The 57671-nt window shown below is 42.4% G+C and carries 57 protein-coding genes and 1 pseudogene; 31 read left to right on the top strand and 27 right to left on the bottom strand.

Annotated features, from left to right (window positions below):
- Positions 1-73: 73 nt before the first annotated feature.
- The 5 genes from B9T29_RS13580 to ubiG all read right to left on the bottom strand — a co-directional run bounded on the left by B9T29_RS13580 (position 74) and on the right by ubiG (position 3334).
- Positions 74-478: an RcnB family protein gene (locus B9T29_RS13580; protein WP_086176431.1), complete on the bottom strand. Its 405-nt coding sequence runs from the start codon at positions 476-478 to the stop codon at positions 74-76.
- 304 nt (positions 479-782) lie between these two features.
- Complete coding sequence (locus B9T29_RS16310) at positions 783-938, bottom strand: hypothetical protein (RefSeq protein WP_171264058.1); 156 nt, start codon at positions 936-938, stop codon at positions 783-785.
- Positions 939-1144: 206 nt separating this feature from the next.
- Positions 1145-1891, bottom strand: a complete 747-nt coding sequence (locus tag B9T29_RS13575) for a YciK family oxidoreductase (protein WP_086176430.1) — start codon at positions 1889-1891, stop codon at positions 1145-1147.
- A 31-nt stretch (positions 1892-1922) separates the two neighbouring features.
- The gene (locus B9T29_RS13570; RefSeq protein ID WP_086176429.1) at positions 1923-2621 is read right to left on the bottom strand and encodes an HAD family hydrolase; all 699 of its coding nucleotides are present in this window, start codon (positions 2619-2621) and stop codon (positions 1923-1925) included.
- Positions 2618-3334 carry a bifunctional 2-polyprenyl-6-hydroxyphenol methylase/3-demethylubiquinol 3-O-methyltransferase UbiG gene (gene ubiG, locus B9T29_RS13565; protein ID WP_086176428.1) on the bottom strand — a complete coding sequence of 239 codons (717 nt, stop codon included), beginning with the start codon at positions 3332-3334 and terminating at the stop codon, positions 2618-2620. Before ubiG ends, B9T29_RS13570 begins: the two co-directional genes overlap by 4 nt.
- Before the next feature lie 180 nt (positions 3335-3514).
- On the opposite strand from ubiG, the gene B9T29_RS13560 reads away from it, so the two are divergent.
- On the top strand, positions 3515-4132 hold the full coding sequence (locus tag B9T29_RS13560; RefSeq protein ID WP_086176427.1) for a thiol:disulfide interchange protein DsbA/DsbL: 618 nt from the start codon (positions 3515-3517) through the stop codon (positions 4130-4132).
- Between the two features lie 82 nt (positions 4133-4214).
- Here the strand turns inward: B9T29_RS13560 and B9T29_RS13555 are convergent, their stop codons facing one another.
- Entirely contained in the window at positions 4215-4862 is a 648-nt protein-coding gene (locus B9T29_RS13555; RefSeq protein ID WP_086176426.1) for a TetR family transcriptional regulator, read from the bottom strand.
- 173 nt (positions 4863-5035) lie between these two features.
- On the opposite strand from B9T29_RS13555, the gene B9T29_RS13550 reads away from it, so the two are divergent.
- From B9T29_RS13550 to rph, 3 genes are all read left to right on the top strand, one after another.
- Positions 5036-6058, top strand: a complete 1023-nt coding sequence (locus B9T29_RS13550; protein WP_086176425.1) for a ferredoxin reductase — start codon at positions 5036-5038, stop codon at positions 6056-6058.
- A gap of 83 nt (positions 6059-6141) precedes the next feature.
- Entirely contained in the window at positions 6142-7287 is a 1146-nt protein-coding gene (locus tag B9T29_RS13545; RefSeq protein WP_086176424.1) for a fatty acid desaturase family protein, read from the top strand.
- 163 nt (positions 7288-7450) lie between these two features.
- A complete protein-coding gene (gene rph, locus B9T29_RS13540; protein WP_086176423.1) occupies positions 7451-8167 on the top strand; it encodes a ribonuclease PH in 717 nt (238 codons plus the stop codon).
- A gap of 95 nt (positions 8168-8262) precedes the next feature.
- Here rph and nadC read toward each other — a convergent pair whose 3' ends face one another.
- Entirely contained in the window at positions 8263-9108 is an 846-nt protein-coding gene (gene nadC / locus B9T29_RS13535) for a carboxylating nicotinate-nucleotide diphosphorylase (RefSeq protein WP_086176422.1), read from the bottom strand.
- A gap of 175 nt (positions 9109-9283) precedes the next feature.
- Here nadC and ampD point away from each other — a divergent pair, with 175 nt between their 5' ends.
- Together ampD and murJ are read left to right on the top strand one after the other, a co-directional pair.
- Entirely contained in the window at positions 9284-9859 is a 576-nt protein-coding gene (ampD, locus tag B9T29_RS13530) for a 1,6-anhydro-N-acetylmuramyl-L-alanine amidase AmpD (RefSeq protein ID WP_086176421.1), read from the top strand.
- 74 nt (positions 9860-9933) lie between these two features.
- Positions 9934-11484 carry a murein biosynthesis integral membrane protein MurJ gene (murJ, locus tag B9T29_RS13525; protein WP_171264057.1) on the top strand — a complete coding sequence of 517 codons (1551 nt, stop codon included), beginning with the start codon at positions 9934-9936 and terminating at the stop codon, positions 11482-11484.
- Positions 11485-11625: 141 nt separating this feature from the next.
- Here the strand turns inward: murJ and B9T29_RS13520 are convergent, their stop codons facing one another.
- On the bottom strand, positions 11626-11784 hold the full coding sequence (locus B9T29_RS13520; protein WP_086176419.1) for a DUF1328 domain-containing protein: 159 nt from the start codon (positions 11782-11784) through the stop codon (positions 11626-11628).
- A 193-nt stretch (positions 11785-11977) separates the two neighbouring features.
- Here B9T29_RS13520 and B9T29_RS13515 point away from each other — a divergent pair, with 193 nt between their 5' ends.
- Positions 11978-12430: a YcgN family cysteine cluster protein gene (locus B9T29_RS13515; protein WP_086176418.1), complete on the top strand. Its 453-nt coding sequence runs from the start codon at positions 11978-11980 to the stop codon at positions 12428-12430.
- A 99-nt stretch (positions 12431-12529) separates the two neighbouring features.
- Here B9T29_RS13515 and B9T29_RS13510 read toward each other — a convergent pair whose 3' ends face one another.
- Positions 12530-14695, bottom strand: a complete 2166-nt coding sequence (locus B9T29_RS13510) for an EAL domain-containing protein (protein WP_086176417.1) — start codon at positions 14693-14695, stop codon at positions 12530-12532.
- Positions 14696-14991: 296 nt separating this feature from the next.
- Here B9T29_RS13510 and B9T29_RS13505 point away from each other — a divergent pair, with 296 nt between their 5' ends.
- Entirely contained in the window at positions 14992-16266 is a 1275-nt protein-coding gene (locus tag B9T29_RS13505) for a replication-associated recombination protein A (RefSeq protein WP_086176416.1), read from the top strand.
- 276 nt (positions 16267-16542) lie between these two features.
- Here B9T29_RS13505 and purC read toward each other — a convergent pair whose 3' ends face one another.
- The 3 genes from purC to dapA are packed head-to-tail and all read right to left on the bottom strand — an operon-like array spanning position 16543 to position 18818.
- Positions 16543-17262: a phosphoribosylaminoimidazolesuccinocarboxamide synthase gene (gene purC / locus B9T29_RS13500; RefSeq protein WP_086176415.1), complete on the bottom strand. Its 720-nt coding sequence runs from the start codon at positions 17260-17262 to the stop codon at positions 16543-16545.
- A 37-nt stretch (positions 17263-17299) separates the two neighbouring features.
- Positions 17300-17905, bottom strand: a complete 606-nt coding sequence (locus B9T29_RS13495) for a lipoprotein-34 precursor (NlpB) (protein ID WP_086176414.1) — start codon at positions 17903-17905, stop codon at positions 17300-17302.
- Positions 17906-17918: 13 nt separating this feature from the next.
- Complete coding sequence (dapA, locus tag B9T29_RS13490) at positions 17919-18818, bottom strand: 4-hydroxy-tetrahydrodipicolinate synthase (protein ID WP_086176413.1); 900 nt, start codon at positions 18816-18818, stop codon at positions 17919-17921.
- Between the two features lie 726 nt (positions 18819-19544).
- On the opposite strand from dapA, the gene mhpT reads away from it, so the two are divergent.
- The 3 genes from mhpT to B9T29_RS13475 all read left to right on the top strand — a co-directional run bounded on the left by mhpT (position 19545) and on the right by B9T29_RS13475 (position 22714).
- A complete protein-coding gene (gene mhpT / locus B9T29_RS13485) occupies positions 19545-20750 on the top strand; it encodes a 3-(3-hydroxy-phenyl)propionate transporter MhpT (RefSeq protein WP_086176412.1) in 1206 nt (401 codons plus the stop codon).
- A 286-nt stretch (positions 20751-21036) separates the two neighbouring features.
- Positions 21037-21672, top strand: coding sequence for a bifunctional nicotinamidase/pyrazinamidase (gene pncA / locus B9T29_RS13480; protein WP_086176411.1), 636 nt, complete (start codon positions 21037-21039; stop codon positions 21670-21672).
- 100 nt (positions 21673-21772) lie between these two features.
- The gene (locus B9T29_RS13475; RefSeq protein ID WP_086176410.1) at positions 21773-22714 is read left to right on the top strand and encodes a bile acid:sodium symporter family protein; all 942 of its coding nucleotides are present in this window, start codon (positions 21773-21775) and stop codon (positions 22712-22714) included.
- A 99-nt stretch (positions 22715-22813) separates the two neighbouring features.
- On the opposite strand, the gene B9T29_RS13470 is transcribed toward B9T29_RS13475, so the two are convergent.
- The gene (locus B9T29_RS13470) at positions 22814-24067 is read right to left on the bottom strand and encodes a hypothetical protein (protein ID WP_086176452.1); all 1254 of its coding nucleotides are present in this window, start codon (positions 24065-24067) and stop codon (positions 22814-22816) included.
- Between the two features lie 77 nt (positions 24068-24144).
- On the opposite strand from B9T29_RS13470, the gene serB reads away from it, so the two are divergent.
- The 4 genes from serB (at position 24145) to B9T29_RS13450 (ending at position 27628) form a co-directional block, all read left to right on the top strand.
- Positions 24145-25365, top strand: coding sequence for a phosphoserine phosphatase SerB (gene serB, locus B9T29_RS13465; protein WP_086176451.1), 1221 nt, complete (start codon positions 24145-24147; stop codon positions 25363-25365).
- Between the two features lie 409 nt (positions 25366-25774).
- Entirely contained in the window at positions 25775-26110 is a 336-nt protein-coding gene (gene aciT / locus B9T29_RS13460) for an AciT family ciprofloxacin tolerance protein (protein WP_086176409.1), read from the top strand.
- Between the two features lie 158 nt (positions 26111-26268).
- A complete protein-coding gene (locus B9T29_RS13455) occupies positions 26269-26748 on the top strand; it encodes an SCP2 sterol-binding domain-containing protein (protein ID WP_086176408.1) in 480 nt (159 codons plus the stop codon).
- 55 nt (positions 26749-26803) lie between these two features.
- Positions 26804-27628, top strand: coding sequence for a hypothetical protein (locus tag B9T29_RS13450; RefSeq protein ID WP_086176407.1), 825 nt, complete (start codon positions 26804-26806; stop codon positions 27626-27628).
- Positions 27629-27637: 9 nt separating this feature from the next.
- Here B9T29_RS13450 and dtd read toward each other — a convergent pair whose 3' ends face one another.
- On the bottom strand, positions 27638-28078 hold the full coding sequence (gene dtd / locus B9T29_RS13445) for a D-aminoacyl-tRNA deacylase (protein WP_086176406.1): 441 nt from the start codon (positions 28076-28078) through the stop codon (positions 27638-27640).
- A gap of 355 nt (positions 28079-28433) precedes the next feature.
- Between dtd and pncB the strand changes: the two genes are divergently transcribed.
- From pncB to asd, 3 genes are all read left to right on the top strand, one after another.
- Positions 28434-29639, top strand: coding sequence for a nicotinate phosphoribosyltransferase (pncB, locus tag B9T29_RS13440; protein ID WP_086176450.1), 1206 nt, complete (start codon positions 28434-28436; stop codon positions 29637-29639).
- 112 nt (positions 29640-29751) lie between these two features.
- Complete coding sequence (locus B9T29_RS13435; RefSeq protein WP_086176405.1) at positions 29752-30600, top strand: sulfurtransferase; 849 nt, start codon at positions 29752-29754, stop codon at positions 30598-30600.
- On the top strand, positions 30597-31448 hold the full coding sequence (asd, locus tag B9T29_RS13430) for an archaetidylserine decarboxylase (RefSeq protein WP_086176404.1): 852 nt from the start codon (positions 30597-30599) through the stop codon (positions 31446-31448). Before B9T29_RS13435 ends, asd begins: the two co-directional genes overlap by 4 nt.
- A 198-nt stretch (positions 31449-31646) precedes the next feature.
- On the opposite strand, the gene B9T29_RS13425 is transcribed toward asd, so the two are convergent.
- The 5 genes from B9T29_RS13425 to B9T29_RS13405 form a co-directional block, all read right to left on the bottom strand.
- Positions 31647-32258 (bottom strand): SPOR domain-containing protein, encoded by a 612-nt coding sequence (locus B9T29_RS13425; RefSeq protein WP_086176403.1) that lies wholly within the window; start codon positions 32256-32258, stop codon positions 31647-31649.
- Between the two features lie 163 nt (positions 32259-32421).
- A complete protein-coding gene (argS, locus tag B9T29_RS13420) occupies positions 32422-34212 on the bottom strand; it encodes an arginine--tRNA ligase (protein ID WP_086176449.1) in 1791 nt (596 codons plus the stop codon).
- 212 nt (positions 34213-34424) lie between these two features.
- The gene (locus B9T29_RS13415) at positions 34425-35732 is read right to left on the bottom strand and encodes a DUF445 domain-containing protein (RefSeq protein ID WP_086176402.1); all 1308 of its coding nucleotides are present in this window, start codon (positions 35730-35732) and stop codon (positions 34425-34427) included.
- Positions 35733-35762: 30 nt separating this feature from the next.
- Positions 35763-36317, bottom strand: a complete 555-nt coding sequence (locus B9T29_RS13410) for a CC0125/CC1285 family lipoprotein (protein WP_086176401.1) — start codon at positions 36315-36317, stop codon at positions 35763-35765.
- 50 nt (positions 36318-36367) lie between these two features.
- A complete protein-coding gene (locus B9T29_RS13405; protein ID WP_086176400.1) occupies positions 36368-36907 on the bottom strand; it encodes a DUF924 family protein in 540 nt (179 codons plus the stop codon).
- Between the two features lie 212 nt (positions 36908-37119).
- Between B9T29_RS13405 and gshA the strand changes: the two genes are divergently transcribed.
- Complete coding sequence (gene gshA, locus B9T29_RS13400; RefSeq protein ID WP_086176399.1) at positions 37120-38697, top strand: glutamate--cysteine ligase; 1578 nt, start codon at positions 37120-37122, stop codon at positions 38695-38697.
- 18 nt (positions 38698-38715) lie between these two features.
- A complete protein-coding gene (locus B9T29_RS13395) occupies positions 38716-39240 on the top strand; it encodes a disulfide bond formation protein B (RefSeq protein ID WP_086176398.1) in 525 nt (174 codons plus the stop codon).
- A 60-nt stretch (positions 39241-39300) separates the two neighbouring features.
- On the opposite strand, the gene B9T29_RS13390 is transcribed toward B9T29_RS13395, so the two are convergent.
- A complete protein-coding gene (locus B9T29_RS13390; protein WP_086176397.1) occupies positions 39301-40632 on the bottom strand; it encodes a hypothetical protein in 1332 nt (443 codons plus the stop codon).
- Between the two features lie 247 nt (positions 40633-40879).
- Between B9T29_RS13390 and B9T29_RS13385 the strand changes: the two genes are divergently transcribed.
- Together B9T29_RS13385 and parE are read left to right on the top strand one after the other, a co-directional pair.
- Entirely contained in the window at positions 40880-41464 is a 585-nt protein-coding gene (locus B9T29_RS13385) for a YqiA/YcfP family alpha/beta fold hydrolase (RefSeq protein WP_086176396.1), read from the top strand.
- 14 nt (positions 41465-41478) lie between these two features.
- Positions 41479-43359: a DNA topoisomerase IV subunit B gene (gene parE, locus B9T29_RS13380; RefSeq protein ID WP_086176395.1), complete on the top strand. Its 1881-nt coding sequence runs from the start codon at positions 41479-41481 to the stop codon at positions 43357-43359.
- A gap of 57 nt (positions 43360-43416) precedes the next feature.
- Here parE and B9T29_RS13375 read toward each other — a convergent pair whose 3' ends face one another.
- Positions 43417-43923: a GNAT family N-acetyltransferase gene (locus tag B9T29_RS13375; protein WP_086176394.1), complete on the bottom strand. Its 507-nt coding sequence runs from the start codon at positions 43921-43923 to the stop codon at positions 43417-43419.
- A 112-nt stretch (positions 43924-44035) separates the two neighbouring features.
- Positions 44036-44773, bottom strand: coding sequence for an outer membrane protein OmpK (locus B9T29_RS13370; protein ID WP_086176393.1), 738 nt, complete (start codon positions 44771-44773; stop codon positions 44036-44038).
- 491 nt (positions 44774-45264) lie between these two features.
- On the opposite strand from B9T29_RS13370, the gene B9T29_RS13365 reads away from it, so the two are divergent.
- From B9T29_RS13365 to B9T29_RS13345, 5 genes are all read left to right on the top strand, one after another.
- A complete protein-coding gene (locus B9T29_RS13365) occupies positions 45265-45642 on the top strand; it encodes an HPF/RaiA family ribosome-associated protein (protein ID WP_086176392.1) in 378 nt (125 codons plus the stop codon).
- Positions 45643-45814: 172 nt separating this feature from the next.
- On the top strand, positions 45815-46357 hold the full coding sequence (locus B9T29_RS13360; RefSeq protein WP_086176391.1) for an ankyrin repeat domain-containing protein: 543 nt from the start codon (positions 45815-45817) through the stop codon (positions 46355-46357).
- A 15-nt stretch (positions 46358-46372) separates the two neighbouring features.
- Complete coding sequence (locus tag B9T29_RS13355) at positions 46373-47143, top strand: transporter (RefSeq protein ID WP_086176390.1); 771 nt, start codon at positions 46373-46375, stop codon at positions 47141-47143.
- A gap of 19 nt (positions 47144-47162) precedes the next feature.
- Positions 47163-49004, top strand: a complete 1842-nt coding sequence (gene dsbD / locus B9T29_RS13350; RefSeq protein WP_086176389.1) for a protein-disulfide reductase DsbD — start codon at positions 47163-47165, stop codon at positions 49002-49004.
- Positions 49005-49008: 4 nt separating this feature from the next.
- On the top strand, positions 49009-49689 hold the full coding sequence (locus B9T29_RS13345) for a glutathione S-transferase family protein (RefSeq protein WP_086176388.1): 681 nt from the start codon (positions 49009-49011) through the stop codon (positions 49687-49689).
- On the opposite strand, the gene B9T29_RS13340 is transcribed toward B9T29_RS13345, so the two are convergent.
- Complete coding sequence (locus tag B9T29_RS13340) at positions 49686-50885, bottom strand: GGDEF domain-containing protein (RefSeq protein ID WP_086176387.1); 1200 nt, start codon at positions 50883-50885, stop codon at positions 49686-49688. The two genes, B9T29_RS13345 and B9T29_RS13340, sit on opposite strands and share 4 nt — an antisense overlap.
- Positions 50886-51143: 258 nt before the next feature.
- Here B9T29_RS13340 and B9T29_RS13335 point away from each other — a divergent pair, with 258 nt between their 5' ends.
- Positions 51144-51710 (top strand): FMN-dependent NADH-azoreductase, encoded by a 567-nt coding sequence (locus B9T29_RS13335; RefSeq protein WP_086176386.1) that lies wholly within the window; start codon positions 51144-51146, stop codon positions 51708-51710.
- 84 nt (positions 51711-51794) lie between these two features.
- On the opposite strand, the gene B9T29_RS13330 is transcribed toward B9T29_RS13335, so the two are convergent.
- Positions 51795-52706 (bottom strand): alpha/beta hydrolase, encoded by a 912-nt coding sequence (locus tag B9T29_RS13330; RefSeq protein ID WP_086176385.1) that lies wholly within the window; start codon positions 52704-52706, stop codon positions 51795-51797.
- 156 nt (positions 52707-52862) lie between these two features.
- On the opposite strand from B9T29_RS13330, the gene B9T29_RS13325 reads away from it, so the two are divergent.
- Positions 52863-53300: a DUF2147 domain-containing protein gene (locus tag B9T29_RS13325; RefSeq protein WP_086176384.1), complete on the top strand. Its 438-nt coding sequence runs from the start codon at positions 52863-52865 to the stop codon at positions 53298-53300.
- A gap of 75 nt (positions 53301-53375) precedes the next feature.
- On the opposite strand, the gene B9T29_RS13320 is transcribed toward B9T29_RS13325, so the two are convergent.
- Together B9T29_RS13320 and B9T29_RS13315 are read right to left on the bottom strand one after the other, a co-directional pair.
- Positions 53376-53723, bottom strand: coding sequence for a Spx/MgsR family RNA polymerase-binding regulatory protein (locus B9T29_RS13320; protein WP_086176383.1), 348 nt, complete (start codon positions 53721-53723; stop codon positions 53376-53378).
- Between the two features lie 469 nt (positions 53724-54192).
- A complete protein-coding gene (locus B9T29_RS13315; RefSeq protein WP_086176382.1) occupies positions 54193-55011 on the bottom strand; it encodes an exodeoxyribonuclease III in 819 nt (272 codons plus the stop codon).
- 40 nt (positions 55012-55051) lie between these two features.
- Between B9T29_RS13315 and pyrE the strand changes: the two genes are divergently transcribed.
- Both pyrE and B9T29_RS13305 read left to right on the top strand, forming a co-directional pair.
- Positions 55052-55702, top strand: coding sequence for an orotate phosphoribosyltransferase (gene pyrE / locus B9T29_RS13310; protein WP_086176381.1), 651 nt, complete (start codon positions 55052-55054; stop codon positions 55700-55702).
- 958 nt (positions 55703-56660) lie between these two features.
- Positions 56661-57128, top strand: coding sequence for a MarR family winged helix-turn-helix transcriptional regulator (locus B9T29_RS13305; RefSeq protein WP_086176380.1), 468 nt, complete (start codon positions 56661-56663; stop codon positions 57126-57128).
- 335 nt (positions 57129-57463) lie between these two features.
- On the opposite strand, the pseudogene B9T29_RS13300 reads toward B9T29_RS13305, so the two are convergent.
- A pseudogene (locus B9T29_RS13300) lies at positions 57464-57671 on the bottom strand (IS982 family transposase); the annotation flags it as partial.

Raw genomic sequence — 57671 nt, 5'->3', positions numbered from 1 at the left:
TTGAAAAAAAATCACAGTGCAGAAATAAAAAAACCCAAACCGGAGTTTGGGCGTGGAGAAGTTAAAATAGCGTTTAAAACCCTTGAATACGCACAATGTTATTACTATCCGTATCGACTAAAATATAGTCATTATTAATTTTGTACCATTGCTGATTACGCGACGGTTTAGGCAGGTCATGGCTTTTATAATCGACTTTATAACCATCGCCACGATAATGCTGCGGCATCACATAACCGGGTTGCCATTTATGCTGTTGTAGACGCTTGAATCCGCGTTCTTCACGCATACGGCGTTTGTCCTGCATGTCATCATCATTATCATCTTCACGAAAATCGCGACTGCGGTTAAATTTTGGCTGATCGGATTGATCCCAGCCACGATGATTATTGTTTTTTTCATGAGGTCCGGCAATGCTGGCACTGTTTGCCATCAATGCACTGAAAGAAATTGCCAAAACTGTCAAAATCTTTTTCATGTTGAACCCTCATAGAAAAGTTATTAATTTCATGGCTGCTAATGTACGAAAAAATTGCAGAGAAACTGTGAAGATAGATCACGCATTTCTTAAAAAATGCAGAGATAATAAGGATATTCTTGCAACATCTCTCATTATTCAAAAATCTTGAGCAATTTTATAGAGCTATAAAATACTCGAAAACTTTCTGCGGATGAAAATTTTGTATCAAAGTTCTGCAAATTATTTTATGGAGTAAAAGATTTTCTTTCCAAACAAGAAACAGCCATGCTTTGGCTGTTCACAGGTCGTTCATAAGTGGGCATTAGTTCCATTGTTCAATCAGGTTTTGTAATGAGGTGACTGCTTCAGCAATGGTTTCTGCCTGTTGGGCATCATCCAGACCACGGATCAAGACATTCGAAAGTTGTAAATTTTCAATGCTGCGAATCGTTTCAAGCTTACGCTTCTGATCAGCCATGTTGAGCTTCCTCATTCTGTATGTTTTTCAATGAAGATCAGCATAGGCTGATTTTATTGATTTATAAAACCGAATATTTTTATTAAATTTATTTAAAAATACGATTTATGATTTGAGGATTAAAATCAGGCTGAATGTTTGGAAGCGGCTTGAGGATAAAAAGGGAGCACTATCTGCTCCCTTTAGTTAAACGTATTGCCCAGGGATTAATCCTGTGCATCAATACTTTGACCATTCAGATGCAGGCTATCGTCACCCATCAAGTATAGGTAAGCCGGCATAATGCTTTCCGGTGTCGGCAGAGTTTTGGGATCTTCGTCCGGATAAGCCTTGGCACGCATGGCGGTACGGGTTGCACCCGGATTGATACAGTTATAACGCACATTCGGATAGACATTTTCTTTGGCAAAAATCTGGTTCACCGCTTCAATGGCAATTTTGGATACTGAATAAGCTCCCCAACGTTCCCGTGCTTCACGACCAACACCGGAACTGGCAAAAACCACCGAAGCATGCTCGGATTTTTCCAGTAAGGGCAGCAGTTCCTGGGTCAAAATAAAGGGAGCACGCAGATTCACAGCCATCACATCATCCCAGACATCTACCGGGTAATGCGCCAGTTCGGTACGTTCTCCCAATATGCCGGCATTGTGCAAAATGCCATCCAGGCGACCGAACTGTTGCGTTAAAGTATCGACCAGTAATTCATAGTCACGAGGAGAGGCGCTGGACAGTTGCAAAGGTAGAATAGCCGGTTGTGGCGCACCCAGACTTTCAATTTCATCATAGATGACTTCCAGTTTGTTTAAGGCACGTCCATGCAGAACTACAGTGGCACCATGCAGGGCATAGCTCATTGCAGCAGCACGACCAATACCATCGCCCGCACCTGTAATCAGGATAATGCGATCTTTTAACAGATCGGGGCGAGGTTGATATTCTGAATATTTCATTGCATACCTCCTCGTTTATATTGTTATGTCTTTATGAAATAAGTGAATGATGATCTTGTTTTACGCCGACTAATTGATTAATCACTTGATTTAATTCTGTAACTGTCTTCACTATACAATCAGCCTGCCATGCTGTTAAGTCATCTTTGTGTTGCAATGGTAAATAACCATAGCCGGCCAGGATGGTGTACATATGGGCATTGCGGCCGGCATCGATGTCACGGGGATGGTCACCGACATAAATGCAGTCTTCAGGTCTGACATCAATCTGCTTGGCCGCCAGATACATCGGTTCCGGATCGGGCTTAGTTTTGCTGACATCTTCAGGGCAAACCAGAACGGCACAGCGCTCGGTCAAATTCAGTGCTTTTAATAAAGATTCGCTTAACCAGCGTGGCTTATTGGTGACGATGCCCCAAGGAATATCCAGGCTTTCCAGCTGTTCCAGCAATGGATACATGCCTTCAAACAGGTCAGTCTCTACCGCAATATCTTCACCATACAAATCCAGAAAACGCTGGCGATGGGCAAGAAAAACCGGATCGTCGACTTCCAGTTCCGGATAGACCAGTTTCACCATGGCACGTGCGCCTTCAGAGACCTGGGTGCGAATTAAATCGGCAGCCACGATTTCACATTGCTTGTCGCGGCACATGTCCTGAATAATACGAATGAAGTCAGCAGCAGTGTCAATCAGGGTGCCATCCAGGTCAAACAGTACCGCTTTCATTCAGCACCTTCTTTTTGCGTGTAAACCATGTAATTCACATCGACATTCGGTGCCAGCCAGTAACGTTTGGTCAGCGGGTTGTAATGCAAACCGGTCATGTCTTTCAACTTTAGATTTGCAGCACGGATATCATGCGCCAGCTCGGAAGGTTTAATAAACTTGCTGTAATCATGCGTGCCTTTGGCCAGCATACGCAGTACGTATTCCGCCCCAATAATGGCAAATAAATAAGATTTCGGATTACGGTTAATGGTCGAGAAGAACACATGACCACCCGGTTTGACTAGTTTATGGCAAGCCTGGATGATCGATGCCGGATCGGGTACGTGTTCCAGCATTTCCATGCAGGTCACTACGTCATATTGTCCGGCTTGTTCTTCTGCCAATTGTTCTACCGGAATCTGGCGATACTGAATATTCTGCACGCCTTCCTGTTCGGCATGAATGCGTGCCACATTTAAAGGCGCTTCACCCATGTCGATACCCAAAACATCGGCACCACGACGTGCCATGCTTTCCGACAGAATACCGCCACCACAACCGACATCGAGCACTTTTTTGCCCGTCAGGCCATCTGCATGCTCATCAATCCAGTTTAAACGTAGCGGATTGATCATGTGTAATGGGCGGAACTCAGAATGCTGATCCCACCATATGGCAGCGAATGCTTCAAATTTGGCAATTTCTTGTGGATCAACATTCAATTGCGACATCGGTATCACCTCAATCAAGTCGTTATAATTCAAAAAAGTTACAGGAGCTTAGTGTAGCGTTAATTCTAAAAAAAGCGATAAATGCCGTAAAAAAGTTCACAGAATAAAAACCAATTCGGCATAATTGATTTATAGTGATCGCATAAATTAAGCATAACGATTTAGAGGACAATAAGGTCAATGAAAAAATTTCTTTTAGGTAGTGTAGCGACGGCTATTTTTGCCTTGTCAGGCAGCACCATGGCAGCCAATTTTGTTGCAGGTAAAGATTACACCGTGGTGGCTAACCCGGGTAAAGTTGAGGTACCGGGAAAAATTGAAGTACGTGAATTCTTCTGGTATGGCTGCCCGCACTGCTATCGTCTAGAGCCGCATATGCAGACCTGGCTGAAAAAATTGCCTAAAGATGTGCGTTTCGTGCGTACTCCTGCGGCAATGAATCCGGTCTGGGAGCAGGGTGCACGTGGTTATTATGTGTCTGAAGCATTAGGGGTGCGCAAGAAAACTCACTTGCCTTTATTCCATGCCATTCATGCGGGTGGTCAGCAAATTTTTGATCAAAACTCACAGGCCAAATTTTTTGTGAAATATGGCGTACCTGAAGCCAAGTTCAACGGCCTGTTTAATTCATTCGCCATTACCTCAAAAGTGGCACAAGCCAAGCAATTGGCACAGCAATATCAATTGAGCGGTGTGCCTGCGGTAGTGGTCAATGGTAAATATGTGGTCCAAGGCGAAGATGCCAAAGTCACTCAAGTGATCAGCTATCTGGTTGAAAAAGAGCGTAAAGCCAAATAAATCTGATGCACTGAAAAAACCCGCAATGCTTGCGGGTTTTTTTATGTTTATTGTTTTTGATGAAGTCTGAGTGACCGAGCGCTTATTGCTTGACAGGATCCCAGTTTGAAATCCCCCGGAAAATGAGATGAACCTGGGTAATGGTTTGCAGCTTAAACTGGTTTTGCTGAGCTGATCGTTCTGGACCCTGATATTGGCGGTTAATATCCATCCAGGTCATGGCCCAAGTAAAAGACAAGTTAATTAAAATATTAGAAAGCACCTGCAAGTCTTGGAGATTACGAATGTGCTGCACGGTTTCAACCTGACCCAAATCATTAGCCAGGTCTTCAATTAAAAAAGTAATTTCCCGTGTAATGGCATGACGAATCACTTCTGAACCACCCCAGCGCTCGGCAATCATAAATACCCACGGTTCAGGATGATGTTCAACGGCCTGGAAAAACAGGTCCAGGCTGATTTGGGTTTTGGTGTTCGGCTGATAAATATAGGCCTGTCCCAGCTGATGCAAAATGCCTTTTAAATGCATGGCAACCTGATCGACCAGTTCCAGTCCCAGCTCATTCATGTCTTGAAAATGACGATAGAACGCCGTCGGCACCAGACCGACATGGCGTGCGATTTCACGCAAACTGATGCTGCTGAACGAACGCCCAGACGTGCTTAAAGCCAACGCTGCATCTAAAAGTGCTTGGCGGCTCTGCTGTTTACGCTCATCCCGTATCGACATGCGACTACCCTAAAAAAATTCTGCATGAAGTCTATCAAAAAAAAACAAAATAAACGACGAATGTCAGTGAACATGTGTTGACTGAATTAAAAAACCATTATAGTGTACAAGTGTTCACTATAAGAACACCTGTTCACTCAAATAAATAGCCAGCAATAAAAGAGGAACGTCATATGAGTCATGTGATCCAATATAAGCCGCAATGGATTCGAGAAGATTTCGTCGATTTTATTGCTGAAAAAATAAATCCAGTTTGGGCATGGAAAAAAGTCAAAGCCAGCATTGTCGATGTACAGATGCTGAGTGCAGACTTTTATCAAATTCAGCTACAACCGAATCATAACTTCCGTGCTTGTCTTTTCTCTGCCGGGCAAAGTGTTTTAGTGACTGTGGTGATCGCAGGTGTGCGTGAGCAACGTAGTTATTCGATTGTGAAAATTACCGAACACGGCAACGTGGTGATTGCAGTGAAACGTCAGGGCAAAGTTTCCAATGCTTTAACTCGTTTGGCTGTGGGCAGTGTGGTGGAAATTTCCCAGGTTCAAGGCGATTTCACCTTGGATTCCTCTGTAGCGCCTATTTTATTATTGGCTTCGGGGAGTGGCATCACTGCAATTTATTCATTATTGCAGCAGGCGATTCGTCAAAAAGTCAGTCAGATTGATCTGGTCTATTTCACTCGTGATGATGCTTTTCATAGTGAATTGCAGCAATTGGCCGAGCAACATCCACAGCTTCAGTATCATCATTTTAATACCCAGACCCAAAAGCAACATTTAACTGCCGAGCTGCTTGAAAGTATCGTTCCGGATTTCCAGCAACGCCAAAGTTATGCCTGTGGTGCCAAGGGCATGATGCAAAGCCTGAATCAGATTTATCAGGGGCTGGGTATTTATGATCAGTTAAAACAGGAATATTTTCAGGTGGTTGTAGATGAAAATGCAGCAGTACAACCGGTGGTGTTTTTACGTGCTCAACAAGAATTTGCAGCCAAAACCAATTTGCTGGAAAGTGCTGAACAAGTGGGCTTAAGACCAGCACATGGCTGCCGTATGGGCATCTGCAATACCTGTACCTGTACCAAAGTCAGTGGCTCTACCAAAAACCTGCTCACCGGTGAAATCGATCACGACAGCAATACCCAGATTAAATTGTGTATTAGCCAGGCCGTGAGTCCGGTAGTGATTAACCTTTAAAAAATAAAAACGCTTGAATAGCGCCATTCAGTGAGTGATCGCACTTTTAACACAGGGTTCGATGCTTACTCAGGAGAAAAACAATGAATATGTCAGTTAAATTTCCAGAAAATAGTAAATCAAAATATTTAAGTGCTGAACAAATCGCCGAATTTGGTGAAAAAGTCGATGCCATTCGCCGTGAAATCATGGACAGTATTGGTGAAAAAGATGCCGAATACATTTATAAAATTCGGGATTTTGTGCGTTATAGCGAAATTGCCTCACGTGGCATGTTGATGTTTGGTGGCTGGATTCCACCAGTATGGTTAGCGGGTACCGGTTTATTGGGCCTGTCTAAAATCGTCGAAAATATGGAACTGGGCCATAACGTGATGCATGGTCAGTTTGACTGGCTGAATGACCCGAATCTGAACGGTGCCAATTATGACTGGGATACCATGGCGACCGGTGATGACTGGAAACATACTCATAACTATATCCACCATACCTATACCAATATTGTTGGTAAGGACCATGATGTCGGTTATGGCCTGATCCGGGTCAGTGAGTCGCAAAAATGGGAACCACGCTTTTTATTCAACATTCCTTTAGCCATTCAGCTCATGGTGTTTTTCGAATGGTATGTCGGTGTACAAAACCTGCATTTGGAAGATGCGATTGCCTATAAAACCAAAACCTGGAAAGAAGTCTGGAGTGATTCGGCAAAATTCCGTAAAAAAGCGCTACGTCAGGTGGCTAAAGATTATGTATTTTTTCCATTAATTGCTGGCCCGAATGCACTGCCGGTACTTGCTGGTAACGCAGTGGCGAATGTGATTCGTAGCCTTTGGGCTTCAGCGGTGATTTTTAATGGACATTTCACTGAAGATGCGGAAACCTTTGAACCGGACAATACGGATACTGAAACCCGTGCTGAATGGTATTTACGTCAAATTCGCGGATCGAGTAACTTTAGCGGTACAGAATGGCTGCATATTTTAAGTGGTAATTTGAGTCATCAAATTGAGCACCATTTATTCCCGGATATGCCGGCGAATCGTTATGCCGAAGCTGCACCGAAAATCCGTGCCTTATGCGCTGAATATGGCATTCATTATAATGAAGCCAGTTTCGTTAAACAGTTTGGTAGTGTCTGGGTGCGTTTAGCCAAATGTTCATTGCCAAATTCATGGACTTCAAGCCTTGAACAATCGACGCAAAAATTAAAAAAATTATTTAGCTTTTAATTCAAATGATGAAATACGCGTGATGGATAGAGCATGTCATTCAAGGCTGAATTGCAGTAAAAGGGCTTAATGGTTTTTGCCAATGGATAATCTGCTGGCAAAACCTTAGAGCTTGCTTCTGTTATACTAGGCCGCAATGAATTTTAGCCAAAGAGAACCGATTATGCGTATCGACCAACGTACATTAGATCAATTACGTGAAGTAAAAATTACCCGTAACTATACGCGTTATGCGGAAGGTTCAGTATTGATTGAATTTGGTCATACTAAAGTTCTTTGTACTGCAAGTATTGATAATTCAGTGCCGCGTTTCTTGAAAGGTAAGGGACAAGGTTGGGTAACTGCAGAATACGGTATGTTGCCACGTTCAACCCATACTCGTAGTGACCGTGAAGCGGCGCGTGGTAAACAAAGTGGCCGTACTCAGGAAATCCAGCGTTTGATTGGCCGTAGTCTGCGTGCCATGGTAGATTTGAAAAAACTCGGTGAAAACACCATTACCATCGACTGTGATGTGATTCAGGCAGATGGCGGTACGCGTACTGCATCGATTACCGGTGCAGCAGTGGCTTTAATTGATGCCATGAATGTATTACTGGAAAAGAAAAAAATTAAGCAGGATCCGCTGAAAGGTTTGGTTGCTGCGATCTCTGTCGGTATGTATCAAGACGAAGCTTTGCTGGATCTTTGCTATGAAGAAGATTCAAATTGCCAAACAGACTTGAATGTGGTGATGACTCAAGCGGGCGAGTTTATTGAGCTGCAGGGTACTGCTGAAGACAAGCCATTTACCCGTGCACAATGTAACGAAATGCTTGAATTGGCAGAAAAAGGCATTCAGGAATTGATTAAAAAACAACAGGAAGCTTTAGGCTGGTAAGTTGTTCATTTAGAATTATCAATTCAGCAATAAAAAACGCACCCGATGGTGCGTTTTTTATTAACCCAGTTTTTTATTGATTAGGTTAAGGAAAATTAACCATTAAAACGCATGGATAAATCTACCGCTTTTACGTCTTTGGTTAAAACACCCATCGAAATATAGTCCACACCGGAGCTTGCTACTTCACGTAAATTTGCAATGGTAATATTGCCTGAAGCTTCCAGTTTGCAACGTCCGGCAACATGCTTCACCGCATCAATCATTTGCTGCTGACTGAAATTATCCAGCATTACGATATCCGCATTGGCTTGCAAAGCCTGATTGAGTTCGTCCCAGGTTTCCACTTCGACTTCTACAGGTTTACCCGGTGCAATGCTGTGTGCTTTGGCAATGGCCTGAGCAATGCCACCCGCCGCCATAATATGGTTTTCTTTAATCAAGAAGGCATCGAATAAACCCAAGCGATGGTTCTGACCGCCACCAATCGCCACTGCATATTTTTGCGCAATACGTAAGCCAGGCAAGGTTTTACGGGTATCTAACAATTTGGTGTTTAAACCTTGCAGTTCCTTGACATATAAAGCAGTTTTGGTCGCTACAGCAGATAGGGTCTGGACAAAGTTGAGGGCAGGGCGTTCAACGGTCAGCAAGCTGCGTGCAGAACCTGCCAGTTTTAAAAAAGCTTCGTTGGCCTGCACTCGGTCGCCATCATTTTTCAGCCAGATCACCTGTACCTTTGGATCATAGGCCTGAATCAGCGCATTCACCCATGGCTGACCGGCAAGCACCATGTCTTCACGGCTAATGATGGTCGCTGTAGCCTGTTCATCTTCAGGGGTCAATAAAGCCGTGATATCGCCTTCACCAATGTCTTCTTGTAGCGCTTGTTGAACATTGATTTGGATTGATTGTTCTAGCAAAGATTGAGATATGCTCATCAGTATTTCCGTATCTTTTTTAACCCATGAAAATTGCGCGTTATTTTAGCACCGTTCATTTAAAAGAAATGTTTTTTTCCAGCGATTTTAGCTGCGGAATTTGAGATTTTAAGTTTAAAGTTTTAGGATTGCGCTAAAATCATCAGCTTATGCGAACAGGACTCAGGATCGGAATATGCAACAGGCACCCTTTTTTCAGGTCATCGATGGTCAGTTAATCGGTGCAAGGCAAGTACCTTCTCCAAATTATAATCAACGTCCCGAGCAAACTGAAATTCAACTGGTCGTGGTGCATAACATCAGTCTACCGCCATCACAGTTTGGTGGCGGCTATATCGAACAGTTCTTTCAAAACCAGTTAGATTGGTCAAAACATCCGTATTTTCAAACCATAAAAGGCATGCAGGTTTCTGCACATCTGCTGATTTTACGTAGCGGTGAAGTGCTGCAATTCGTCAATTTTAATGATCGTGCCTGGCACGCCGGACGTTCCACTTACCTGGCCAAAAAAGAATGTAATGACTATTCCATTGGCATTGAGCTGGAGGGCAGTGATGATTTGCCTTTTGACGAGACACAATATACGGTGCTGGCACAAGTGACGGCTGCATTGCAGGCGGCTTATCCAAAAATTTTACAACATTTGGCCGGTCATTCGGATATTGCACCTGGACGTAAAACCGATCCGGGCCCATTTTTTGACTGGGTCAAATTCAGAACTTTATTACAACAGCATAAAACTCCTCAATAATGCATGGGCTTTATGATTAAACAACGAAATTCCATGTTGAGTTTCATTACAATAGCGACTTAATTTTTCACTGGGTGGTTACGATGGCGCTTTGGCGATCGACCTTTATTGTTAGTGCAATGACCATGTTGTCTCGGGTTTTGGGCTTAGTCCGAGATGTGGTATTGCTGAATGTGTTTGGTGCGGGTAAAGATTTCGATACCTTTGTGGTGGCCTTTCGTATTCCAAACTTCTTTCGGCGGCTATTTGCCGAAGGTGCATTTTCGCAAGCCTTTATTCCAGTTTTAACTGAATATAAAACCACGCGAACCCATGCAGAAGTACAAATTCTAATTAGTCGGGTCTTTGGTTGTCTTGCGACATTTATGACCGCCCTGACTTTTATTGCCATGATTGCGGCACCTGCGGTGCTGTACATCTATGCGCCCGGCTTCCATGACGACCCAGAGAAATTCGCCTTGGCGACAGACATGTTCCGTCTGACCATACCGTATTTGCTATTTATGTCACTGACCGCTTTTGCCAGCAGTATCTTGAACAGTTATGGGTCTTTTTCAACCCCGGCTTTTTCACCGGTGTTGCTGAATATCACCATGATTGCAGCAGCATGGTGGTTAACGCCCTATATGGCCGAACCGATTATGGCACTCGGTTGGGCTGTAGTGATAGCCGGTATTTTACAGCTGGTGATTCAAATTCCAGAGCTGTGGCGTAAAAAATTGCTGATTCCGCCTAAAGTGGATTTCAAACACGAAGGTGTGGATCGCATCATGAAATTGATGCTCCCGGCACTGTTTGGTGTTTCGGTCACACAAATTAACCTGTTGTTGAATACCATTTGGGCATCGTTCATGCAGGATGGTTCGGTATCCTGGTTATACAGTGCAGAACGTATGACCGAATTGCCTTTGGGTTTAATTGGGGTAGCCATTGGCACGGTGATTTTACCGTCATTGTCTGCACGCCATGCCGAGCAAGATCTGCACAAGTTCCGTGGCATGATTGATTGGGCGGCCAAAGTCATTATGTTGGTTGGCATTCCAGCCAGCATCGCCTTATTTATGCTGTCGACACCTATTATTCAAGCCTTGTTCCAGCGTGGCCAGTTTACCCTGCAAGATACGCAAATGACCGCATTGGCCTTGCAATGTATGAGTGCCGGGGTGATTTCCTTTATGCTGATTAAAGTCTTTGCTCCAGGTTTTTATGCGCAGCAAGATACCCGTACACCGGTACGTGTCGGCTTGATGGCGGTTGCAGCCAATGCCATTTTAAACATAGTCTTTATTGGTTTCTTCAAGTTAATTGACTGGCATGCAGAGCATATGGCATTGGCCTTGGCTTCATCAGGTTCGGCCTTGGTCAATGCTGGCATGCTGTATTTTTATCTGCATAAACGCAATATTTTCCGCTTTGCCGGGCACTGGAAAAAACTTTTCCTTCAATATGCGATTGCCAATGCTGCCATGATTGCTGCACTGTGGTATGGCTTAAGCTGGTACAACGGGGATGTATCGCAGTGGATGCGTATACTTGAAGTAATCGGTTTGTGTGTAGTGGGTGTGGTGGCTTATGCGATTGGTTTATTAGCAACTGGTTTTAGACCACGTCACTTACGACCTTAATCTTTAGATCAAAACTTTAGAGCGTTAGATCAGTTATATAAAGAGTGATCTAATGCTTGAGATTGAATGAATCAACTATGAAAAAGAGCCTGTAGAGGCTCTTTTTTTGATCAAGTGAGATACTTTTAAGCTGAGGTCATTCTAAACTCTTCCCCGGGAGAGGAAGCCGACGATTGCCAGAATAACGGCAACGACGAGTAAAATAACCGCAAAATCTTTAGATAATCCTGCGACACCAGCAAAACCTAGTAGACTGGCAATCAGTGCAATCACAGCAAAAATAATCGCCCAACGGAACATAAGCTTTCTCCATGTGTTGTTATTTTCAGGGTTGTTTCAGTATAGGGGCGGAAAATTTCCAACAGTGTTATGCTTGTGTTTAAAAAATGTTCACTTTGACGGCAAATCTATGATTTGAAGTAAAAATCATGTTTATTCCCTGTAAACTTGTACCCCTTATCATCGTTATCACTTTTCTGGTTTTCTCACTGCTATGACTGAACAATTACGTCCACAATTCTGGAAAAAATATGCTTTGGCTGAACTGACAACAGCTGAATGGGAAGCATTATGTGATGGTTGTGGCCTATGCTGTTTAATCAAATTGGAAGATGAAGAGCTGCAAGAAGTCGCTTATACCAAGGTGGCCTGCAAACTTCTGGACTGTACAACGGCACGTTGTAGCAACTATGAACAGCGTCTGGAGCACGTACCAGATTGTATTCAGCTGACCCCAGAAAAATTAGACACGATTCACTGGCTCCCGCCGAGCTGTGCTTACCGCCGTTTAAAAGAAGACAAGAATTTACCGACCTGGCATTATTTAAATACAGGAACACGTGACAGTGTGATCAAAGCCAGAAAATCGGCAGCAGGCCGTTGTATTTCCGAAACGGAAGTTCATGAAGATGATCTTGAGGAATATATTGTGCGCTGGGTGCGTTAATCGGCAGGTTACTTCAGCATTAACATTTCTGCTGAAGTCACTTCTTCAGTCAGCAAAGTAGAATGACTGCGAGCATGCAGACTTAAATCACTTGAATGATCAACCAGAAGAACTGAATGGCTCAGCTGCATGAGCTACAGGATTTAATAATTGCATGGCATCCTGAAATTTCAGGGGATGATAAAAATAAAAGCCTTGTCCAATATAGCAATCACAAGCTTTGAGTGCTTCTACCTGTGCCCTGGTTTCAATGCCTTCAACCAGTATATCCAAAGATATACTCGCGCCAATCTGACTAATCGCTTTTATAATCGCCAAGTCAGAAAGATTGTCCGGTATATTTTCAATAAAATTGCGGTCAATCTTGAGGCAGTCGACCGGATAATCCCTTAATCGGGTCAAGGATGAATGGCCTGTACCAAAATCATCGAGTGAAATACTCAGACCCGCTTGTTTTAATAGTCTAAGCGCACGGATCACATAGTCTGCGCCATGTTCAGAAAGACTTTGTTCGGTAATTTCTATTTCAATCAGCTGGTAGGGAATCTTAAATTGAGCTAGCCGGTTTAAAAGCGTTTCTGCGTAGTTATCCCTTAAAAATTCGACCGGCGCGGCATTGATGGAAATGGGTAACAGTTGCAAGCCGGCTTCCAGCCATTGGCTCATATCCTGAAAGACTTGAAGCTGGATAATTTCACTGATCCGCGTAGCCAGTTCATAGTCCTGAAAAGCGGAAGAAATATCCGAGGGAAGCTGGATTTGATCTTTTGCATCATGCCAGCGCAGCAAGGCTTCAAAACTAATGACTTTTCCATCTGCAAGATTGACCTTGGGCTGATAGACTGGAAAAATTTTATTGTTATGAATAATGGCTCGGGCCAGCGAAAGCTGTTTGGTCGTCAGCTCTATGCTTTTAATCATGGCACTCTTAAACATCCGGATACCGCCACGACCACTGACTTTAAGATCATTCAGCGCGACATCGGCACAGCGTAACAATGTTGAGCTATTGTTTGCATCACGCGGGTAGATGGCACAGCCGATGCTCATCCCGCCATTAATATATTGCCCGGCATAACAAATCGGGATATCCAGTTGCTGACGCGCTATTTTTGCAATGTTCAGCAATTCAGATTCATCATGCAACTGCGGCATAATAATCGCAAACTCATCACCGCCTAAACGTGAGACCACCACTTGCTCGTTAAAACAGCCACTCAAGCGTTGACCTAAAATCTGGAGTAAATAGTCACCCGCAATATGACCCAAGGTATCGTTAATATGTTTGAAATAGTCTAAATCAATCAGCAAAAAGCCCACAGATTGGTGTTGATGCTGTGCGTTTAGAATGGTCTTTTTAAAAATTTTATTAAATCCACGACGGTTATATAAGCCCGTTAATTCGTCAAGTTCACTCACCTGTTGAAGCTTTTTTTCTGCAATTCTTTGTTGGCTAATATCACGGGAAACACACAGAATACTTTGGGTTGATCCATCTTCACTGAATATGGGGGTTAAAATATTGTCCCAATATTGTGGAGGCTGACCTGGAGTAACACTCATGCCATCAAAACGGGCATTATGACCTTTTGCCACTTGTTTTAACGCATGTTGCCCCGAATTCCGAATTGGCTCGGGCAGTAAATTTAACCACGGTATACCAAACTTATTTTCATTGACCGGTACACCTAAGGCCAGACAACCTGAACGGTTCATATGGGTGACATGACCCTGTGGTGTTAAAATTTTAATACAGTCCACGCTGGCATCCAGCATTTTGGTCTGGGCAAGCACTTGCTGATGCAATTCAGTATGCTTTAAATAATGATCATGAATATCGGTGGCGGTCACTATCCATTCAATATCATCTAAATGTTGGGCTGGCTGAACGGAAACCAGGCAAACCCGATAGCCTTGCTCATGATGATGAATACGGCATTCTTGTTCGAAGCCTTGTTGAGTGTGTAAGGCATTTTGCCAAAGTACACTAAAGTGCGGGTACTCTTCAGGATGAATGAATGTTTGACACTCATCGCTATGCTGTAGATTGATATTGTGACCAAGATAGTTACAAACAGCTTGATTATAATAATACTGGTTTTGTTTGTTTTTAACCCAGACCAGCTGGGGTAACTGATTAAGAATATTTTGAATGAGCATGTTTTTGGCAGACAGTTGAGTTGTATGAGTTTTACTACGCTGTTGTTTTTTTATTTTGCCATCCCGACTAAGCGGTATTCGCTTGTTTTTGAAAGTATCTTCCATAAAGCTCACCCGTTAAAATAATCAAGATGCTTGAAAATGTGATGCACTCCGCATAAATAATTATACATATGAATGCGCAGCAGTAGAATGATTCAGTTTGTATTTCTGGTGGTCGACTTATTTTGGGTAGCTTACTTTGTTCTATTTAAAAGTAAATTCACGTAAAAAGCGGCACAATCATGATGTATATTTTTTAAAAACAACAATATGATTTTTTTGTAAATCAGTTGATTTGAAATACGCGATCTTAAAATTACATAGTAGACTTACTTTAAGTACAGTTAAGAAATAACAAGATGTCTGAGAGCCATATTCCACTTCCTGAACGACTTCGCCCGCGTGACTTGTCCGAAATTATTGGTCAAGATCATCTATTAGGGGCTGGTGCGCCATTACGTCAAATGATTGATCAAGGACATTTACCTTCGATTATTTTTTGGGGGCCACCGGGGGTAGGAAAAACCACGATTGCTTTGCTTTTGGCACAGGCGGTGGATCGGCCATTTGTGAGTTTATCGGCACTCAATACCGGGGTAAAAGAACTGCGTGAAGTAATTGCCGAAAGTGGTGATTTACTGACACCTGTCGTCTTTATTGATGAAATTCATCGTTTTAACAAGTCACAGCAAGATGCCTTATTGAATGCAGTCGAGAAGGGCAAAATCACTTTAATTGGAGCGACCACAGAAAATCCTTCTTTTGAAGTGAACAATGCCTTGTTATCGCGTTGTCAGGTCTATACCTTAAATGCCTTGGATGAAGAGGCGATTAAGACCTTGATCAATAAGGCAATCCAGCAAGATGCTTTTTTAAAAGAACGCTATATTCAAATTGAAGAATATGAGGCCTTGTTGCAATTTGCTGCTGGAGATGCGCGTAAGGCACTCAACCTGCTGGATTTAATTGCCAGCACTTTTGAGCCGGAACTGGAAAATATCATTACCAATGCCATTGTGGTGAAAGTGGCACAGCAGAATATTGCCCGTTATGACAAATCGGGCGAGCAGCACTATGACTTGGTCTCTGCGTTTATTAAGTCGATTCGTGGCAGTGACCCGGATGCCGCCTTGTACTGGATGGCACGCATGCTGAAAGGCGGGGAAGATCCGGTGTTTATTGCCCGCCGTATGCTGATTGCCGCTTCGGAAGATATTGGCAATTCCAATCCGAATGCCTTGCTGCTGGCAGGAGAATGCTTCCGTTCGGTACAGGCGGTGGGCATGCCGGAATGCCGGATTATTTTGGGTCAATGTGCCGTGTACTTGGCCACCAGTGCCAAAAGTAACAGTACTTATCTGGCCATTAACAAGGCGCTCGACTTAGCTGAAAAAACCTCTAATTTACCTGTGCCACTACATTTACGCAATGCACCGACCAAACTCATGAAAGAGCAGGGCTATGGGGTGGATTATTTATATCCGCACAATTATCCAGAGCATTTTGTCTTGCAAGAGTATATGCCGCCTGAATTAAAGGGCACCAAGCTGTATGAGTCGGCACGCAATAAACGTGAAGTGGAAGGAGAGCGTTTACAGCAACGCCGTTGGCAACAGCAACAACAGCAGCAATAAGCCAAAAAAAAGCCCAATCCATAGGAGGGATTGGGCTGAAAATAGGATGTCTTGGGGGAGATACATCCTAGAGGGTAAACTCAAATTCTGGCTGGCAAGCAAGATACTATAAAACCAACTACTCCAACATCTTGCTGCCTGGTATGTGAGATATATTAAGTAAAAAACAGCATATTGTAAAAACGATCATTTTTATTATTAATATCTGTTTTTTCGATTTTTGGAGTATAAAAAAACCGAGCTAAATAGCCCGGTTTTTTTGAATCAGATGACTGATTAGATATCAGTAAGATCGATACCTAAACGTGCAGCAACTTCTTCATAAGCTTCAACAACACCGCCTAAACCTTGACGGAAACGGTCTTTGTCGAGTTTTTTCTTGGTGTCTTTGTCCCATAGACGGCAACCGTCTGGAGAGAATTCATCACCCAGCACGATACGGTCGTGGAATACACCAAATTCAAGTTTGAAGTCTACAAGTAACATGTTACCTGCATCGAACAAGCCTTTCAGCACTTCGTTCACTTTGTAAGTGAGTTCTTTCATTTGTGCCAATTGTTCAGCAGTCGCCCAGCCTAAAGCAATCGCTTGAGACTCGTTCACCATTGGATCGCCAAGCGCATCATCTTTGAAGAACAATTCGAAAGTAGGTGGAACAAGTTCTTTACCCTCTTCTACACCTAAGCGACGGCATAGAGAACCGGCAGCATAGTTACGCACTACACATTCAACCGGAATCATTTTTAATTTTTTCACTAAAACTTCAGTGGGAGAAAGAAGTTTTTCGAAGTGAGTTTCAATGCCAGCAGCAGCCAATTTTTCCATGATGAAGGCGTTAAAACGGTTGTTCACCTTGCCTTTACGATCCAGCTGTTCGATTTTTTCGCCGTTAAATGCAGATGCATCGTCACGGAAGACTAGGATAAGGTGATCTGCGCTGTCTGTTTCATAAACAGATTTCGCTTTACCAGTATAGAGCAAGGTTTGTTTCAACATGGGGGGAACCTTTTTCAAAAAAAAATGCCTAGTACGACTAGGCTGGCCAATTTTGGTAAATCTGGGTTAACAGTTCTGCAGCTTTTTCTTTGTCTGCAAAGCTGTTATCGGCATTGAACACAGCGATGTTATTACTTGTACCTACAGATGTCAGTCTTAATACATAGATCTGTTGATCGACCTTAATGGTGACTTCGTAACGATTTTTACTTTGACCCACAATGGTATGGTTCAGGCTGCTGAGGGTAGCAAGTGTGTACTGCCAAATTGTAGCAGAATTTCCGTCTATTTTGAGCAACGGATTTTGGTTTCCATCACGAACCAGCTGCGGACGACCGACATTTGTACTGTCGTCCTGGGCATTTGCTACTGCATTGGTCTGTGCCTTATCGGGGCGGGGAAGAGCAAAACGGTTGCCACGCTTATTTTCAAGCTTAGGTGCATGCTCAATGGCAAGCGGGTCAACTGTTGGAGATGGATACAATGGCGTTGCTGGTCGAACCATTGAACCTTCCGGATATTTCAGGGGTTCAAGGGTTGCTGTATTTTTATAGTCCAGCGAACCATTACTGATTCCCATGGAACTACAACCCACTAAACTGAATGCCGAAAGTGCAAGGGTTAAACCAAAACGTAATTGCATAATGTTGTGCTCTTTATTTAATGACACCCGAAGCGTTCAGTGCTTCACGCAATGGGGTACGATATTGTTCTGCAAGAGGAGTTAATGGTAAGCGAATACCGGTACCAATCAAGCCCATTTCATGGAGTGCCCATTTCACAGGAATTGGGTTAGATTCACAAAATAAAATATTGTGTAAATTTGCAACTTTATTATTTAAAGCTTCAGCACCTTCTGCATCACCTGCGAGTGCAGCAGCACAGATCAGGCTCATTTCCTTCGGTGCGACATTGGCAGTCACAGAAATGTTGCCTTTAGCGCCCAGACCCATAAGCTGGTATGCCGTAGCATCATCGCCAGAATAAACGGTCATGTCTTTGCCGTTTAATCCTTCAATGAGTTCCTTACCACGGGCAACGTCGCCGGTTGCATCTTTAATGCCGACAATTTGTGGAATATCTGCCAGACGAATCACGGTTTCATTTAACATGTCTACGCCGGTACGGCCCGGAACGTTATACAGAATTTGAGGCAAGTCTACCGCTTCAGCAATCGCTTTATAATGCTGATATAAACCTTCTTGGGTTGGCTTATTGTAGTAAGGGGTGACCAAGAGTGCAGCATCTGCGCCCAGTTCTTTGGCTTCTTTGGTCAGTTCAATCGCTTCATGGGTAGAGTTAGCACCGGTACCAGCAATGACAGGAATACGTTTGTTGGCCACACGAATGATTTCTTTAATCACCTGGGTATGTTCAGCCATGCTTAAAGTTGATGCTTCACCTGTAGTACCCACAGCCACAATACTGTTGGTGCCCTGTGCTATATGCCACTCAACCAGCTTTTCTAGACCCTTCCAATCTACGCTGCCATCTTCAAACATTGGGGTGACGATTGCGACAATTGAGCCTTGAATGATCTGTGCTTGCTGAGTCATTTTAAAAAAATATCCTATTTGCCCATCCGGTGAGGTAGAAAAACATAAATTTGGATGGTTACGTATTTTGATTTATAGCCAATTCAACTCAATTGAATGAAATTGAATAATGCTTATGCAAATTATGAACGAACAAGCGGTGAAGAACAATATGCTTTAGTCAAACCATCTAAAAACTTTATTAAAAGCAAGTGAAAAGTTTGGCCATCACCAGCAAATTAACTTTTTAAATTGAACACAGCTGAAAGGTTTCTTAGGGCTAATCTTAAAAATGAGGTTTTTAAACTGGAGAAATGAAGGGTCGATATCACAAGAAATGCAGGTTTAAGTCAATAGAATCAATAATTCCGGGTAAAAACATCAGAATTTAAGATTTAATTATGATTAGCATAGACGTTAAATCAATATAAATCGGTCATTTAATTTATCCAAATGATCATTAAAAACTTAAGAAATAATCAGTTAAAACTATTAATCTATTTTAACTCTTTTCGCATAAGATGATTTTCAGAATTGAAATTATAAGGGTCATGTTGATTTTTTGTGTGTTGATTAAACTTGATTAAGTGCTTTTGCGACTATGTGTTTTGGTATCGAAAAGTTTTAAATATCCCGTATTTTTGTCAATAAAGTGTAAATTCTTCCACTTATTGGTAGTTATTTGAATTTCCAGACTCATAGATGATGGCTTTCTTTTTGTAATGCTGATTGAACAAGGATAATCCAATGGAAAAATCAGATAATAAGCATGCCATCGTCACGGTAGCGATCTGTTTTCTGATTGCTGTGATTGAAGGTCTGGATATTCAGGCAGCCGGCATCGCCGCTGCAGGTATTCGTGAGTATTTTGGTCTCGACAGCTCTCAGTTGGGTGTGTTTTTTAGTGCAGGGATTCTGGGTTTATTACCAGGTGCACTGATCGGTGGCCGACTTGCTGACCGGATTGGTCGTAAAAAAGTGTTGGTCTGGTCGACAGCAACATTTGCTGTATTTACCTTATGTACAGTTTGGGTCAACAGCTTCAATAGTTTGCTGGCAGTACGTTTTCTGGCAGGTGCGGGTCTGGGCGGTGCAATGCCGATTTTGATCACGCTGGCATCAGAAGCAGTATCTCCAAAAAATCGTGGTCGTGCAGTGGGCTTGATGTACTGTGGTATGCCAGTCGGTGCTGCGATTTTATCTTTAATTGCCGCCACTGAATTTGGTGCCAACTGGAAGAATGTTTTTTACTTGGGTGGTTTATTACCTGTCTTCGTGATTCCACTCATGATGTGGTTCTTGCCTGAGTCAAAGGAATACCTGAAGGCCAAGAACAAAACTGCAGCAGAACTTGCCGTTTCACCACAAGGTTCATTTAAGGACCTGTTTAATTCCAATAACCTGTTACGCACGATCTGTATCTGGGTGAGCTACTTCTTTACCCTGATGGTAGTTTACATCATGCTGAGCTGGCTACCATCATTGTTTATGGAACTGGGCTTTACCCGTCAAAACGGTTCAACCGCACAGTTCTACTTCATGGTGACTGCGACCATCGGTACGATTATTCTGGGGATGTTGACCGATCGCTGGAAGAAAGCTTACGTCATCCTGTTGATGTACGGTGGTATCCTCGCGGGTCTACTGGCGCTAAATGGTGCAAGCTCGCTGAACCAGATGTATATGGCAGCAGCATTGGCAGGTGCATTTGTGATCGGCTGTCAGGGTGTACTGTATGCCTTTGGTAGTATCGTGTATCCGACCGAAGTACGTGGTACTGGTGTAGGTGTTGCTTCTGCAGTAGGCCGTATCGGCGCAATGCTTGGCCCTGTGATCGCAGGTCAGTTACTGACTGCAGGCTTCGGTGCAGCAGGGGTTATTACCGCAGCGATTCCATGTATCATTATTTCTGCAGTATGTATGCTGATCCTGGTGAATCGCACCAAGGTGTAATACTGAAAAGATTAAAAAAGCCTGCATTTGCAGGCTTTTTTTATGCTCAGAATTTAAAAAATCATCCTGTCATTCATAGGGGGAATTTTCTTTTTTCTTATAGATTATGATGAAATAAAAATAACGCTTTCATTTATGATTTATTCCAAAATCATGCAGTTATAGAACTGATTTCCAGATTGATCCGAATGGACAGTCATTCTATTTTTATCGGCAGCGCTAAAAATACTCTACTATATTTGCGCTATGCTTGGGCACAAAACGAGATTTCAGGGGATGAAAACGGATGCAAAATAATGCCGTATTACTGGTGGTGGACGTACAACGAGGATTTACCCCAGGCGGTAATCTGGCCGTAGCGAATGCCGATCAGATTATTCCAAATATCAATGTATTGGGGCAGTATTTTAACAATATTGTCCTGACTCAAGACTGGCATCCTGAAAATCATATCTCTTTTGCAGACAATCATTCTGGTAAGGCGGTTTATGACAGTATTCAGCTCGACTATGGCAGTCAGGTCTTATGGCCAAGCCATTGTGTACAAGGCACTACTGATGCAGAACTTCATCCAGAGCTCAATTTACCGACTGCCCAACTGGTCATCCGCAAGGGCACTCATGCCCATATCGACAGCTATTCAGCCTTTTTGGAAGCAGATCAAAAAACCACAACCGGTTTGGCCGGCTATTTAAAAGAACGTGGTATTGATACCGTTTTTATTGCAGGAATTGCCACTGATTTTTGTGTGGCATGGACAGCAATAGATGCCTGCAAACTGGGCTTTAAAACCTATGTGATTTCCGATGCCACTAAGAGCATCGATTTACACGGTTCATTGCAACATGCCTGGCAAGACATGCTGGCAGCCGGAGTAAAACGTATTCTGGTCAAAGATATTGTTCAGCAACAGGCCTCGTAAACGGTTTAATCCAGTCTAGGGAAGTCTATATTTTTGCTAGGCAATGTTGTAAAAGTTACTTCCTGGACGAGATACTAGAATAAATATCGGATTGATCTTTATGTCTTATTTGTTGCGTTTCACCCAATTTATTCAAAAAACCTTTGCCCTGTGGGTGGTGCTATTCGCCGGTATTGCTTTAATCGTTCCTGAAGCTTTTGTCTGGCTAAAATTCTATATCACCTGGATGCTGGGGATCATCATGTTCGGTATGGGCATGAGCATGACTGTCGATGATTTTAAAGGGGTATTGCAAAGTCCTAAAGCGGTTGGGATTGGCGTGGCTGCACAGTTTGTGGTGATGCCAGGACTGGCCTATGGCTTATGTCAACTGTTTCAACTGCCGCCTGAAATTGCCATAGGGGTAATTCTGGTCGGCTGTTGCCCCGGCGGGACGGCATCCAATGTCATCACTTATATGGCCAAGGGCAATACTGCTTTATCCGTGGCCTGTACTTCAGTTTCGACTATTTTGGCGCCTGTGTTAACCCCGGCAATTTTCTATCTTTTGGCTAGCCAATGGATTGAAATTAATGCCCTGTCGATGCTGGGTTCGATTCTTCAGGTGGTCTTGTTCCCGATTATTCTGGGCCTGATTGTGCGCTCGTTATTCAAGCAAAAAGTTGATGCCTATATTCAAGTGATGCCGCTGATTTCGGTATTTGCCATTGTGGCGATTGTGGCTGCGATTATTGCCGGAAGTAAGGTGCAGATTCTGCAATCCGGTTTATTGATTTTGGGCGTGGTCGCGCTGCACAATGGTCTGGGCTATTTACTGGGTTTTTGGGCAAGCCGCTTCTTTAAACTGCCATATGCAGACAGCAAAGCTATTGCCATTGAAGTGGGGATGCAAAACTCGGGTTTAGGTGTGGCTTTGGCTGCAGTACATTTTGCTGCATCACCCATCACCGCAGTGCCAAGTGCCATCTTTAGTTTATGGCATAACATTGCAGGACCTGCATTAGCCAGTTATTGGGCAAGCAGGACAGATAAAATAGAATAATGCTTAAAAGATCTCTGCTGACTTCAGTGGCACTTCAGCACAAAATTTTAGCAATAAAAAGCCGAGTTCATGAACCCGGCTTTTTTTATTGAGCTGTTTTTAAGATGCTTTGGATTGCTTGGCTTTTAAAATTTCAGTTCTAAAGGTTTGTGCCAATTCGGCCACTTCACTGTCCATCCCGTTCATCATAAAGGCATGACGGGTGAGCACGTTGGTTGGATTCGGTATGCTGACCAACTGGTAACAATCTGAAATACCTTTAAGTAATTCATTCGGTAAATGAATGGCACTTTCTTTGGCTGCCAGTTGTTGTACCAGACGTTCTGCCGCTTGCACAGGGCTGAGGTGCATCGCCTCAACATGGCTGGAAATGGCACTGCGTGTTTGCAACACGAAACGCTTTTCTTCACGATAGCGTTTGTATAGCACATCAGATAATAACTGGAATACGGTACTGATCATCACCAGACATTGCACCGCATTCGGTGTTTCGACCGACATGCTAATGGTTGCCCCATGTTCATCAAATTTATGGACAGTGGAGATATCTGAATTATTTAATTTGTAGTGTTGAACACAGAGTTCAGTGGCTTTATTCAGGAAAATCTGACATAAATTAAAATAAGGAATAGAAACGGTTTTATTCACCGAATCCATCAGCTGTTTTGGATCATAAAACTGAATATTTAAGGCAATACAATTGTCATCCAACACTACAGGCTTGGATTCTTTGGTTTTAGTTTTAGCCTGAGCATTGTTCTGCGCCTGAGCAATCGCGACTGCGGCATTGTGCTGTTCTTGTTCCAAAGCCTGAGTCAGGGTTTGAATTTCATGTTTGAGGCGTGATTCATTGTTGATACGCGCCAGATATTCGGTACGGCTTGGACGGGCAATGGCGCGATAAGCTAACCATAATAAACCATGAATCAGCAGCGATAATAAAATCGCCAGCCATTGGGTACGTAAAATCTCCCCAATACTTGGCTGAATCAGGGTAATTTCAATACTGCCGACTTTCTTTTCATTTTGCAGTGCTTCACGAACAAAAACTTCGCCTTGGCGTGTTTTGGTTAAACCACCTGTTGCCAGTACCTGATTATTGGCATCTAAAATACGGATAGAGGCCACACTCGGGTTGGTGGCATAACGGTCGGCCAGTAAAGCCAATGACACCGTATTGGCCGGTTCCAGCTCGGACAGGCTGTCTGTGACCAGTTGTGAGGTCATCAGCTGTCCCTGACTTGCGCGGTTAGCATTCAGTTGATGCGTCGTCGCAAGTACCAGTAAAAAGGTGTGAAAAGCAAAACTTACAATCAGTAGGCTAGCAAATAGCCCTTGTCTAGGCGCATTCAACGTAAACTTCCAAGGCATTTATGTTCAAATTCGATTATGATTCTAGCAATAGTTGTAGCTCAGATCCGAGTCAATTCATGCGAGAAATCATTCTTATATCATTTTTGGGACCCGACCAGCCTAATCAATTTACACGATTAATGCAGGTATTGTCCGTACATTCGTTACAAATTATGGACGTTGGACAAGCCGTCATCCACAACCAACTGACTTTAGGTATTGTTGTTTCGTCAGATGACCAAACTGCTACAGCATTAGCCATGAAGGAGATTCTGATTCTAGCACATGATATTGGCTTAACAGTGCGCTTTAAACCAATCTCTACATCAGAATATGATCAATGGGTGAGTGAAGGGGGACAGACCCGTTATATCGTGACGGCACTGGCACCGGAATTAACAGCATCACATTTGCAGGCCGTGACTCAGATTGTCTCCAACCAGGGCTTTAATATTGAAACCGTGACCCGTTTGTCGGGTCGTCCGGAGCTGGATATTCAAGCCGATGGACCTAAACGCTCTTGCGTGCAATTTGGATTGAAAGGACAAATGCTCGATGCCACTGCCATGCGTGCGGCATGCTTGCGTTTATCAACCGAATTAAGCGTTGATGTTGCGGTGCAGGAAGATAATGCTTACCGTCGCAATCGTCGTCTGGTCTGCTTTGACATGGACTCGACCTTGATTGAACAGGAAGTGATTGATGAGCTGGCGATTGAGGCCGGTGTTGGTGAGCAAGTTGCTGAAATTACTGAACGTGCCATGCAAGGGGAACTTGATTTCCAGCAAAGCTTCCGTGCCCGTGTCGCCTTATTAAAAGGTATGGATGCTTCTGTTTTACCTCAAATTGCCGAGCGCTTAACCGTGACAGAAGGGGCAGAGTGCCTGATTTCAACCTTGAAAGCCTTGGGTTATAAGACCGCCATTCTTTCCGGTGGTTTTCAGTATTTTGCCGAATACCTGCAAGAAAAACTGGGGATTGATGAAGTACATGCCAACATTTTGGATGTACAAGATGGTGTGGTTACCGGTGAAGTCAAAGGACATATTGTAGATGGTGCCCGTAAAGCCTTATTGCTGCGTGAACTGGCTGAGAAAATGGGCATTTCACTAGAACAGGCCATTGCCGTGGGCGATGGTGCCAATGACTTGCCAATGCTGTCTATTGCCGGCTTAGGTGTGGCTTTCCGTGCCAAACCTTTGGTTCGTCAAAATGCCAATCAGGCGATTTCAAGCGTCGGCCTTGATGGAGTACTCTATCTGCTCGGCGTACATGATAAAGATCTGAGCCGTGCCTAAAGATTGAAGTTTATTGACTAAACGCGACATTGATGTCGCGTTTTTTTGTTGAAAATAGGCAAAATACGATGAACGGTAGCCAGGCATTGCCGATAAAAACAGCATTCAAGCCATTCAGGAAAAAAGTTTTTTTAATGCTTTAAAGGAGTTGTTTTTTTGTAATGACACGGCAAGTCCGAGCCCATCTCGTTTCCAGAAAAAGTTAAAAATAAAAAAATGTAATGACAAAATAATATTGCGACAAGGTATGTCGCTTACTGAAAATACAAGACTTTTTTTCTTAAAAAAACTCCGCATAATGCTTGCATAGAGATTGATATAAATATATTTCATCATTTATTCACGCTATCGGGGATTTGATTTAGACCCATATAAAAGTGTCAAAATCCTATATAGGACGGAGGTTTTTATGGTTACAGCGAATTTAGCAACCATTGTTGGCTTAAGCTTGATTGCGGCTGCTTTGATAGCTGTTTTCTTCTCGCCTTATCGTCGTTTGTTAAGCTATATGTTTACAGGTATGCTGTTTTGGGGAGTGATTGAAGCCATTCGCTTCAGTACACAAGTCGTTTTTGATTTACCCATGGCATACAGCTATCTGACTGCGTTAATGTCGGTGATGGTTATTGTAACTATGCTGCTATTACGTGAAGATCGTCGTGCAGAACGAGCTTTAGCCAAACGTCAGTATATTGAACATACACCAGTTTATGACGATGAACAGCAACAGTGTTCAAGCCGTTAATTTGAAAGATCTATAAATTAAATTAAAAAAATAAAAAGATGTGCTCAGGCACATCTTTTTTTTGTTCATTATTGTTATACAAAGCCTTACTTCAAAAAACACAAGTTATGGTAGGATAAGTCGTCAATTTTCCAACAATTACAATAGGCTTAAATGTCATGAAACTATCTTCGATTCCTGTCGTAAAATTACCACTGGTCGATGTAAGCACGGATCCGCTTGATTTATTAGTTGCGGGCTTAGCTTTGCGTATGAAGCAGTTGGCGCGTACCAGCCCAAAATTTATTGAGCTGGTTCATGAACGTCAATTCCGCATTCAAATTGGTACTGACCTGGGTGTTGCACGTCAAATTATTGTAAACAATGGACAAATTGACACAGTAGCAGGCGATGCGGAAAAAGCGGACTTCATTTTGCAGTTCGCAGACAGTGAGCAAGGCGTAAAAACTTTAATGAAAGGTGATCCAAGCGCTTTCATGACTGGCATGCAAAATGGAACGATTAAAATGGAAGGCGATTTTGGTCTTTTGGTCTGGTTTAATAAAGTTGCCAAACTGATTCCACCAAAATTACCTAAACCGATACAAGAAAAAGTGAAACTGGTACGTTCATTTATTCGTGAAAAAACCGGTAAGTAATTAAGAAAAATACGAAAGAAGGAGGATTATTCCTCCTTTATTTTTGGAAAAATAAATGTCATTTGATCTATTAAGTTTTTCTATTGGTGGTGTTCTTCTAGCTCCAATTGTAATTTTTTTACTTAAAAATTGGATCCAAGAGCGTCTAAAGCAAAGTATTGATTATGAATATAAAGAAAAACTCTCTCAATTAGAAAGTAAATTAGAGGTTCAAAAAGAAACTGAGCTAATACAGCTTAAAGATTTAGTTGATAAAAAAATCGCTACTTTGAATTTAGCTAATACAACTTATGGTGCAACACAATCATTATTATATTCAAAAAAATTAGATGCTTTAGAAAAAGCATGGAATGCTTTTCTATATATATCTAAAAATAAACCTTCAATAATTGGGGGAAGATTAGACATTCTGACTCCGCAGGAATATGAAAATTTATTCGATATACCTGCCATGAGAAATTTTCCTATAGTTGAAGATGATGTGGGGCAACTAATAAAAAAATTATCAGATATTGTTGATCCAATTGAAAACTTAAAAATTTATATTGATGATGATATTTGGACTTTTTTATTTATTTATAGAGCTGTAATGCTGCGAATATATTATTTAATTGCTAAAGCTAAAGGAAATCGTCAGTTAAAGCTTAGATGGCATAAAGACAGTGTAGTTTTAAATCATTTAAATATGATATTTAACCAATCCGAATTACAAGAATTTGAAAAAATACAAATTGGGAAATTTAGATACGTAGAGAATGTATTAGAAGCAAAGCTTAAGGTTCGCATTGAAGAGGGATTAAGTGGAAGGAAGGCTTCTGAAGCAATGCTCCAACAAGCCCTTCAGAATCAATTAATGTTAGATAAGCTATCTAAAAATTAATTTGATAGTTTATTCAACTTCCAGATTAAACGTCACCGGACCATCATTCACTAGATGCACTTTCATATCGGCCGCAAAAATGCCGGTTTGCACATGCTCAAATTGTGATTTGGCATAGTCGACCAAAGCTTCATATAAAGCTTTTGCCTCACTCGGCGGCATGGCAGGCCCAAAGTCAGGACGCAAACCTTTTTGCGTTTGCGCCATTAAGGTAAATTGCGACACCAATAATAATCCACCACCGGCCTGGCTCACATTCCAGCCCATTTTGCCCTGCTCATCATCAAAAAAACGGTATTTTAAAATCTTGTCGATCAGCTTTTTGCCTTTTTCCAGATTGTCTTCTTTACCTAGGCCCAGAAAAACCAAAATGCCTTTTTCAATTTGCCCAGTGGTGTCACCATCTACAACAACTTTGGCTTCTAGAACTCGTTGTAATAAAGCACGCATAACTTAACCAATTTAAATCTTAAATTTATCCGCAGCATTGTAGCAAATAGGCAAAAGTTAAGTTTTAAAACTGCAAAAATCTCTCAACAGGATCATTAGGTTTTATTAGACAGATGTGCTCTATTTTTGAATGAACAGGTCAAAGAAGGCTTTAACGAAACTGGATATGAGTATTTGAACGCGAGACTTGCAGTAATAGTATCTTGCAGGAAATGAAATAAAGGCCTATGACTAAATAACAGTGAGGTTTAGCCGTTAAACATGGAGCTGGATTGGCCTAGCTGTACTTAAAACTAGTCATATCAAGCTACAAATTGTGCTTTAATGTATGAAGCACAGCGAAATTTCACGAAATATGCCTCCAATCATTCAATCTTTGCTTGATACTGACTTGTACAAATTCACCATGTTGCAGGTGGTATTACATAAATTTCCTCAAACCCACAGTCTTTATCATTTCCGTTGCCGTAATTTAGAGGATACCGTTTATCCACTGACGGATATTCTGGATGATTTGAATCAGCAGCTCGATTACTTATGCCAGCTTAAATTTAAAGAAGATGAACTGCTCTATCTTCGCAGTTTACGTTTTATCAAAAGTGACTTTGTCGATTATCTGGAATTATTCCAGCTGAAACGTCGTTTTATTAAAGTCAGTATTGATGAACAAGGTCGTTTGGATATTTGGGTTGAGGGACCCATGGTTCAGGCGATGATGTTTGAAATCTTTGTGCTGGCCATTGTCAATGAACTGTATTTCACGCGCATTCGTAGTGATGAAGTCTTGGCAGAAGGCGAGCGTCGCTTACAGGCGAAAATTGCCTTGACGCAAAAATATCAATCAGAACAAAATCCGGAAGATCCACCATTCTTGGTGTCCGATTTTGGTACCCGCCGTCGTTATAGCTTTGCCTGGCAAAAACATGTGATTGAACAATTTCATGTGGCAGTACCGAATATCTTCCGTGGTACCAGCAATGTCCTGATTGCCAAACAATTAGACATTACCCCGATTGGTACTATGGCACATGAATTTTTACAGGCTTTTCAGGCTTTGGATGTGCGTTTACGCGATTTCCAGAAAGCGGCACTGGAAACTTGGGTGCAGGAATATCGTGGCGATTTAGGTATTGCCCTCACTGATGTCGTCGGGATGGATGCCTTTCTGCGTGACTTTGACTTGTATTTTGCCAAACTGTTTGATGGCCTGCGTCATGACAGCGGCGATCCCTACGAATGGGGAGATAAAGCCTATGCCCACTACAAGAAACTTAAAATTGACAGCAAAACCAAAATGCTGACTTTTAGTGATGGCCTGAATATTGAAAAAGCCTGGAATTTACATCAATACTTTAAAGACCGTTTCCAGGTCAGCTTTGGAATTGGCACCAATTTAACCAATGATATGGGACAAACACCCTTGAATATTGTATTAAAACTGGTGGAATGTAATGGTCAATCGGTGGCAAAAATTTCCGATAGCCCAGGAAAAACCATGACCGATAACGATACCTTCTTGGCTTATTTACGTCAGGTTTTTAATCTCGCTGAAACGGCATAATCATGCATGCTATATCTGATTTTTTGCTGAAGGAAAGCAAAAAATCAGCATAATAGCGAAAACGAGTTATGCTAAGATCGGCAATGTTGATCTAAATAAAACATGAAAAAGTATGACTGTATCTGCATTTAATTTTGGTCTGCTGATAGAAGCAGAAGAGCTGGTTCCGTTTTTAGGCAATGAAAAATTACGCATTGTCGATTTAAGCCGTAGTTCTGTTTATGATCAATTGCATATTCCGCATGCTATTCATGTTCAACCGAAGCAGCTGGTACGTCAAGAAGAACAAGCCTCAGGTTTATTGCCCGATGTAGAGGGCTTAAAAGCCCTGATTGAATATTTGAATATTTCCCCGGAACATCATGTGGTTGCCTATGATGATGAAGGTGGCGCATGGGCAGGGCGCCTGATCTGGAACCTGCATTGTATGGGTTTTGAAAATACCAGTTTATTGAATGGCGGTATTCATGCCTGGTTGGCCGCGGGTTTGCCGACTTCCTCAGCAGCTGAAACTTTTACACCTGTAGACAAGCTGGTGGAAATCAATCAGGCGCATATTAATCAATACCGTATTGAATATGCCGACCTTTTAGAGCAAGTCCAAAACCATGACATTCAATTGTGGGATTGCCGCACCGAAGATGAATATACCGGTCTTCGACTCGCAGCGCGACGCGGCGGTCACATTCCAAATGCCCGACATTTTGAATGGAGTACTGCCCTAAATCGTGAAAATCATTTAAAATTACATCCCTTAGAACGCACTCAGCAACGCTTGGAACAATTGGGTTTCAATTTAAAACAACCTGTAGTGGTGTATTGTCAGTCACATCACCGTTCAGGTTTGGCCTATATTTTGGGCCGGTTACTCGGTTGGAAAATTCAGGCTTATGATGGTGCGTGGAGTGAATGGGGCAACCGTCCCGACAGTCCGATTATTACCGGAGAGTTACCATCTTGAGCTTCGCATCACGTTTAAAAAAACAACTATTTATTCAAGCACAACGTGTTGTGCCACAACACCAATTATCTCGTGTCGTGGGTAAACTGGCTGCCAGTGAACATCCGATGATCAAAAATGCCGTGATTCAGGCTTTTAAAGCCCAGTATGGAATTGATATGTCGATTGCTGAACAAAGCAATGCATTGAAATTCAAATCATTTAACGAATTTTTTACCCGCTCTTTAAAACAGGGTGTGCGTCAAATTGATGCTGATCCGCATAGTATTGTGTCACCTGCAGATGGCGCAATTTCACAGCTGGGTAAAATCGAAGAAGGCGATATTTTTCAGGCCAAAGGTCAAAGCTTTTCGGTGGAAAAACTGATTGCCGATCCGCAATTGGCTGAACCCTTTAAAAATGGTCATTTTGCCACAGTGTATTTATCGCCTAAAGATTACCACCGTGTGCATATGCCTTTTGCCGGGACTTTGACTGAAACCCTGTATGTACCAGGTGAATTGTTCTCGGTCAATCAAACCACTGCGGAAAATATTCCAGGTCTATTTGCCCGTAATGAACGTATGGTCTGCCTGTTTGATACTGAACTGGGCCGTATGGCGGTGGTTTTAGTGGGTGCCATGATTGTTGCTGGCATTGAAACTGTAGCCACCGGTAAGGTGAAACCGACTGGACATCTGGAATTGAACCAGCACAACCTGTTCCTTGAAAAAGGCGCAGAGTTGGGACGTTTCTACTTGGGTTCAACTGCGGTAATTTTATTTGAAAAAGATAAAATGCAGTGGGACGCGATGTTTAAAGCCAACTCTGTTGTAGTGATGGGCGAGGCTTTGGGGCATACGGTTTAAATGCTTTTAGCCTCCCTTTTTTAAAGGTGAGCATCCTCGAAATATATTTCGAGTGCACAAGGGAGGGATTTTACCTCTTGGATTATATCAATCCCCCTCAGTCCCCCTTTGTTAAGGGGGATGTTTCATCAAGGAAAGGATTTAGGACGGTCAAAATAAAAAAGCGCCTCAATAGAGGCGCTTTTTTATATCTGGGGTTTATCGTTTCACCACAATCGAATCGATGCCACTGCGTTGTAAGGTTTGCTGGGCAATAATTGCAGCTTCAGAAGAATCATAAGGCCCAGAAATCACCCGATACCAGGTTTGACCACCTTCCACTGTTTTCACCACATCGGCAGATAAACCATTCAAGATAATTTCGGCACGGCGGGCATCGGCACTATCTGGATCGGGATAGCTACGAACCTGCAGAATATAACTCGGCTGGTGGGCAACTGGTGCTTCAGAAGTTTCCAGTCTTGGTTCGGCTGTCTCAGCCGGGGGAGCCGTTTCAGCTTCCGGTACTTCAACAATCACTACGGTTCCAGAGTTCTTGGTTTCAGGCACTGCCTGATCTGGAATAGGCGTCACTTGCTGCTGTGGCAATAAGTCGTAGAAACGATAATCTTTGTTGGTATCTTCCTGATAATGTTCAGAACTGATCTGATTTTTCGGTTTAACCGGTGCCCACGGTTTCCATAGCATCAAAGCTACAGCAAAACTCAACACGATTAAAATAACGACAAGCGTTCCCAGCCATGCAGGAATTAATGGCTTTTTCGGCTTATTCGGTCGCTCAGAGACACCGCGCTGCGTTTTTCCAAACACGTGGGATTCCTCGTGTGTTATTTATGATTTAAATCTACTTAAAAACAAGGTTTTATTTTAGAAATAATTCCTTGTTTACCCTGTTGTCTATAAATCATTAGCTAAGTTTACATGATCACAAACATGACTTTCGGTCTTGCGGCGATGCAAAACCTTGTTTTGCTTACATCGCCTCAGGAGCAGATACACCTAATAATTCTAAACCATTACGTAAAACCTGCTGTACGTTTACTGAAAGCAATAAACGGGCTTGCGTAAGTTCAGCATCATCATTGAGTACTTTATGCTCATTATACCAACCGTGGAATAATGCTGCCAATTCTTTCAGATAGTTACCGACTTGATGCGGTTCATAACTGTTGGCTGCACGAATCACAATTTCAGGGTAAGCCGCAAGTTTGGCTAAAATTTCAGTTTCAGCATCAAGATCAAGTTTCGCAGCAAATTGACGTGCATTCACGGCAGCAAAGTTCACATTGGTAGAGGCTGCTTTTTCAAGCATACGGCAGATACGCGCATGCGCATATTGAATGTAATACACCGCATTGTCTTTACTTTGCGATACGGCAAGGTCAAGGTCAAAGTCAATGTGCTGTTCAGATTTACGCATTACATAATAGAAACGCGCAGCATCATTACCGACTTCTTTACGCAGGTCACGCAAAGTCACGAACTGACCTGAACGCGATGACATTTGTACCATCTCGCCACCACGCCATAGGCTGACGAACTGAACCAGAAGAACGGTTAATTTCTTCGAGTCATAACCCATCGCATCAATAGCCGCTTTAACACGTGCGATATAACCATGGTGGTCTGAACCCCAGATATCTACGATATCGGTATAGCCACGTTGTAATTTATTCAGGTGGTAAGCAATGTCGGATGCAAAGTAAGTGGTTTGACCATTACGGCGTTTCACGACACGGTCTTTTTCATCGCCAAATTCAGTCGATTTAAACCAGATGTTACCGTCTTGTTCATACAAGAAACCACGTTGATCAAGAGTTTGAAGCGCTTCTTCAATTTTATCCGTCAATGATTCTTCACTGAACCACTGGTTGAAGGTGACGCCAAATTCGCCAAGGTCATCTTTAATATCATCAAGAATGGCTTTTAATGCAGCTTGCAAGAAAACGCGGTAGCCTTGACCAATTAATTGTTGTGAATTGAAAATCAAGCCATCGATGTGCTTTTCTTTGTCACCTGAAAGCACGACTTTATTGCCATCTGCATCGAGTTCAGCCGCAAACTGTACATCCTCAGGAACATTTTTATAAACATCTGCGACTGGACGTACATAAGCATCGCCATCTTGGTCGATAATGCTTTGTGCGATTTCTTTTACATAGTCGCCTTGATAGGCATTTTTAGGGAAAATCAGTTGCTGACCGGTGAGTTCCAGATAACGTAAGTATGTAGACGTTGCCAGGATGTCCATTTGACGGCCGGCATCATTGACATAATATTCACGGTCAACTTTGGCACCGGTTGCTTCAAGCAGGTTGGCTACGGTCATGCCGTATGCTGCGCCACGGCCATGACCTACATGCAGGCTGGAAGTCGGGTTTGCTGAAACAAATTCGACTTGAATGCGTTTTTCGGCATTGGCTTGGGTACGGCCAAACTGATCTTGTTGCGCTTGAATCTGGTCTAAAACAGCGAAGCGTTGGTCGGCATTTAAAAAGAAGTTAATAAAGCCGGGACCCGCAATTTCTGCTTTGCTGATGTCTGCTACTTCAGGAAGGCTTGCAAGAATTTTTTCTGCAAGATCACGAGGTTTCATACCCGCAGCTTTAGAACCAATCATTGCAATATTTGAAGCGAAGTCACCGTGGCTTCGGTCTTTGGTTCGCGTTAAATGACCGCTGTTATTCCAGTCGGATGGAAGTACACCTTCAGCTTGAAGAGATTGCACTGCATGATCGAGAGCTGCTTGTATTGCCGTATTCATAGTCAGTCGAAAAATAAATGTCGCAGAAAAACAGCAAATATAACAAATTTCACAGTCTTTAGGTGAACCCATTTGTATTGAATGAATCTTGTCCGACCACGAGCGCAGAATTGAGGCCAGATAAATTCTGCAAAAGATTCAAAAAAGCATGATTTATGGCATACATGCTGCTTTTTAGTTTAGCAAGATTATATGTTGAGGCCTTAAATTCGTTAAAGCGCCCAGTCAATCAGCGCGCGAATAATGCCCAGAATGAGGCCAATAAAGCCACCGACCACCACACCATTGACCCGGATCATGTGCAAATCGCCACCGACTTCATTTTCAATTTTGTCGATCATTTCCCGTGAATCCCATTCATGAATGCGTTCGCTAATAAAACGGATCACTTTTTCACTGTATTGATCACTTAAATTGACGGCAAGCCCACTCATTCGTTCATTCAGCAATTGACGTACTGCCGGATTGGAAATGATATTTTCCCCGAGCTGTTGAATCGCAACACGCAGGTTTTGCGCAATGCCTGAATCTGCCTTGAGTAAATCGGCCTTGATGGCATCACAGAGAATCACTACCGCACCACTGATGAAATTCAGTACCTGGGGACTATCCAGCAGGGCATCTTTACTACGATTTAAACGCTCACTGGCCTCACTTTCATTATCGGCCAGTTCCAGCATCAGCTGTTGGCCCATCTGTTCAATTTTTTGCCGCCAGGGATGCTGCGGATTGGCCAGCATGGATTCCACCCGTTCAATCAGTGAATCGATGGTGCGTTGCTGCACATCAATCCCAATCCAGCTGGCACCTTTGGCCAGTTTCCATACGCCTAATTCCTTGAACAGTTGGCGGCTCAGCTCCCGCGCCTGCTCAGGGTGCGACACCATCCAGCCATGGGCTAAATCGAGTCCACGCTGTAACACATCCTGATGAAAGTCATTTTCCAGCACCGCGCGCAGCATTTCACTGGCCAGCGTATTGACCCGCGTATTGCGAACCCATTGCACGCTGTTGTTTTGAATAAAATTTCCAATCTGTTCCTGACCAACAAATTCAAAAATCTTGGGTACGGTTTGCTGAATGACTTGCGTGACCTCGGTGTTATTTTCCGGCTTTGCCAACCATTGCCCGATGGCCAGACTCAGATCGGTACTTTTTAGGCTTCTTTCCACCACTTGCGGAGATAAAAAGTTTTCCTGTACAAAACGTCCCATGGATTCGGCAATCCGGGCTTTGTTGCGTGGAATAATTTCAGTGTGATCGAGCAGGAACTTGGGAATCGGCATTTTCCCAAACGGATTGCGGAACAGCACGGTAATGGCATACCAGTCAGCCAGTCCGCCGACCACACCCGCTTCGGCGGAAAGCATCAAAATATGAATGAACCAGGCATATTCAGGAATCAGCTTGGCCACCAGCATGAGTATTAACCAGGTGACAATGGCGCTGATTAAGGCAAGGGTGGCAAAGCGTTTACTGCGTTGCAAACTCGGTGTGGTGATTGCTTCCGCTGTGGTCATGCAAGATTCCTGTGAGTGGCTAGGCTATTGTTATTTTGCTGTTTTCGGTACGGGTGGCGGTAATACCTGGCCGCTCGGGCTTAGGCCATACTTTTGTCCTAACGATTTTAAAATCAAATAGGCATCAAAGGCATCATCCGGTGCTTTTTTCTGATCTTTATAACATTCAATGGTATAGGAAACTTGTACCGGGTCAATAGTCACCACGCGCGGCATGTCATAAAACGGGTCAGGCCAGAAGCCGGGATAACGGTGATAATAACCATAGGGATAGTACATCGGGCTGGAATAGACCACTGCCTGACGTGGTGGCTGGTTACGGTTACTCGGATCATCCAGTACCTTGAAATAGCGGAATCCATTTTGTACCGTGGTCTGGGCGGCTTTCACCAAGGTAATTTCTTCGGCAGTTCCAAAACTCATATTGGGACGGGCCTGAAAACTGATGCGATAGGTTTGCGTATTCAAAGGCGTATTGCTGAATTGTCCCAGCTGGTCAAAAGTCAGCGGTTTGGAAGGTGTGGTTGCACAGCCTGACAGGGCCAATGCCACCACCATGCTCAAACCTATAATGCTGTTCTTCATGTTAAACCTCCATACAATTTACTGTGCGAGGGAGGAGACACAATAAATGGTTAGAAACGACTGTTCGGTTGGGTTAAAAATTCGAGCTCTTCTGCAGTTGAGGTACGCGCCAGGATGTCATTGCGGTGCGGATAGCGCCCGAAACGGTCAATAATTGCCTTATGCATTTTTTCATAATCCAGATTCATCGGATTATTCAAGCGTTGAAATAATTTTAACGCGAATTCGTGAATCAGTTTCGATTCACTGTGCATAAAGGGCATGTATAAAAACGCACGTTGTTCTGGACTTAATTGTTTATCCAAATCCAGGCTAATGGCTTCTTGTGCCAGTACCAATGCCAGGGAATCCTGAGCAAAGGCCTGGGCTTGATCCCGAAACAGGTTACGTGAGAATTGATCCAGCACAATAATTTCTGCCAGCCGGCCTTCAGCGGTTTTACGCCATGACCACAGTTCGGCATGTGCGGCTTTTTGGTGAATGTCCTGAAATTTTTGCTTGATCAGTGCATCAAAATCATCACTTTTAGCAAACCACAGTGGCTGAGTTTCAGGCTTAAACCAAAAGTCCAAAATATCTGGATAATTCATAAGATTTACAATTCCTTAGCACTTATTATTCAATACAAACACAAAATTCAGATGTCTTATAGAGTAACTTTGTGATAAAAATTTGCCAGAAAATAAGTTGTTGTTTTGCTTGAAAACTAGACAGGGCATGATTCGACTGCCCCAATTCACGTTATACTTATATAAACTGATGATTTTATTTTAGTAGTTATCTTCCGGTAAGCGAGATTGTAATGAGTCAACCCGAATCGACCTCTCAAGTTGTGGTACCAGCTTGGGTGGATTCTTCGCTGTTTAATGGCATGCTGCGTGGTATTGAACGTGAAAGCCTGCGTATGCAAAGCAATGGCTTTTTATCACAAGCAGCGCATCCAAAAGCATTGGGGTCGGCATTAACACATCCGCACATTACCACTGACTATTCCGAAGCCTTGATGGAGTTTATTACCCCTCCACAAGACAGCATTAAAAAAGCACTCGATTATTTGGCCGATATTCATGCCGTTGCGCATCGCCACCTGGAAAATGGGGAAAAACTCTGGCCCTTGTCGATGCCGTGCATGCTGGATGATAACGAAGAAAATATTCGTCTAGCCCAATACGGCAGCTCGAATATTGGACGCTTCAAGACTTTATATCGTCGTGGTCTGGGCGTACGTTATGGTCGCCGTATGCAAACCATTTCCGGGGTGCATTATAATTTATCTTTTCCGGATCAAGTATTTGAAGCACTGCAACAACATGAAAGTGATGAAGCCCTAAAAAGCCTCAGTTTGCAGGATTATCGCAGTCACCGTTACTTTGGTTTAATCCGTAACTTTATCCGTTTAACCCCTTTAGTGATGTTTCTGGTTGGGGCCAGTCCTTCGGTTTGTAAATGTTTTATGACCGGGCGCGACCATCATTTATTGCCTTTATTAAAAGGCACCTTATTCTTGCCGTATGCGACCGCATTGCGTATGGGCAATTTTGGTTATCAAAATTCTGCACAGAAACAATTGGGTATTCACTATAACAACCTGTCAGGTTATCTGGACGGTTTGCAGAAAGCGGTGAAAACGCCTTATGCACCTTTTAGCCGTTTAGGCTTAAATGATGAACACGGTGAACCGATTCAGATCAATGATCATGTACTGCAAATTGAAAACGAATACTACAGCCTAGTCCGTCCGAAACAGGTGCCTCAAGCAGGAGAAACACCATCCCAGGCACTGCAAAATCGCGGGGTCGGTTATGTCGAACTGCGTGCAGTCGATGTCAATCCGTATAATCCGATCGGGATTGATGAAAACACGGCGGCATTTCTGGAAGTGTTGGCACTGCATTGCCTGGTACAAGATAGCCCGGATTTGCTCGATCCGGAACAGGAACAGATTGAGCGTAATCAGGCCGAAGTGGTCAATCGTGGCCGTGCACCCAATGCCACTATTGTGGATGCAGCTGGGAAACACCCGATTGAAGATTGGGCGCGTGCGCAGGTCATGAAAATGCAGCCTTGGGCTGATTTACTGGATATCAGCTATAACACCAAGATGTATTCAGCAGCCTTGGCAGTGATGCTCGGTCGTATTGATGAGGTGGATGAAACCCTGTCAGCACAAGTCATTGTCGATACTTTAGAACATGGCGGAACTTGGAGCTTTGGCAGTGTGATGGCACTCCAACATGCAGCGACTTATGAACAGCATAAATTAAGCCCGGATACACTGGCTTATTTTGATGGTTTAGCGGGGCAGTCATTGCAACAGCAACAGCAACTGGAACAAGATATGAGCATCAGTTTTGAGCAATATCTTGCCAATTATCGATAAAAATTAAGAGGATTTGCCATGCAATGGAGTTATCGCTTCGTGAGTGGTTTTTTGTTTATAGCCAGTGTCATTGGAATGGCATTTGCGTTGTATTTGGAACATGGGCAAGGGCTAGAGCCTTGTCCACTCTGCGTTTTTCAGCGTATAGGCCTGATCGGGCTGGGGATCATATCGCTGATTGCTTTTCTGCATAATCCTGTTTCAAACGCGTTTAAACGTTTTTATGCCTTGCTGGGCCTGCTCAGTATACTCTGGTCTGCAGGGGTGGCTGCACGTCATGTCTGGCTGCAAAATTTGCCACCCGATCAGGTGCCGAGTTGTGGTCCCGGCTTAGACTACTGGGTGGAGACTTTGCCGTTAAAGTCGGTGTTTGAGCAGGTGCTGAAAGGTTCGGGTGAATGTGCCAAGGTCGATTGGACTTTGTTGGGACAATCCCTTCCAGTGTGGTCATTGGCTTTCTTTGCTGTACTAGCCTTGATTAGCCTGTGGCAACTGTTGCGTCGCTATCCATTGGTAACCCATAAAGCGGCCAAGAAAAAATAAAGATGTGTAGAAAAAAGCCAACTGAATGTTGGCTTTTTATGGTTTGCTTAAGTTGTTTGCCTAAGTCAGCGCAATCCTAGACCAGTCTTCCAGCTGCATATGGTATTCATGCACCTGTTCTTTGATTTCTTCATTCTGAGGAGGATAGAACCATTTCACGATCTGTTCCGCCACACTGGAATGATAGTTAATTTCAAAATGACTCAAGCCATAAAAGATCGCTTTATGCGATTCTGGCACTTTCAGTTGAAAGCGTGGATTTGGATGTTCACCCAAAGCACTTTCCACACTCACCAGATAATCACCCAGTACCTTTAAGGTCCGGTTCTTTTTATTTTCATATTCAATGGTGCCTGCAACAAAGTAGGTATTGATATGTTTCGGTAAGGGTGCCGGTTTTCGATTGTCATCCATGCCGCCAATCCGGGCATGGTTATGTTCCCAGTCATCATCACGGACACTGCCATAGCGCAAATCCAGAATGCCATTGCTGCGAATATTGACGATATGCCGGATAATTTTTACAAAGGGGAAATGTCCCAGTTTATCTTGCAAAATAAAACCAAAGCGTTCCAAGACTGCACCATGATGTGGTGAACCCAAGCAAACCAGATTTTCTGTCAGATGCATCCATTGATACATGTTTTGTTTGCCGTAAAACAGGGCACTGCGTAAGACCAAGCCACCCATGCTGTGGCCAATTAAATCAATGCTGGTAATGCGCGGATTGCGACGAATCAAATCTTCCAGCGTATGGGAAAGACTACGGCCATTGGCCGAGATACGACGTCCGGTGTTGTAATTCAGGTATAGCATGGTGTTATTGTCACGTTGCGCCAGCAACTTCTCGCCAATACCGCCATATTGACGGTTAGACCATTCTAAATGGGACATACATAAACCATGCACAAAGATCACCACACGACCGGACAAGTCACCTTTTTGCAGTCCGCCATAATGGTCATACAGCACCATCGGCAGTGCCATCGGGTTTTGGTATTTTAATAAATAATCGCCCAGTACCCCGTTGAGCACGCCGACGAGAAAGTGCAGTGCAGGTGTCAGCGGTTTCTCATGCAATTTTGGATATTTTTCAATAATTTGACGTAAACTCGGTGCCAGTAAATAGTTGCCGTAATTGAGCAGGGTGTCGAATGAAAGCTGGTAGAGTTTGTCGATATAAGGAATTTTTTGTATTTTTTTCGAGCGTTGCTCACTCATGCCAAACACGCTAATTAAAATTTCGCGTTGAATCGCCTGAACCAGCTCCTGCATCACGTCGTTTAGACGTGTAGTCACCAATTGTGCGAGACCTTCCAATACATCAGCTTGACTGGGCGGTGTACGGTCCCATCTACAATAGGTTTCATGTAATGGGGTTAAACTCGGCATTTGATCCTGTCCTTTCTGTGACCATGTTTCCCATACCCTTTATTTTTTCTTGGGATCACGGTATAAACTCTTAGCTTTTCATTTTATATCGTTCATCTCGAACAGCTTTTACAATAACGATGATTGAGCCTTGGTGTTATTTTTTTGTCTGACAATCCTGCCTATATCTACATAAAAACAGACGGATAGCGGCGGTTTATGTATAAAATAAATCTAGTTTAAATTTAACAATGATGCAATAAAAACCATGAACATCATTTATTTACATGGATTTCAAAGCAGTGCTTTATCCATAAAAGGCCAGCAAATTAAAGACTACTGTCAGCAGCAGGGCAATGTTCGGGTGCATCTGCCGGATCTCAACATGCCGCCCGAGCAGACGATGGCACATGTAGCTGCCATGATTGAGAATCTGGATCAGGTTGTGCTGGTGGGGAGCAGTCTGGGCGGCTTTTATGCGACACAGCTGGTCGCAAAGTATGGTGTGCCGGCTGTTTTAATTAATCCTGCTATGCGACCATGGCAACTGTTTCGTGACTTATTTGGCAGTGATCAGATTCCCTATATGGTTAATGCTGAATGGACGCTGGATGATACCCATCTGGATCAGCTTGAGCAGATGGCCGTGCCATTTGTGCAAGATGCGGACAAAATTTTAGTGTTATTACAACAAGGTGATGAAGTTTTGGATTATCGTGAAGCACAGCGCTATTATAGCAATGCTTCACATCAGTCCATGCTGATCATGGAAGCAAATGGCAACCATGCGATGGAAAATTTCGCAGACAAAATACCGATGGCCTTACAGTTTTTATCGGATTGTATAAATTAAGGAAACAGTACAACGTGTCTCAATATACGGCTCAATCACTTGAAGTTTTATCTGGTTTAGATCCGGTACGTCGTCGTCCGGGTATGTATACCGATACCACTCGTCCAAACCATTTGGCGCAGGAAGTTATTGATAACGCTGTGGATGAGGCACTTGCAGGGCATGCCAACAAAATTACCGTCATAGTGTATAAAGATGGCTCATTGTCGGTTGAAGATAATGGCCGTGGCATGCCGGTGGATATCCACCCTGAATATGGCCAAAGCGGGATTGAAATCATTCTGACCAAACTGCATGCCGGCGGTAAATTCAGCACCGATAACTACCAGTTTTCCGGCGGTTTGCATGGCGTGGGCATTTCAGTGGTCAATGCCCTATCTGACCGGGTGGAAGTCGAAGTTCAGCGTCAGGGTAACCTGTATAAAATGGCCTTTGAACACGGTGAACCGGTTGCACCGCTTGAAGTGTTAGAGGGTAAAGCACCAAAACGTGCGACTGGGACCACAGTGCATTTCTGGCCGGAAGCCAAATATTTTGATTCGCCCAAGTTTGCTCTCAAAGCCTTAAAACATAATTTAAAAGCCAAAGCGGTTTTGGCGGCAGGCTTAGAGATCAACTATGTTGATCAAATCAATGATGAAAAGATCAGCTGGCAGTTTGAAAATGGTCTGGTTGACTATTTAATGGATGAGCTTGAAGATCGTGAAATCATTCCGAGTCCTGCTTTCGTGGCCAGTGGCGAAGCCGAGCGTGCCAGTGCTGAATTTGCGATTTGCTGGAATGCTGAAGGTGGCGAGCAGATTCAGGAAAGCTACGTCAACCTGATTCCTACTGCGCAGGGCGGTACCCACGTCAACGGTCTGCGTTCAGGGGTCACCGATGCCATGCGCGAGTTCTGTGAACTGCGTAACCTGTTGCCGCGTAATTTAAAATTGTCTGCCGAAGATGTCTGGGATGGGGTGAACTACATTCTGTCTTTAAAATTTCAGGAACCACAATTTTCCGGTCAAACCAAAGAACGTTTGTCGAGCCGTGAAGCATCCGGCATTGTGCTGAATATCGCCAAAGATGCCTTTGCGCTGTGGCTCAACCAGAATTCCGACATTGCCATGCAACTGGCCGAATTGGCAATTGCCAAAGCCGGTCGCCGTTTAAAAGCGGCAAAAAAAGTTGAACGTAAGAAGATCGTTTCTGGACCTGCGCTCCCGGGTAAATTGGCCGACTGCGTAGGACATACCCTGGAAGAATCGGAACTCTTCATTGTGGAAGGGGATTCTGCGGGTGGTTCTGCCAAGCAGGCACGTGACAAGAATTTCCAGGCGATCATGCCGATTCGCGGGAAAATCTTAAATACCTGGGAAGTCTCGTCCGATGAGGTCTTGGGCTCTCAGGAGGTGCATGATATTGCCATTGCGATTGGAGTTGATCCAGGCAGTGATGACCTGTCCGAACTTCGCTACGGTAAAATCTGTATTCTGGCCGATGCCGATTCGGATGGTCTGCATATCGCGACCTTGCTCTGTGCCTTGTTTGTGAAACACTTCCCAACCATGGTGGAGGAAGGGCATTTGTTTGTGGCCATGCCGCCATTGTTCCGTATTGATGATGGTAAGGATGTGCACTATGCGCTGGATGAAGATGAGCTGGAAAGCATTCTAAAAAAATGCAAAAGCAAAAATCCGCAAATTACCCGATTCAAAGGTCTGGGTGAGATGAATGCCAGTCAGTTACGTGAAACCACCATGGACCCGAATACCCGCCGTTTGGTACAGCTTGATCTGGACGACGCGCATTTTACTGCCGGTCTACTGGATAAATTACTGGCAAAAAAACGCTCATCGGATCGTAAACACTGGTTAGAACAGAAAGGTAATCTGGCTGATCTGGTGGTTTAGTTTTTTAAGTTAAATCATTATTTATATATTAAAAAAGCCCGCATATTGCGGGCTTTTTTATGCATCTAAATTGAATTGCATCAACACCAGATCACGCCATTTCCCAAATTTCTGTCCGACTTCAGGCATATAGCCAGTTTGTTTAAAGCCTAATTTTTCGTGTAACAGGATAGAGCCTGAATTTTCTGCGTCAATAGCTGCAATCATGATATGAAGATGCTGCTGCCGTGCATGTTCGATCAATTTCAGCATTAATGCTTTACCTAGTCCCAAACCTTGAAAATCTGGATGAATAAAGACTGAATGTTCAACCGTATTTTTATAGCCAATGAGACTTCGAAACGATCCATAATCTGCAAAGCCTAAAATTTGTTGAGTTGTAGATTCTACAGCAACCAATAATGGAAACTGGTCACGAAGCAACTGATGATACCACTGCGTATATTCTTCCAGACTTAAAGCTTGATTACGCCAATTTGCCGTTCCATTTAAAATTTCTTGGTTAAAGATATTTAAAATGGCTGTTAAATCTTGAAGTTCTGCAGGTCGAATTTGGACAGACATAGTGAAAATAAAAAATGCTAAGGATGAGGAAATTTTAAACTTAAAACGGGTGCTCAGGCATAAAAAAAGCAAGACCGAAATCTTGCTTTTTTTTGCTGGAAAACAAACGTGCTTAGAAATGGTATTTAACCAATGCGCTTACGTCATTTTGGTCTACGCCTTGAATACCAAATTTGTTGTTCCAAACTGAGTGTTCGATACCAACATACAATTTAGTTTTAGGTGAAATATGTTTACCTACATTCCATTTGTACTGGCTGGTCCAGTTCAGCTCGCTTGCTTGGGCGCCTTTTTCGGCCGTTGACCAATCCAGGAAGGCATCTACCAAGAAATCTTCAGAACCCAATTTAAACGGAACGGCATAAGTGATCGTCATTTGATAATCATCTTTAGTTTTGTCGTTATCCGCTTTATAGAAGTTCACATTTGCATACTGGGTGTATGGAATATCTAAAGCAAAACCAATACCGTACAGGAAGTTATTAAACTCTTGGTTTTGATCGTATCCTGCATTGTGTTCCCAAGTTGTCGCAATAAGGACATCTTTAATTGGACCCAAAGAAAGATCTTTTCCAGATACTTCGCCTAAGCTTAAACGTGGCGCTAACTCGAAATATGTATTTTGTTCATCATTGCCATCCAATTGATGGTCAACGAAAAAGAATACATCAGAATATTTAAGTTTAGCTGCATATTCTGCAGTCACGGTCGTGCGGTCTTCAGTACCTACTTTATAGTGATCACCATAAAGACCAGTCAAGCTGAAGTCTTGCCATACCACTGGCGAAGCCTGTGTAAGTGCAGCTGTTGAAGCCAATGCACATGTAGCAAAAAATTGTGTAAGTTTCATTAAAAATATCTCCCCCGAGAAGCAAGCAAAGCATACAGATTCTTTAGCAAAAATAAAGCCAAAATTGATCAATGGTTAAAAAAATAGTCTGCTTTTCTCAGAGTACCCTGATTAAAATCAAGGCACCACTTTGATACCTAAAAATACATGTTGATAAAAAAGCTAAAGCGATATAAACAAGGAATTTTAGCTTCAAAAAAATAATGTGAGATTTATCAAACTATTTAAAGGGAAAAGTCAAATTCCTTATACGTTATAGGGTATTTAAAAAAATATCAAAATACTACTTGCATAAGCTTCACCTAGACCCTTATATTCAAAGCATAAGGACACGAATCTGCAGAGTTAAAAGTGTTCATCATTCAATGTGGAGGAACTCGTTCCAAACTAGGTTGAAGATGCTCAGCGCTGTTGTTAACAGCAAGGTAAAACGTGCCAAGATAAGAAGTTTTGCACAAAAAAGATTTGATGAATAAAGAGGATGAAATTATATGAACATTGAAATTCGTACCGATAAAAACATCCAAAATAGTGAGCGTTTAATTACTTATGTTCGTGCAGAACTGAATGCTGAATTCCAACGTTATAGCGAACGTATTACCCATTTCTCGGTTCATTTTAGCGATGAAAATGGTCCCAAAGGTGGTGCAGATGATATTCACTGCATGATCGAAGCACGCCCGGCAGGTTTGAAACCGGTAGTGGTGAACCATAATGGTCATAATATCGATACTGCCATACATGGAGCCATTGACCGCTTAAAACGCAGTTTGGAACATTTATTTGAGAAAATAGATGACCCTCGTGCCGCAGTGCCGGTACTTGCTGAAACTGCAGAAGCCAATGATGTGGACGATGTAAATGATTAAGCAACATCTTGCTTAAAGAAAAAAGCTCTTCGGAGCTTTTTTTATGGGCGTTTTAATACGCTATTCGGGGCAGGGCAACAGAAATAAAAAATATACTCCTTATACATTTAGCTAAAACAAATGACAGTTTATTCGGCATAATAGTTAAAAATGATTGAAGAGTATTTTCTCCATGTTAACAGCACAACAACAAGTCTTTGTACAGGCAATAGAAGAGCTGGATCTTGCTCTGGTGCAACGTCTTTTGGCAGAAGGTCTCGATCCGAATTTTATTGATCTGGAAAAAGGTCCGGCCATTTCTGTCTGGTCCGATGGTTTGTTCAAATGGTGGGAGCATATTTGCGAAGCTTATGAAGCCGGTTCACCTTTATCTGAACAAGAAAAACAGCAGAATCTGGCAGTTCATCTTGAGATTTTAGAGGCGCTTATTCAGGCCAAAGTCAATTTACATTTGTGGGATGCCGAAGAACTGTATGGTCCATTATGGGATGCTGCCAGCTCCGCCTGCGTGCCTGCAGTGAAACGTTTACTGGATGAAAAAGTAGATCCCAATACCAAAGATGAAGATGGTCAGACCATACTATCTTCGATTAGTGATTTATTCTTTGATTGTGACTTTGATGAAATCAACTGGTCAGAAGCATTGGCCGAAGAAAAGCAAACTTTAGAATTGCTCCGTAGTTATGGGGCTAAAATGACTAAAGAATTAACCTAATCAGTGAGACAATTCATGCCAGTCCTAAAAACAGTAAGTTTCATTTTTGCAGCAGGTTTTAGCATCAATGCAATGGCTGCCAACTTTTCTTTTGACCGTCCGGGTACAGGAATTGGTACAGGTATTACTCCAGTCGGTCAGCTGGCATGGGAACAGGGTTTACCAAGCCTAAACTACTCAGAAAGCACTGATGAAAACGGGCTAAAGGTTAAAAACACTAGCTTAAATGCCGACATGTTATTGCGTACCGGTTTAGCCAAAGATCTTGAAGTGCAATTGGGCTGGCAAGGACCATCCTGGTTAAAGACCAAAACGGCAGGCCAGTCCATTGAAGAAGACGGTCTGGGTGATGTCAGCATTGGGGTAAAAAAGGCCATTAATCTGGATGATGAAAAGCTTTCTATGGCTATTTTAGCTGAAGCTATTCTGGCGACTGGTAATGATGGTTTTAGTAATGAAGATGATATTTACAGCCTAACCTCGGCTGTGGCTTATGATTATAGCGATTTAATTGCTACTTCCATGACCATGCGCTACGAAGTCCAAAACAGCAACTGGGCAGTGACTGCAGTACCGACCATTGAATATAAAATCACTGACAAATTGTCAGGTTTTTCTGAACTGGTCTATCGCAAAGCCGAAAGTCAAGACTATGAATATGCACTGGGTTCAGGACTTGTCTATGCACTAAATGAGCGCGTGCAAATGGATGCCAGTATTGGTGTGGACTTAAATGGTCGAGATAAAAGCTACCAATCAGGTTTGGGTGTTTCATTCCTATTTTAATTAAAAAATAAAAATTCATATGAAAAAGCATTCTCAAGACTTTGGCGTGTGGTTGTATTCCGCTATAAGCGGATTGATTTGTAGTGTTATTTTACTATGTTCCATGACACTGCAGGCACAAGAGCAATTGCTTGCACCTGAGGATGCTTTTTCTTTTAGTGTTGAATCTAGCAGTACACATGAAGCCCGACTCAACTGGACAATTCCAGAGGGTTATTATTTATATCAGCACAAATTTGAAGTCTGGCAAGGGGCACAAAAGCTGGCTTTAAAATTGCCGCAAGCCACTGATTTACATGATGAAAACTATGGTCGCACCCAGGTTTATTTTCATCAAGTGCAATTTAATATTGCGACCGAAGCCTCCCAAACCTACCGGGTGACGTGGCAGGGCTGTGCCCAGGATCGAATTTGCTACCCGCCACAAACTGTCGAATTCCAGACCGATATTGACGGCTTGGTGCTGCTGCAAAATCAGGCCAGAGCCAGTAAACGCCTGCTTGATCTGTCATCATCTGCAAACAGTTTTGCCAGTGGGAATCCAATATTAAGTGCTACGCAAAATAGCATCAAGGTGACTGAAAAACCTGTCCCATTAGATACTGCAAAAGATCAAATGTGGTCGGAAACATTAGCCGAAAGCTCTTTCGTTTATGGCCTATTGTTATTTTTCGGCTTGGGGATACTCTTGGCCTTTACTCCGTGTTCATTGCCGATGTTACCTATTTTGACCTCCTTAATTGTACGCGATAGCAAAGGCTTAAAAGCCTGGATGATTGCTTTGGTCTTTGTCTGTAGTATGGCGATGGTCTATGCCATTTTAGGTTTAATTGCGTCCTCGGCAGGACTGAACTTTCAACGCTGGTTGCAACAGCCTTCCACCCTGATAGCTTTTAGTGTGCTGTTTGTGCTGTTTGCCCTGAATTTATTTGGGCTGTTTGAAATTAAATTACCGCATGCTTTGGTGAACCGTTTAGATCGGGTGCATTCACTGCAAAAAGGCGGGAGTCTGCTGGGTGCAGGTATCATGGGAATGATCTCTGCACTGTTGGTCGGCCCTTGCATGACCGCACCGCTGGCTGGGGCACTATTATTTATTTCCCAGACCCAAAGTCAGTGGCAGGGGGCAATCTTGCTATTCACCTTGGGTTTTGGCATGGGAACCCCCTTACTTCTGGCCAGTGTATTAGGTTCCAGGGTGCTGCCTAAAGCAGGGTTGTGGATGCACCAGATTAAGGTGTTTTTTGCATTTATCATGTTGGCTCTGGCGCTGTATTTTATTCGTCCGTTAATTTCTGAAGCTTGGTTACAATGGTTAAGTTTGGGCTTAGGTCTCTTTTTTATTGGATATTTAAGCATTCGAATCATGCGGCAAACAGCTCCATTCAAATGGCTGTATATTTTGGCCTTGCTCGTGGTGGTTCCGTATTTGGCTTATACTCAATATCAGCATAGCCAGCGTTTCTTTATCACCCAGAGCAGTACCCAAGCCAGTTGGCATGTGGCGAAAACTGCCGATGAATTTCAGCATATCCTCGCCAATGTACCTGCTAACCAAGCCATTATTATTGATGTCTATGCAGACTGGTGTGTAGCCTGCCAGCCAATTGAACATCGTGTTTTAAAATCTGCACCAGTGCAACAAGCCTTAGAACCTTATTTTCTGATTAAGCTGGATTTAAGCGACTACGATGCAACGCATCAGGCCTTATTGAATCAATGGGATATTTTAGGGCCGCCGACCTATTTATTTTTAGATGCGAAGCGGCAGGAAATCCGTGGCTTACGTTTAACCGGAGCTTTTAGCGAAGCTGAATTGCTGAAACAGCTCGATCTGTTTCAGCAGCATAGAGGACAATAATTTCATGTATCAGCTCTATATTGCCAATAAAAATTATTCCAGCTGGTCCATGCGCCCGTGGCTAGTGCTGCTGGCCTTTCATTTGCCGTTTGAAGAAATTATGCTGCCATTTCCGCCGGAGCGTAATACCGGTACTTTTAAACAGGATGTTCTGGTGATTAACCCGAATGGTAAAGTGCCGGTATTGGTCGATCATGACTTGATGCTATGGGATTCACTGGCGATTTGCGAATATCTGGCAGAACAACATCCCGATCAGTCTTTATGGCCGCAAGATGTCAAGCTGCGTGCCCGTGCACGTTGCATTACAGCGGAAATGCACAGCGGATTTACCGGTTTGCGCAACGCCTGTGGCATGAATATCCGCGCCCATTTAGCTGATGTGGGTAAGTGTTTATGGCAGGACGATGCCGCACTGCGTCAGGATATGGCCCGTATCGAGCAGATCTGGTCAGAACGTCCAGAGGTGAACGGTTTTTTATGTGGTGAATTTTCAATTGCCGATGCATTTTATGCCCCGGTGGTGACGCGGCTGATGACCTATGCCTTGCCAGTCAGTGAGTCGACACAGCAGTATATGCACACCATGCTGCAACATCCGGCCGTGAAAGCGTGGCTGGATGCTGCATTGCAAGAAGAGATGTGGGTGAATTATTTAGAGTCGTATCAGCAGAAACCGCTTTAGCAGACTTTGGGTTCAGCAAGACACTCTTCCTGATAGCATTTGACCTGATTGCGTCCGCAGGCTTTAGCTGCATACAGCGCCTTATCTGCCTGGCTTAATAATTGTTGTGAATTCAGTATTTTACTAGATAGTGCAATGCCAAAACTTGCAGTAATCGGAATGATCTGTCCCGATTCACTGCTTAAATGAAGTTGTTGAATGGCCTGACGACAATGCTCGGCAATAATTTGAGCCTGTTGCAGAGAAGACTGATTCAGAATCAGAATAAATTCTTCCCCACCCAAGCGACCGACCACATCACTATCCCGAATAAGCTGTGACAGGATTTGGCTGACCTGAATCAGGGCTTCATCGCCTTTATCGTGCCCGTATTGGTCATTAATGCGCTTAAAATGATCCAGATCAATCAGAACCACTGCATAAGATTTACTTGGCTTGCGTTCCAGTTTTTCCAGGCAGTAATTGATGCTGCGTCGGTTAAGTGCATTGGTCAGCGGGTCAACCTGACTTAAATGCTGAATCAGTTTTTCTCGATGCCGCCACTGACTCAGTAAAATTTCAAATAAAATAAGGCAGGTAATTAAAATTGGCACGATGAAATACATCATCGTCAGCACCCAAAACATATTTTGGTAAGGCATGGTGTCTAGATGAAACAACGGACCGTAACTGATTTGACCTTGCAGACTTAAATAGCCACAAGCGAATAAAAATAATGTGGCTGGGATGAGAGCGCAATAAACGATTTTACGGGTAAACAGTACTAAGCCTACAGTGACCAGACTCATGTAAGTGATCATCGTGGCGGGACTGAGTACGCCCACGACATAACCATCACGACATAATGGAATGACCAAAATACTCACGGATAAATAAGGTAACCCTTGCTGTACCCAAGCTTTTTTACGCCATGCCGAACATAGGTAAATCAGTCCAATAAAGACGGCCAAAATCAGGATATTCAGTTCCAGCTGTAGTTTGAGCAAGGGTAAATTTACCCAGTGCCATACCTCGGGAGATAACAGCACGAAAACTTTCCAGATAATCCAGATCATATGCACCGCACTACCTAAAATCAGCATCAAAATGCATTTATTCAGGACACTCCAGTTCATGACCACGCCATCTTCTAACAGATATTTCGCAATTTTTTCTTTGAACGAGAAAGTGATATTCGGTGAATAGATTGGCTTCATTCGATAGAGATAATCCCGGGTTGGTAAAATTGTGAATTAATGTGAAGTAAGTAGATTTATTTTTATCAATTAACAACATAGCATGTTTTTTTAGCAATAGTAATGCCTGTTTTTTGTACTTTTTGGTCTCAAGATTAGTTAGGCTGAATCATTATTGTTTTAAATATGGAACGTTGTGTTGTGTATAAGCCTATTATTCTATTTTTGTTGGGGGATTAAAATGCCTACATTGAATAAATAGAGATGAAGGTAACAGGCATGAAAGTTTTACATATCGATTCCAGTATTTTAGGTGATGCTTCTGTTTCACGCCAATTGAGTCAGGCGATTGTCACTCAATTGCAAGCCAAGCATGCAGATGCAAGCGTAGAATATCTGGACTTGGCAAAACAGCCTATTCCACATTTAACCGCTGAAATTTTGATGGGACAAGATGCTGAACAGACAGCCTTGGGTGAAAAAATTATTCAGCAGTATCTGGATGCAGACGTGGTCGTGGTGGGTGCGGCGATGTATAACTTTGGCTTGCCTTCTACTCTAAAAGCCTGGATTGACCGTATCAGTGTGGCAGGTAAAACCTTTAAATATACTGAAAATGGTCCTGTGGGTTTGGCCGGCGAGAAAAAAGCCTATATTGCCAGCAGTCGTGGCGGTGTGTATGGTGAAAATAGCCCGGCAGATTTCCAGGAAGGCTTTTTAAAAACTGTATTTAACTTTACCGGCGTGAATGATGTGGAAATTATTCGTGCTGAAGGTGTCAATATGGGCGCAGAGTTAAAAGATCAGGCAATTGCCAGCGCTTTAGCTCAGGTAAAAAGCCTGTAATTTGAAATTCTCCTATCCATGATTCCTCTTTGGTCAGCTTCGGCTGACCTTTTTTTATGGAAAATGTTTGATTGCGAATTAAATTTAGCTTTGATCCAGGGCATGGGCAAACTCAGCCAGATCGGCCATGGCCTGCTTGGCTTCATCAAACCAGGCATGGAACATCTGAAAATTGTGCCACATGCCAGTATAAAGTTTAAAAGTCACCTGTACGTTGGCCTGCTCTGCTTTTTCTTTAAAGCGCTGCGCATCATCCAGTAGAATTTCTTTCGATCCCACCTGTACCAGCGTTGGAGGTAATCCGGTCAAATCCGCAAACAGGGGAGAAATAGAAGGATGTGATTTATCCATAGCTTTCGGTACGTAATAATCAATCCCTGTTTCTAAGGTTTCAATAGACAATAGCGCATCATGCTTCTGGTTGAAGCGTAAGGATTCACTGGTCAGGGTTAAATCTAAAAAGGGTGATAACAGCATCAGACCACTGACTTGAGGCAGCTGTTCATCACGAATTTTTAGCGCTAAGGCTAAAGCCAGATTGGCACCACAGGAGTCGCCGGACAAAATAATATCTTTGGCCTGTATACCTTGGTCGAGCAAAATATTGTAAACATCAAACAGTGCATCCAGGGCTTCAGGAAAGGGCTGTTCAGGCGCCAGAGGATAATCCACATGAATCACCTGCATTTGGGTGCGTGCCACCATGTCGGATAAAAATGCCCGATGGGTATTTAATGAGCCTAAATAGAAGGCACCGCCATGAACATATAAAATGAGTTGAGTGGCTTCATTTACTGGTTTGATTTCTTCTGCATGCAAGCCGGCAAGACGAAGAGGGCGAATACTGACATCTTTATTTTGTGGAAATAAGCGGCACATTTGTTCTATGGCAAAACGTGCCGTGCTTGGCGGTAAATTAAATTGACTTGGTGTGCGGATGGTTGTTTTTAAAAAGCTTTCAGTAATGAGTTGTTTCCATACCGGATCTATTTTCATATTCTTTCCATCTTGTTATTTATCGGAGCTTTAGTTTGCATATTTACCAACACAAGTTACAAGGTTACACTATATGGTCACATTCAAGAATTGCATTATTGTTGTGACTTTTTAATACTAAGGTCATCTATTACTAGATTAGGGAATGAAAAAAAAATGAAAAAAATTGCACTTGCATTAGGATTGCTCGGATTAACAGTTTTGGCAAATGCTGCTGATCCTTTAAATGGCACAGTTTGGAAAACGATTGACGACAAAACAAAACAACCAAAAGCAATCGTAAAATTTACTGAACAAAAAAATGGCACATTGTCTGCAAGCATTCAAAAAGTTTTGACACCGGGCGAAGAACAAGCATGTAAAAAATGCGAAGGTCCATATCACAATAAATCTTTAAAAGGTTTAAAGATTGTTCATGGTCTTAAAAATGTAGGGGGCACAAACTATGAGGAAGGTACTATTCTTGACCCTTCTTCAGGCAAAACTTACAAGCTAAAAGGCGAACTAGCGAATGGCGGTAAAACGCTAGAATTACGTGGCTTTATTGGCGTATCCGTTTTAGGTCGTAACCAAACCTGGATTCGCGCAAACTAAGTTTGCTGAGCCAAATGGATTAAACAAAAAAGCCTGACAATGTCAGGCTTTTTTAATCTGGGCGATGAAGTATGCTTACTTTAATGCCCGATACGCGTCTTCATCAAAGCCCACGATATAACCTGAAGCTGTTTCAAGCATCGGGCGTTTGATCAAGCTATTATGGCTAGTCAGTGCTTCAATGAGGTTATTTTCACTGGCTAATGCAGCTTGTTGTTCCGTTTCGCTCAGTTTGCGCCAGGTGGTACCTTTTTTATTGAGAATCATTTCCTGACCTTTGGCATCTAGCCATGTTTTTAGCGTTTCAGCGGCAATGCCGTGTTTCTTGTAATCGTGAAATTCATAAGCAAGCCCGAGTTCATTGAGCAGGTCGAAGGCTTTTTTCATTGAATTACAGTTTTTGATGCCATAAATTTTAAGCATAAGTGAATTATTCCATTTTCTATTCTGTAATAGCCTAGCGAAAATCATCCATAAGCTCTAGAGCGAATTTAAACTATTCAGGATTAGAAAATAAATGTAGCTGTCATCAAACTGACATTGAGATTTGCCAATAATAGTGGCATAGAAAATAATAAAGTGGTTTTGGGGTTGTTCTTGGGATTATAAAAAATGGCTAACTCAAAATAGAGAAAACCCGCATTTAATCATCCTGATCATGCGGGTCTCATTTCAACGTCCATTGTCTCATCCTTACAAAATTAGCAACATCTGTTGTTTATTTTGTTTCATCCTACGGCGTCCTGTCCTTTTGAGTCATCCTGACTTATCCCTTTGCCGTGAAGCTATAATGCACTTAAAAGATGTATATAAAAAGCAACAAATTCGACATCTTTTGTAATCTATGTGCTTGTATTGAGTGAACGACTGTACACTCAATCCGGCATATGGACTATATTTTATAATCAATCACTACGGGTGCATGGTCGCTAAACCAGCTGTCTTTATAGACCCAGGCATTGATGGTACGGGCTTTCCAGTCCGGTGAGCAGGCCTGATAATCAATGCGCCAACCGACGTTTTTGGCACGCGCTTGTCCGCGATTGGACCACCATGAATAAAGTTCGGCTTCCTTACGCACTTCACGGAAAGTATCGACATAACCCAGATCATCATAAATATGATCTAACCATGCACGTTCATGTGGTAAACAGCCTGAAGATTTCTGGTTGCCTGACCAGTTTTTAATATCAATGCGTTTATGCACAATGTTGTAATCACCACAGACAATGATGGATTTATCTTCATCACGCCATTGTTTTAAGATGTCTTGATATTGATCCAAAAAGTGATCTTTACGCGCTTGGGCTTCTTCACCGGATGAACCTGAAGGCAGATACAGCGAACAGATGTATACCGGCTTGTCTAAACCGAGATCAAATTCGGCAGCAATAAAGCGTCCTTGAGAGTCGGCTAATTCAAAGCCCAAACCATTGGTCACAGAGACAAAAGGCAGGCGGCTATAAATGGCGGTACCGGCATAGCCTGCACGTTCTGCCGGGAACAGGTGCGTGTACCAGCCTTCTGGTCTAAATTTTTCAGTCCACTGCGCATGGGTGATCCGACTTTCCTGCATACAAATGACATCGGCATCTGACTGTTCCAGCCATTCAAGCAAGCCTTTGGTCACTGATGAACGCAAGCCATTTACGTTAATTGAAACGACTCTTAGAATTTTTTGATCACTTGGATAGCTACTCTTTGGTATCATGCGCAAGTCTTACCTCTATTTATGAATTTTGGAGCACCTCATGACCTCGCCAGCTCAATTTAACCCTCAAGCTTTTATCGAACTTGCATTATCACGTGGTGTGCTTAAATTTGGTGAGTTTACTTTAAAATCAGGTCGTGTGAGTCCTTATTTTTTTAATGCGGGTTTACTCAATGATGGTGAAGCGTTAACGCTATTGGCTTCAGGCTATGCGGACAAATTAACTGCATGTGACAACGTAGAAGTGATTTTTGGCCCTGCGTATAAAGGTATTCCGTTTGTAGCGGCAACGGCTGTGGCATTGTCACAAAATCATGGCGTGAGCGTACCTTGGGGCTTTAACCGTAAAGAAGCCAAAGATCATGGTGAAGGCGGTGTACTGGTTGGTGCTTCAGTTGAAGGTAAAAAAGTCTGGATCATTGATGACGTGATTACTGCAGGTACTGCCATCCGTGAAGTGGTGACCATTCTTAAAAATGCTGGTGCGCAAATTGCTGGTGTATTGGTGGCTTTAGATCGTCAGGAAAAAGGTCAAGGCGAATTGTCTGCAATTCAGGAAGTGCAAAAAGAACTCGAAATTCCAGTTCACGCTTTAATTACCATGAAAGATTTGATGGACTTCCTGGATGCGAAAGGCGAGAAAGAAGCTTTAGCAAAAATGGAAGCCTATCGTCTGAAATACGGCATCTGATGGGTCAATGCTTAAAAAGGGAAGCCATGTGCTTCCTTTTTTGTCATTTTTAAGAAAATGGGAGGTGACTAAAAAAACGACTGAAAAAAGTATCGAGGCCTTAAATAAACCTTTAGCGATATTCATCTTGTGTTTGTCTTTAGGGTGAAAGAAGAGGCAAATACACTCTGTTGAAGTTGAGCACCGTTTTCATCTATACAATCTAAACCGGTATTTATTCAGCTCTAAGTCTAGAAAGACTTAAGAGAAACTTCCTTTTCCTCAGGCTCTGTATACGGATAGCTTGTTTAAATTTTGTGATCCAGAAAACTCGATTTTTCAGCGTAAAAATTCTGCTTTAAATTTTTCTATATAAAGATATCTATTAAATTCATGATTATTTAATAAATTATATAAAATGCATATTGTAAGTCAGTGCAAATAGATTATTTTTCCTTCATTTATTTAAATTCTGCAATTCTATACTCTAAAGGTATAAAATTTTTATGGATTAAAAATATTAAATTAAACAGTATTTTATTTTTATCAATAAATATAAAAAATTTATAAACTGAATTTAAAATTATTTTAATAGACTAAAAATTGCAGAAAATGGAGGATTTTTCCAAAATAAATTAAGGCTAACTTTGTCACAATTTTTCACATTTGTAAAAATAAAATGGTATTTTTTGTGATAGATCATTTAACCATTAAAGTGATTTAATCAGTTTGCCTAATAACAATAAATAAATATAAAAGGGAACTGTAGCTAAATTTGGACTCTCTAATTCTTTTATAACAAAGAGGCTCGCAGAAGCAAAAAAGAATTAGAGGGTTAATATTAAAAAGAGAATATAGGGCTAAATAATTAATACCAGATATTGAATGGGTGAAAATGTAATCAAAAAGTAAAGAATCTACAATAGAATATGTTTTAAAAATTTTTTAATGAGCCTAATAGATTAGAAGAGGTGAGGTTGTGGCAAAAAAGTACAATAAGTTTTTATCTGGCTCTGCGGATTTTAATTTAGAAAATTCTCTATATCACTGGATTACTCAAGTCCATACTCAATATATACAAAACGTTGATCATGCATTAAAGAAATATGGTTTAGATAATTCACGCCGTCGTATCTTGCTGGCATTAAAATCCAAAAATAAGGCTAGCATATCTGATCTGTCGGAGATGCTGATTTCTAAAATGTCGACCACCACCAAAGTGGTCTATCGTTTAAGAGATGAAGGATTAGTGAATACTTATTGTTGTGAAGATGATGCTCGAATTACCCGAGTATCATTAACAGATAAAGGACAACAAAAGATTCAGAAAATTAATGATCTCAGCCTGATTGTTTTAGAACAATCCTTTGAGGGTTTAACACCGCTACAAATTGAGAAAATGCTGGATAATCTTAAACATATTTTCAAAAATCTTGCCCCTTTATAATTAATTGAACTGAATGGATTTTAAATAAATTATTGCTGATTTTAATTTTATTTAAAGGTGTGATTTATTTAATACTTAAAATAATTTTATTAAAGGTTATTTATTTTGTTAAATAAAGATTGGGTGGTTTTTAATTATAAATAAGATTGATTTGGTTGCTCATTTTTTTAATTTTTATTTTTAAATATTTGTTTTTTGGAATTTTAATTATTTTTAATTTCATATGATTAGAATAATAAAACATTTTTTAAATATGGCTAAATATGGATATTATATTCTGGATAAATAGTTTATTTTTATATAGAAGTAACTAACCCAAATCCTGTTTAAGCCAATCATTCCATTACTCGAATAGCTGGCTTGTTTTGATGGCATAACTGGTAAGCACATAAAGATGCATAAATTCCAGCTAAGTACCCTTCAATGCTTCTCGCTTTACTCGTCACCAAATGATATTTCCCTTTTAACAGGCTGAATAAAGTCTCTATTTTATTACGCTGCTTTAAGTGATATTCATCTGATATTGAGAGTTGCACAGATTTC

This window comes from Acinetobacter sp. ANC 3903 (genome assembly GCF_002135315.1).
Classification (GTDB): domain Bacteria; phylum Pseudomonadota; class Gammaproteobacteria; order Pseudomonadales; family Moraxellaceae; genus Acinetobacter.
The sequence above is the reverse complement of the archived record's forward strand: the minus strand, read 5'-3'. Positions and strand labels throughout refer to the sequence as shown.

What these genes read in the sequence shown, in the direction of transcription:
- B9T29_RS13415 (WP_086176402.1), bottom strand. Translation starts at nt 35,732, where the DNA reads ATGACCACAGCGGAAGCAATCACCACACCGAGTTTGCAACGCAGTAAA.
- B9T29_RS13520 (WP_086176419.1), bottom strand. Translation starts at nt 11,784, where the DNA reads ATGTTCCGTTGGGCGATTATTTTTGCTGTGATTGCACTGATTGCCAGT.
- dtd (WP_086176406.1), bottom strand. Translation starts at nt 28,078, where the DNA reads ATGCGTGCTTTATTACAACGAGTTCTAGAAGCCAAAGTTGTTGTAGAT.
- B9T29_RS13370 (WP_086176393.1), bottom strand. Translation starts at nt 44,773, where the DNA reads ATGAAACTTACACAATTTTTTGCTACATGTGCATTGGCTTCAACAGCT.
- B9T29_RS13330 (WP_086176385.1), bottom strand. Translation starts at nt 52,706, where the DNA reads ATGAAAATAGATCCGGTATGGAAACAACTCATTACTGAAAGCTTTTTA.
- nadC (WP_086176422.1), bottom strand. Translation starts at nt 9,108, where the DNA reads ATGAGCATATCTCAATCTTTGCTAGAACAATCAATCCAAATCAATGTT.
- dsbD (WP_086176389.1), top strand. Translation starts at nt 47,163, where the DNA reads ATGAAAAAGCATTCTCAAGACTTTGGCGTGTGGTTGTATTCCGCTATA.
- B9T29_RS13335 (WP_086176386.1), top strand. Translation starts at nt 51,144, where the DNA reads ATGAAAGTTTTACATATCGATTCCAGTATTTTAGGTGATGCTTCTGTT.
- purC (WP_086176415.1), bottom strand. Translation starts at nt 17,262, where the DNA reads ATGTTGAAACAAACCTTGCTCTATACTGGTAAAGCGAAATCTGTTTAT.
- ampD (WP_086176421.1), top strand. Translation starts at nt 9,284, where the DNA reads ATGCAACAGGCACCCTTTTTTCAGGTCATCGATGGTCAGTTAATCGGT.
- B9T29_RS13545 (WP_086176424.1), top strand. Translation starts at nt 6,142, where the DNA reads ATGAATATGTCAGTTAAATTTCCAGAAAATAGTAAATCAAAATATTTA.
- pncB (WP_086176450.1), top strand. Translation starts at nt 28,434, where the DNA reads ATGCCTCCAATCATTCAATCTTTGCTTGATACTGACTTGTACAAATTC.
- B9T29_RS13405 (WP_086176400.1), bottom strand. Translation starts at nt 36,907, where the DNA reads ATGAATTATCCAGATATTTTGGACTTTTGGTTTAAGCCTGAAACTCAG.
- B9T29_RS13575 (WP_086176430.1), bottom strand. Translation starts at nt 1,891, where the DNA reads ATGAAATATTCAGAATATCAACCTCGCCCCGATCTGTTAAAAGATCGC.
- argS (WP_086176449.1), bottom strand. Translation starts at nt 34,212, where the DNA reads ATGAATACGGCAATACAAGCAGCTCTCGATCATGCAGTGCAATCTCTT.
- B9T29_RS13475 (WP_086176410.1), top strand. Translation starts at nt 21,773, where the DNA reads ATGTCTTATTTGTTGCGTTTCACCCAATTTATTCAAAAAACCTTTGCC.
- ubiG (WP_086176428.1), bottom strand. Translation starts at nt 3,334, where the DNA reads ATGTCGCAATTGAATGTTGATCCACAAGAAATTGCCAAATTTGAAGCA.
- dapA (WP_086176413.1), bottom strand. Translation starts at nt 18,818, where the DNA reads ATGACTCAGCAAGCACAGATCATTCAAGGCTCAATTGTCGCAATCGTC.
- gshA (WP_086176399.1), top strand. Translation starts at nt 37,120, where the DNA reads ATGAGTCAACCCGAATCGACCTCTCAAGTTGTGGTACCAGCTTGGGTG.
- B9T29_RS13580 (WP_086176431.1), bottom strand. Translation starts at nt 478, where the DNA reads ATGAAAAAGATTTTGACAGTTTTGGCAATTTCTTTCAGTGCATTGATG.
- serB (WP_086176451.1), top strand. Translation starts at nt 24,145, where the DNA reads ATGCGAGAAATCATTCTTATATCATTTTTGGGACCCGACCAGCCTAAT.
- B9T29_RS13395 (WP_086176398.1), top strand. Translation starts at nt 38,716, where the DNA reads ATGCAATGGAGTTATCGCTTCGTGAGTGGTTTTTTGTTTATAGCCAGT.
- B9T29_RS13570 (WP_086176429.1), bottom strand. Translation starts at nt 2,621, where the DNA reads ATGAAAGCGGTACTGTTTGACCTGGATGGCACCCTGATTGACACTGCT.
- B9T29_RS13495 (WP_086176414.1), bottom strand. Translation starts at nt 17,905, where the DNA reads ATGCAATTACGTTTTGGTTTAACCCTTGCACTTTCGGCATTCAGTTTA.
- B9T29_RS13505 (WP_086176416.1), top strand. Translation starts at nt 14,992, where the DNA reads ATGTCTGAGAGCCATATTCCACTTCCTGAACGACTTCGCCCGCGTGAC.
- pyrE (WP_086176381.1), top strand. Translation starts at nt 55,052, where the DNA reads ATGACCTCGCCAGCTCAATTTAACCCTCAAGCTTTTATCGAACTTGCA.
- B9T29_RS13390 (WP_086176397.1), bottom strand. Translation starts at nt 40,632, where the DNA reads ATGCCGAGTTTAACCCCATTACATGAAACCTATTGTAGATGGGACCGT.
- B9T29_RS13555 (WP_086176426.1), bottom strand. Translation starts at nt 4,862, where the DNA reads ATGTCGATACGGGATGAGCGTAAACAGCAGAGCCGCCAAGCACTTTTA.
- B9T29_RS13325 (WP_086176384.1), top strand. Translation starts at nt 52,863, where the DNA reads ATGAAAAAAATTGCACTTGCATTAGGATTGCTCGGATTAACAGTTTTG.
- B9T29_RS13385 (WP_086176396.1), top strand. Translation starts at nt 40,880, where the DNA reads ATGAACATCATTTATTTACATGGATTTCAAAGCAGTGCTTTATCCATA.
- B9T29_RS13360 (WP_086176391.1), top strand. Translation starts at nt 45,815, where the DNA reads ATGTTAACAGCACAACAACAAGTCTTTGTACAGGCAATAGAAGAGCTG.
- B9T29_RS13510 (WP_086176417.1), bottom strand. Translation starts at nt 14,695, where the DNA reads ATGGAAGATACTTTCAAAAACAAGCGAATACCGCTTAGTCGGGATGGC.
- B9T29_RS13345 (WP_086176388.1), top strand. Translation starts at nt 49,009, where the DNA reads ATGTATCAGCTCTATATTGCCAATAAAAATTATTCCAGCTGGTCCATG.
- B9T29_RS13560 (WP_086176427.1), top strand. Translation starts at nt 3,515, where the DNA reads ATGAAAAAATTTCTTTTAGGTAGTGTAGCGACGGCTATTTTTGCCTTG.
- B9T29_RS13450 (WP_086176407.1), top strand. Translation starts at nt 26,804, where the DNA reads ATGTCATTTGATCTATTAAGTTTTTCTATTGGTGGTGTTCTTCTAGCT.
- B9T29_RS13455 (WP_086176408.1), top strand. Translation starts at nt 26,269, where the DNA reads ATGAAACTATCTTCGATTCCTGTCGTAAAATTACCACTGGTCGATGTA.
- B9T29_RS13340 (WP_086176387.1), bottom strand. Translation starts at nt 50,885, where the DNA reads ATGAAGCCAATCTATTCACCGAATATCACTTTCTCGTTCAAAGAAAAA.
- B9T29_RS13355 (WP_086176390.1), top strand. Translation starts at nt 46,373, where the DNA reads ATGCCAGTCCTAAAAACAGTAAGTTTCATTTTTGCAGCAGGTTTTAGC.
- B9T29_RS13365 (WP_086176392.1), top strand. Translation starts at nt 45,265, where the DNA reads ATGAACATTGAAATTCGTACCGATAAAAACATCCAAAATAGTGAGCGT.
- mhpT (WP_086176412.1), top strand. Translation starts at nt 19,545, where the DNA reads ATGGAAAAATCAGATAATAAGCATGCCATCGTCACGGTAGCGATCTGT.
- B9T29_RS13515 (WP_086176418.1), top strand. Translation starts at nt 11,978, where the DNA reads ATGACTGAACAATTACGTCCACAATTCTGGAAAAAATATGCTTTGGCT.
- B9T29_RS13315 (WP_086176382.1), bottom strand. Translation starts at nt 55,011, where the DNA reads ATGATACCAAAGAGTAGCTATCCAAGTGATCAAAAAATTCTAAGAGTC.
- B9T29_RS13375 (WP_086176394.1), bottom strand. Translation starts at nt 43,923, where the DNA reads ATGTCTGTCCAAATTCGACCTGCAGAACTTCAAGATTTAACAGCCATT.
- B9T29_RS13320 (WP_086176383.1), bottom strand. Translation starts at nt 53,723, where the DNA reads ATGCTTAAAATTTATGGCATCAAAAACTGTAATTCAATGAAAAAAGCC.
- rph (WP_086176423.1), top strand. Translation starts at nt 7,451, where the DNA reads ATGCGTATCGACCAACGTACATTAGATCAATTACGTGAAGTAAAAATT.
- B9T29_RS13435 (WP_086176405.1), top strand. Translation starts at nt 29,752, where the DNA reads ATGACTGTATCTGCATTTAATTTTGGTCTGCTGATAGAAGCAGAAGAG.
- B9T29_RS13550 (WP_086176425.1), top strand. Translation starts at nt 5,036, where the DNA reads ATGAGTCATGTGATCCAATATAAGCCGCAATGGATTCGAGAAGATTTC.
- B9T29_RS13410 (WP_086176401.1), bottom strand. Translation starts at nt 36,317, where the DNA reads ATGAAGAACAGCATTATAGGTTTGAGCATGGTGGTGGCATTGGCCCTG.
- pncA (WP_086176411.1), top strand. Translation starts at nt 21,037, where the DNA reads ATGCAAAATAATGCCGTATTACTGGTGGTGGACGTACAACGAGGATTT.
- B9T29_RS16310 (WP_171264058.1), bottom strand. Translation starts at nt 938, where the DNA reads ATGGCTGATCAGAAGCGTAAGCTTGAAACGATTCGCAGCATTGAAAAT.
- aciT (WP_086176409.1), top strand. Translation starts at nt 25,775, where the DNA reads ATGGTTACAGCGAATTTAGCAACCATTGTTGGCTTAAGCTTGATTGCG.